The 57671-nt window shown below is 45.3% G+C and carries 51 protein-coding genes and 1 pseudogene (1 of these 52 running past the window's edge); 30 read left to right on the top strand and 22 right to left on the bottom strand.

Going from position 1 to position 57671, the window contains the following annotated elements:
* On the top strand, positions 1-257 hold the 3' end of the coding sequence (locus tag ABDZ76_RS15970) for an FAD-dependent monooxygenase (protein WP_343807769.1). Its footprint begins 880 nt before the window's first position; 257 of the gene's 1137 nt are visible here — the last part of the coding sequence; its start codon lies off the left edge, out of view; its stop codon occupies positions 255-257.
* Between the two features lie 88 nt (positions 258-345).
* Here ABDZ76_RS15970 and ABDZ76_RS15965 read toward each other — a convergent pair whose 3' ends face one another.
* On the bottom strand, positions 346-1122 hold the full coding sequence (locus ABDZ76_RS15965) for an IclR family transcriptional regulator (RefSeq protein ID WP_343807766.1): 777 nt from the start codon (positions 1120-1122) through the stop codon (positions 346-348).
* Positions 1123-1219: 97 nt separating this feature from the next.
* Here ABDZ76_RS15965 and ABDZ76_RS15960 point away from each other — a divergent pair, with 97 nt between their 5' ends.
* Positions 1220-2164 (top strand): cupin domain-containing protein, encoded by a 945-nt coding sequence (locus ABDZ76_RS15960; RefSeq protein WP_343807763.1) that lies wholly within the window; start codon positions 1220-1222, stop codon positions 2162-2164.
* A gap of 110 nt (positions 2165-2274) precedes the next feature.
* On the opposite strand, the gene ABDZ76_RS15955 is transcribed toward ABDZ76_RS15960, so the two are convergent.
* Positions 2275-3099: an IclR family transcriptional regulator gene (locus tag ABDZ76_RS15955; protein ID WP_343807761.1), complete on the bottom strand. Its 825-nt coding sequence runs from the start codon at positions 3097-3099 to the stop codon at positions 2275-2277.
* A gap of 231 nt (positions 3100-3330) precedes the next feature.
* On the opposite strand from ABDZ76_RS15955, the gene ABDZ76_RS15950 reads away from it, so the two are divergent.
* The 4 genes from ABDZ76_RS15950 (at position 3331) to ABDZ76_RS15935 (ending at position 6975) form a co-directional block, all read left to right on the top strand.
* Positions 3331-4341, top strand: a complete 1011-nt coding sequence (locus ABDZ76_RS15950) for an ABC transporter substrate-binding protein (protein ID WP_343807758.1) — start codon at positions 3331-3333, stop codon at positions 4339-4341.
* A complete protein-coding gene (locus ABDZ76_RS15945) occupies positions 4338-5150 on the top strand; it encodes an ABC transporter ATP-binding protein (RefSeq protein WP_343807755.1) in 813 nt (270 codons plus the stop codon). The genes ABDZ76_RS15950 and ABDZ76_RS15945 overlap by 4 nt, the downstream gene beginning before the upstream one ends.
* Complete coding sequence (locus ABDZ76_RS15940) at positions 5143-5919, top strand: ABC transporter permease (RefSeq protein WP_343807752.1); 777 nt, start codon at positions 5143-5145, stop codon at positions 5917-5919. Before ABDZ76_RS15945 ends, ABDZ76_RS15940 begins: the two co-directional genes overlap by 8 nt.
* 168 nt (positions 5920-6087) lie before the next feature.
* A complete protein-coding gene (locus ABDZ76_RS15935; protein WP_343807749.1) occupies positions 6088-6975 on the top strand; it encodes an MBL fold metallo-hydrolase in 888 nt (295 codons plus the stop codon).
* A gap of 80 nt (positions 6976-7055) precedes the next feature.
* Here the strand turns inward: ABDZ76_RS15935 and ABDZ76_RS15930 are convergent, their stop codons facing one another.
* The 7 genes from ABDZ76_RS15930 to ABDZ76_RS15900 all read right to left on the bottom strand — a co-directional run bounded on the left by ABDZ76_RS15930 (position 7056) and on the right by ABDZ76_RS15900 (position 16312).
* Entirely contained in the window at positions 7056-8543 is a 1488-nt protein-coding gene (locus ABDZ76_RS15930) for an amidohydrolase family protein (protein ID WP_343807746.1), read from the bottom strand.
* A complete protein-coding gene (locus tag ABDZ76_RS15925; protein WP_343807743.1) occupies positions 8540-9730 on the bottom strand; it encodes an amidohydrolase family protein in 1191 nt (396 codons plus the stop codon). The genes ABDZ76_RS15930 and ABDZ76_RS15925 overlap by 4 nt, the downstream gene beginning before the upstream one ends.
* A gap of 35 nt (positions 9731-9765) precedes the next feature.
* Positions 9766-10701, bottom strand: coding sequence for a sugar phosphate isomerase/epimerase family protein (locus tag ABDZ76_RS15920; RefSeq protein WP_343807740.1), 936 nt, complete (start codon positions 10699-10701; stop codon positions 9766-9768).
* A gap of 97 nt (positions 10702-10798) precedes the next feature.
* Positions 10799-11521, bottom strand: a complete 723-nt coding sequence (locus tag ABDZ76_RS15915; RefSeq protein ID WP_343807737.1) for a GntR family transcriptional regulator — start codon at positions 11519-11521, stop codon at positions 10799-10801.
* A gap of 255 nt (positions 11522-11776) precedes the next feature.
* The gene (gene tdh, locus ABDZ76_RS15910; RefSeq protein ID WP_343807734.1) at positions 11777-12811 is read right to left on the bottom strand and encodes an L-threonine 3-dehydrogenase; all 1035 of its coding nucleotides are present in this window, start codon (positions 12809-12811) and stop codon (positions 11777-11779) included.
* Between the two features lie 45 nt (positions 12812-12856).
* Positions 12857-14044, bottom strand: a complete 1188-nt coding sequence (locus ABDZ76_RS15905; protein ID WP_343807731.1) for a glycine C-acetyltransferase — start codon at positions 14042-14044, stop codon at positions 12857-12859.
* Positions 14045-14131: 87 nt separating this feature from the next.
* Positions 14132-16312 carry a malate synthase G gene (locus tag ABDZ76_RS15900; protein WP_343807728.1) on the bottom strand — a complete coding sequence of 727 codons (2181 nt, stop codon included), beginning with the start codon at positions 16310-16312 and terminating at the stop codon, positions 14132-14134.
* 172 nt (positions 16313-16484) lie between these two features.
* Here ABDZ76_RS15900 and puuE point away from each other — a divergent pair, with 172 nt between their 5' ends.
* Positions 16485-17891, top strand: coding sequence for an allantoinase PuuE (gene puuE, locus ABDZ76_RS15895; RefSeq protein WP_343807725.1), 1407 nt, complete (start codon positions 16485-16487; stop codon positions 17889-17891).
* A 70-nt stretch (positions 17892-17961) separates the two neighbouring features.
* Here puuE and ABDZ76_RS15890 read toward each other — a convergent pair whose 3' ends face one another.
* Positions 17962-18708: an aspartate/glutamate racemase family protein gene (locus ABDZ76_RS15890; protein ID WP_343807722.1), complete on the bottom strand. Its 747-nt coding sequence runs from the start codon at positions 18706-18708 to the stop codon at positions 17962-17964.
* A 291-nt stretch (positions 18709-18999) separates the two neighbouring features.
* Between ABDZ76_RS15890 and ABDZ76_RS15885 the strand changes: the two genes are divergently transcribed.
* Genes ABDZ76_RS15885 through ABDZ76_RS15860 form a run of 6 tightly spaced genes read left to right on the top strand, consistent with a single transcriptional unit; the run spans position 19000 to position 25410 of the window.
* Positions 19000-20574 carry an ABC transporter substrate-binding protein gene (locus ABDZ76_RS15885; protein WP_343807719.1) on the top strand — a complete coding sequence of 525 codons (1575 nt, stop codon included), beginning with the start codon at positions 19000-19002 and terminating at the stop codon, positions 20572-20574.
* A 5-nt stretch (positions 20575-20579) separates the two neighbouring features.
* On the top strand, positions 20580-21629 hold the full coding sequence (locus tag ABDZ76_RS15880; RefSeq protein ID WP_343807716.1) for an ABC transporter permease: 1050 nt from the start codon (positions 20580-20582) through the stop codon (positions 21627-21629).
* The gene (locus tag ABDZ76_RS15875; protein WP_343807713.1) at positions 21626-22483 is read left to right on the top strand and encodes an ABC transporter permease; all 858 of its coding nucleotides are present in this window, start codon (positions 21626-21628) and stop codon (positions 22481-22483) included. The genes ABDZ76_RS15880 and ABDZ76_RS15875 overlap by 4 nt, the downstream gene beginning before the upstream one ends.
* A gap of 1 nt (position 22484) precedes the next feature.
* On the top strand, positions 22485-23483 hold the full coding sequence (locus ABDZ76_RS15870) for an ABC transporter ATP-binding protein (protein ID WP_343807710.1): 999 nt from the start codon (positions 22485-22487) through the stop codon (positions 23481-23483).
* Positions 23484-23485: 2 nt separating this feature from the next.
* A complete protein-coding gene (locus ABDZ76_RS15865; protein WP_343807707.1) occupies positions 23486-24298 on the top strand; it encodes an ATP-binding cassette domain-containing protein in 813 nt (270 codons plus the stop codon).
* A 26-nt stretch (positions 24299-24324) separates the two neighbouring features.
* A complete protein-coding gene (locus ABDZ76_RS15860; protein WP_343807705.1) occupies positions 24325-25410 on the top strand; it encodes a sugar phosphate isomerase/epimerase family protein in 1086 nt (361 codons plus the stop codon).
* Positions 25411-26140: 730 nt separating this feature from the next.
* On the opposite strand, the gene ABDZ76_RS15855 is transcribed toward ABDZ76_RS15860, so the two are convergent.
* On the bottom strand, positions 26141-27061 hold the full coding sequence (locus ABDZ76_RS15855) for a LysR family transcriptional regulator (protein WP_343807702.1): 921 nt from the start codon (positions 27059-27061) through the stop codon (positions 26141-26143).
* Positions 27062-27306: 245 nt separating this feature from the next.
* On the opposite strand from ABDZ76_RS15855, the gene ABDZ76_RS15850 reads away from it, so the two are divergent.
* The 4 genes from ABDZ76_RS15850 to ABDZ76_RS15835 all read left to right on the top strand — a co-directional run bounded on the left by ABDZ76_RS15850 (position 27307) and on the right by ABDZ76_RS15835 (position 32392).
* Positions 27307-28497 carry an MFS transporter gene (locus ABDZ76_RS15850; RefSeq protein WP_343807699.1) on the top strand — a complete coding sequence of 397 codons (1191 nt, stop codon included), beginning with the start codon at positions 27307-27309 and terminating at the stop codon, positions 28495-28497.
* A 293-nt stretch (positions 28498-28790) separates the two neighbouring features.
* Positions 28791-30188: an amino acid permease gene (locus ABDZ76_RS15845; RefSeq protein ID WP_343807696.1), complete on the top strand. Its 1398-nt coding sequence runs from the start codon at positions 28791-28793 to the stop codon at positions 30186-30188.
* Positions 30189-30581: 393 nt separating this feature from the next.
* The gene (locus ABDZ76_RS15840; protein ID WP_343807693.1) at positions 30582-31355 is read left to right on the top strand and encodes an HpcH/HpaI aldolase family protein; all 774 of its coding nucleotides are present in this window, start codon (positions 30582-30584) and stop codon (positions 31353-31355) included.
* A 53-nt stretch (positions 31356-31408) separates the two neighbouring features.
* The gene (locus ABDZ76_RS15835; protein WP_343807690.1) at positions 31409-32392 is read left to right on the top strand and encodes an ABC transporter substrate-binding protein; all 984 of its coding nucleotides are present in this window, start codon (positions 31409-31411) and stop codon (positions 32390-32392) included.
* 17 nt (positions 32393-32409) lie between these two features.
* Here the strand turns inward: ABDZ76_RS15835 and ABDZ76_RS15830 are convergent, their stop codons facing one another.
* Positions 32410-33336: a LysR family transcriptional regulator gene (locus ABDZ76_RS15830; RefSeq protein ID WP_343807687.1), complete on the bottom strand. Its 927-nt coding sequence runs from the start codon at positions 33334-33336 to the stop codon at positions 32410-32412.
* Between the two features lie 255 nt (positions 33337-33591).
* Between ABDZ76_RS15830 and ABDZ76_RS15825 the strand changes: the two genes are divergently transcribed.
* The 4 genes from ABDZ76_RS15825 to ABDZ76_RS15810 are packed head-to-tail and all read left to right on the top strand — an operon-like array spanning position 33592 to position 37176.
* The gene (locus tag ABDZ76_RS15825; protein ID WP_343807823.1) at positions 33592-34518 is read left to right on the top strand and encodes an amino acid ABC transporter permease; all 927 of its coding nucleotides are present in this window, start codon (positions 33592-33594) and stop codon (positions 34516-34518) included.
* The gene (locus ABDZ76_RS15820) at positions 34515-35309 is read left to right on the top strand and encodes an amino acid ABC transporter ATP-binding protein (RefSeq protein ID WP_343807684.1); all 795 of its coding nucleotides are present in this window, start codon (positions 34515-34517) and stop codon (positions 35307-35309) included. Before ABDZ76_RS15825 ends, ABDZ76_RS15820 begins: the two co-directional genes overlap by 4 nt.
* A gap of 24 nt (positions 35310-35333) precedes the next feature.
* A complete protein-coding gene (locus tag ABDZ76_RS15815) occupies positions 35334-36245 on the top strand; it encodes an ABC transporter substrate-binding protein (protein ID WP_343807681.1) in 912 nt (303 codons plus the stop codon).
* A 13-nt stretch (positions 36246-36258) separates the two neighbouring features.
* On the top strand, positions 36259-37176 hold the full coding sequence (locus tag ABDZ76_RS15810; RefSeq protein WP_343807678.1) for a M55 family metallopeptidase: 918 nt from the start codon (positions 36259-36261) through the stop codon (positions 37174-37176).
* A 397-nt stretch (positions 37177-37573) separates the two neighbouring features.
* Here the strand turns inward: ABDZ76_RS15810 and ABDZ76_RS15805 are convergent, their stop codons facing one another.
* The 7 genes from ABDZ76_RS15805 to ABDZ76_RS15775 all read right to left on the bottom strand — a co-directional run bounded on the left by ABDZ76_RS15805 (position 37574) and on the right by ABDZ76_RS15775 (position 45649).
* Positions 37574-38386 carry an SDR family NAD(P)-dependent oxidoreductase gene (locus tag ABDZ76_RS15805; protein ID WP_343807675.1) on the bottom strand — a complete coding sequence of 271 codons (813 nt, stop codon included), beginning with the start codon at positions 38384-38386 and terminating at the stop codon, positions 37574-37576.
* A 21-nt stretch (positions 38387-38407) separates the two neighbouring features.
* Complete coding sequence (locus ABDZ76_RS15800) at positions 38408-38827, bottom strand: diol dehydratase small subunit (protein WP_343807672.1); 420 nt, start codon at positions 38825-38827, stop codon at positions 38408-38410.
* A complete protein-coding gene (locus tag ABDZ76_RS15795) occupies positions 38820-41090 on the bottom strand; it encodes a propanediol/glycerol family dehydratase large subunit (protein ID WP_343807669.1) in 2271 nt (756 codons plus the stop codon). Before ABDZ76_RS15795 ends, ABDZ76_RS15800 begins: the two co-directional genes overlap by 8 nt.
* Positions 41091-41349: 259 nt before the next feature.
* Positions 41350-42417 (bottom strand): ABC transporter ATP-binding protein, encoded by a 1068-nt coding sequence (locus ABDZ76_RS15790; RefSeq protein ID WP_343807666.1) that lies wholly within the window; start codon positions 42415-42417, stop codon positions 41350-41352.
* Between the two features lie 12 nt (positions 42418-42429).
* A complete protein-coding gene (locus tag ABDZ76_RS15785) occupies positions 42430-43164 on the bottom strand; it encodes a carbohydrate ABC transporter permease (protein ID WP_343807662.1) in 735 nt (244 codons plus the stop codon).
* Between the two features lie 91 nt (positions 43165-43255).
* Entirely contained in the window at positions 43256-44194 is a 939-nt protein-coding gene (locus tag ABDZ76_RS15780; protein WP_343807659.1) for a carbohydrate ABC transporter permease, read from the bottom strand.
* Between the two features lie 66 nt (positions 44195-44260).
* Entirely contained in the window at positions 44261-45649 is a 1389-nt protein-coding gene (locus ABDZ76_RS15775) for an ABC transporter substrate-binding protein (protein ID WP_343807656.1), read from the bottom strand.
* A gap of 404 nt (positions 45650-46053) precedes the next feature.
* Here ABDZ76_RS15775 and ABDZ76_RS15770 point away from each other — a divergent pair, with 404 nt between their 5' ends.
* The 3 genes and pseudogenes from ABDZ76_RS15770 (at position 46054) to ABDZ76_RS15760 (ending at position 48277) form a co-directional block, all read left to right on the top strand.
* On the top strand, positions 46054-46893 hold the full coding sequence (locus ABDZ76_RS15770; RefSeq protein ID WP_343807653.1) for a helix-turn-helix transcriptional regulator: 840 nt from the start codon (positions 46054-46056) through the stop codon (positions 46891-46893).
* 943 nt (positions 46894-47836) lie between these two features.
* Positions 47837-47963, top strand: a pseudogene (locus tag ABDZ76_RS17695) (transposase); the annotation flags it as partial.
* Positions 47964-48097: 134 nt separating this feature from the next.
* Complete coding sequence (locus tag ABDZ76_RS15760; RefSeq protein WP_343807647.1) at positions 48098-48277, top strand: PfkB family carbohydrate kinase; 180 nt, start codon at positions 48098-48100, stop codon at positions 48275-48277.
* 95 nt (positions 48278-48372) lie between these two features.
* Here the strand turns inward: ABDZ76_RS15760 and ABDZ76_RS15755 are convergent, their stop codons facing one another.
* Both ABDZ76_RS15755 and ABDZ76_RS15750 read right to left on the bottom strand, forming a co-directional pair.
* Entirely contained in the window at positions 48373-49452 is a 1080-nt protein-coding gene (locus ABDZ76_RS15755) for a LacI family DNA-binding transcriptional regulator (RefSeq protein WP_343807644.1), read from the bottom strand.
* Positions 49453-49546: 94 nt separating this feature from the next.
* Positions 49547-50389 carry a PfkB family carbohydrate kinase gene (locus ABDZ76_RS15750; RefSeq protein WP_343807641.1) on the bottom strand — a complete coding sequence of 281 codons (843 nt, stop codon included), beginning with the start codon at positions 50387-50389 and terminating at the stop codon, positions 49547-49549.
* Positions 50390-50501: 112 nt separating this feature from the next.
* Between ABDZ76_RS15750 and ABDZ76_RS15745 the strand changes: the two genes are divergently transcribed.
* The 6 genes from ABDZ76_RS15745 to ABDZ76_RS15720 all read left to right on the top strand — a co-directional run bounded on the left by ABDZ76_RS15745 (position 50502) and on the right by ABDZ76_RS15720 (position 56836).
* A complete protein-coding gene (locus tag ABDZ76_RS15745) occupies positions 50502-51503 on the top strand; it encodes an SIS domain-containing protein (RefSeq protein ID WP_343807638.1) in 1002 nt (333 codons plus the stop codon).
* Positions 51504-51607: 104 nt separating this feature from the next.
* Positions 51608-52630: a TRAP transporter substrate-binding protein DctP gene (gene dctP / locus ABDZ76_RS15740; RefSeq protein ID WP_343807635.1), complete on the top strand. Its 1023-nt coding sequence runs from the start codon at positions 51608-51610 to the stop codon at positions 52628-52630.
* A gap of 107 nt (positions 52631-52737) precedes the next feature.
* Complete coding sequence (locus ABDZ76_RS15735; protein WP_343807632.1) at positions 52738-53229, top strand: TRAP transporter small permease; 492 nt, start codon at positions 52738-52740, stop codon at positions 53227-53229.
* Positions 53223-54497 carry a TRAP transporter large permease gene (locus ABDZ76_RS15730; protein ID WP_343807629.1) on the top strand — a complete coding sequence of 425 codons (1275 nt, stop codon included), beginning with the start codon at positions 53223-53225 and terminating at the stop codon, positions 54495-54497. Before ABDZ76_RS15735 ends, ABDZ76_RS15730 begins: the two co-directional genes overlap by 7 nt.
* Before the next feature lie 13 nt (positions 54498-54510).
* On the top strand, positions 54511-55449 hold the full coding sequence (locus ABDZ76_RS15725; protein WP_343807626.1) for an ornithine cyclodeaminase: 939 nt from the start codon (positions 54511-54513) through the stop codon (positions 55447-55449).
* Between the two features lie 88 nt (positions 55450-55537).
* Entirely contained in the window at positions 55538-56836 is a 1299-nt protein-coding gene (locus tag ABDZ76_RS15720) for an NAD(P)/FAD-dependent oxidoreductase (protein WP_343807623.1), read from the top strand.
* A gap of 496 nt (positions 56837-57332) precedes the next feature.
* Here the strand turns inward: ABDZ76_RS15720 and ABDZ76_RS15715 are convergent.
* Positions 57333-57671, bottom strand: a 339-nt coding sequence (locus ABDZ76_RS15715; RefSeq protein WP_343807620.1) for an integrase core domain-containing protein, incomplete at its 5' end; no start/stop codon positions are given.

Raw genomic sequence — 57671 nt, 5'->3', positions numbered from 1 at the left:
CGGCGCATCCGATGGTGCCATTTATGGCTCAAGGCGCATGTATGGCAATTGAAGATGGCGTGGTGTTGGGAAATGCGCTTAAAGGTCAGGCACTTATAGATGTTCCGGCTGCTTTGCTACGATTTGAAGAAGCCCGTAAGGAGCGCACCGCTCATATCCAGCGTAGTTCTTTGGCTAATGAGTGGCTAAAAGGCAAAGGAAATGCAGATTGGGTTTATGGTTATAAAGCAACCGACGCTTTGAACGTTGCTGCATAAATTTATCTGAATTAGGGTGGATTAAGACAAATGAAATTCAGAGCGATATTTTAGTATCGCTCTGATTATTTTTTTGGAAATTTCAGACCTATTGGCCCTGCCATCCTAAGAGAGCTGATATTCTTTTGGCTGTTTGTTGAATTTCAATCGATACAGAATTGGTAAGAGCTTCAATATTATCAGTATCGGCTTGTATGCTGAGATTAATGGCTGCCACAACAGTACCGGTCATATCATATAACGGGGCAGCAATACTGGCGATGCCAGCCTGAAAATCACCAATATGCGTGATTGTTTTTTTCCCTTTATCGCTCTTCCACTGTGAAATAATAGGCTCCAATCGATGCTGAATGCCGGTGGAATGCATATCAGTTCGGTATAATTTTAAAATATCTTCTTCATTGAGACTTGCTAATAACATTCGTCCCATTGTTGTACTGCGGGCAGGCAGCCTGCTGCCGATATGGACAATGCTTGTATTTGCATGAAAAGAGGGAATTCGTAAAACGTAAAGAACGCTCGTTCCATCTAATATGCCCATATGTGCAGACCAGCCTGTTTTATCTCTGAGGCCTTCAAGTACAGGCATTGCAACATCAACAAGTTCGCGCGTTGCTAAATACCCATAACTTAGACGCAAGACTGCGGGCCCCAATGTATAAGTATGGTTCCGCTCGTCGTGTAATAAGCAGCCGTCATGGGCAAGCGTATAAACAGTTCGAAACACAGCCGAGCGACTTGTGCCTAATATCTCCGCCAACTCTGTCAAAGATAGGTTAGGTTTTTCCGGGGTGAACGCTCGCAAAACTTGCAAGCCGCGCATCAAGCCTGGAACGATATACCGATCTTCTTGCGATTTTTCCATGAAAATGTTTTGCCTGTAAAACACTGTCTTATATAGAAAACAGAAGTTACATAAAGTCAGTTCCTATTCAAGCAATAATAATCTGGAGGAACAGACTATGGATAACCAACCAACTAAACTTGCACTAGCAGACCGTATGCAGGCTCATGTGGGACGCTTTACTGATAAGGTTTTTGATTGGAAAGCCTTTCCAAGCAATGTGGGTTATGAAGATTTAGCACGCGCACAGATGCGCTATATTGGTGCAGGCGGCTCCCCCAAAGCCGGAGACACAAGCACTCTAAAACCAGATAATTTTACTGTAAGTCTTATCTATAAAGAACCAGGTAAATACGCAGCTTGCCACTCACACGAGATTGAAGAAAGCTTCCTGATCATTGATGGCGCTTTGATTGTAGGCTGGGAGCGTGATGGCGAAGTTGTTGAGGTTAATCTTGGGCCTAAAGACATGATCTTAAACGCGCGGGATATTGGTCATGGTTTCCGTGTTGATGGGGTTGAGCCTGTTATGATGTCGATTTCTGTCGATGTTGGCAAACCATTGCCACCTGTTTATCTCTATCACCCAAAAGATACAGCACCTGAATTAGCACGTAGTTTCGGTGCTGAGCCAGGTAAAACCATGCATTTTGATCGCAATGGCACACACCCGCTTCAAAAACAAATGGCACAATATGTTGTCCGACATTCTGAGCTGCCAACGATATGGGAAGATGCGGGCTTTACGCGCAAGGTTTATGTCGGCAAGGGTGGTATTGAACATGATACTTGCCGTAAGGAAATGTTGGGCATTCCTTCACGTGTTGGCGTCAAGCCTTTCACACGTGATGTTGAAGATGCGTTTCTGGTTCTGGAAGGTTCGCTTATCGTTGGCTGGGAAGAAAATGGTGAGAAGTTTGAAACTGAACTCGGGCCGCGCGATCTTCTGAAAACACCGGCTGGCCAGCCACATTGGTTCCGCAATAACGGTGCTTCTCACGCAACGGTTTGGTATATTGTTGGAAATGCTGAAGCTGAAACCGTTAAATACGAAAAAGCATAAATAACTTGGTTTTTCCTATGTCAGTCCCGCTTTATGAGCGGGGCTGATATGAGAACTGAATATGACATAATTTGAGGATTATGTCTGCTCGCGATTGAAGATCAGAAAGATTAAGTGGTTTTTGCGTAACCTAGTTCGGCGGAAATAAGATCAGCAGCTTTACGCATTTGTAATTCTATGTTTTTCAAAGCGTCTTCGTCTATTTTAAAATAAGCATCAGGGCCTGTCACATTTATAGCCGCAATGACCGTGCCTGTATGATCATAGACAGCGCATGCACATGACCCAATCCCAGCTTCAAAAGTGCTGATGTTCCAAACAATTCCATCGTTTAGTTCTATTGCCAGCTGCCCGATTAATTCTTCAAGCGTGCTTGGTGTTTGGGATGTAAAAGTTTCCATATCAATATCACGATATAAATGACGTAATTCATCACCGGTCAGATGAGAGAGTAGCACACGTCCCATGGTTGTAGCGTGGGCAGGTAAACGGCTTCCTTCACGAACATTGCTGACAAGATGTGTATTAGGCGTTTCTCTAATCATATAAACAACGTCGCGCTCATCCAGAATGCCTAAATGTGCAGAAAGGTTGAGCTGCTTGGAGAGCTCCGCAAGCACAGGCTTGGCTATACGCACAACATCACGATTACTGATAGCGCCAGCTGCAAGTACAATAAGTCCTGCCCCCAGTTGATATCCGGCACCAGGTGCAATTTCTTCAATTAACCGTTCACGCATAAGAGTATGAATAATTCTGATGAGTGTTGTCCGGTTAATAGATAATTTTTTGGCAGTAGAGCTCAAATTGCGACAAGGATTACCAGCCGCGATGTAGCGGAGAACTGTTATAGCACGCAAGACAGGTGGAACGAGATATAAATCACTATCTTGTTCTTCTGCCGTTGTTGCAGACTGAGCGGAGCTATCTGTCATTTTTATATATTGCCTAATGTTCATATGTGACCATTAAGGCCTATCGCATTTTTAGACAAATTAACACTACCTTTCCAACCCGGATGAACTGTTCATTCATATGAAATTTATTGGCAATTAATGTAGCTCAAACGTGTTTTTAAGGTAGCTAGCCCCTTTTGCCTTTTCAAACATGTGTTATAATATGAATATAATGTTTTATATTGAACAATTGAAAAGGGAGGAATTTCAATGTTTCAATCTACGCGCCGCCGTTTTTTGCAGGGAGCAGGGGCTGGTTTTGTTTTATTAGCGAGCGGTAATTCCGCTTTTACAGCCAATAAAACTTTCCGTTTTATTACACCATTTACACTTTCTCTGGCCTTTAGCCCTGTATTATACGCGAGTGCTGCCGGTTATTATGAAGATGAGGGTTTAAATGTAGAAATCGAAGCCGGTAAAGGCGCTTCGCTTGTTTCACAAATGGTAATTGCCAAGCGTATGGAATCCGGGCGTACCGGAGGGACAAATTATATCGTGTCCAACGTTAATGATAACGCTCCGATGATTTCTATCGCAACCATTGCACAGCTTTCTCCATTTTTTGTTCTTTCAACCGATAAAGATCCAGTAAAAACAATGGCCGACTTGCAAGGTCGCACAGTTGGCATGGCGACATTGGGCGGTTCGATGGAAGGAACCATCGATTTGATGCTTAAAAAAGAGGGAATTTCCCCTGACAGTGTCAACAAGGTTAAAGTTGCGGATTCCGCCGCATCATTTGCACTGGTTGAGGCTGGTCGTGCCGGTGCTTTTGTCGGCAACATATCTTCCATGATTACGGCGACGCATGGAATGGATGGTGTGCATTCGATGGCCATTGATGATGGCATTCCTGGGCAGGTTTATGTCGCCAGACCGGATGAAATTGAAGCAGATCCAGAGCGTTTTGTGAAATTTTTGCGCGGGACACATCGTGCTGCAGTTGAAATTGTTGAAGCTCAGGATCTTGGCCCAATTCTAGATAAAATTGCGTCCAAATATGAAGTGAATGGTATTGCAGATCGCGCCATTGCCAGTGAAGATTTACGTGCCAATGCAGATAACTGGGCTTCTAAAGGCAAGGAAAACATTCTGCGAAATGTACCTGAAGTTTGGGATAGCGCCGTCAAGCTGCTGGCGGAGGCAAAGCTCATCAATAAAGTAGTCGATCCTCAGACACTTTATACAAATAGCTTATTAGAGCAGGCACTGGCTAAATGACTTTAATGCCGCAGAATAATATACAATCTGAGATTAGTTTGCAGTCTGTCGGTAAGATATTTGGCAGTGGTGAACATGCCGTACAGGCCATTCGCAATGCCAGTCTGGAAATGCCACGGGGAGAGTTTATATCGTTATTGGGTCCTTCTGGCTGCGGAAAAACGACTTTGCTTCGTATCATTGCAGGGCTCGAAGTACCCAGTGAAGGCGAAGTTCTTATCCGGAATAAGCCTGTATGGGCGAAGGGGAAACGAGACGGGGAAGCAATTAAACCGGTTTCCATGATGTTTCAGGAAGCCAGATTATTTCCGTGGTTTTCGGTTATCGAAAATGTAGCCTTACCATTAAGAATAAGAGGTGTTTCTACAGAAGAACGCTTGGAAAAAGCACGGAGTTTATGTGCAACCGTCGGTCTATCTGGCTTTGAAAATGCTCGTCCGAACGAATTGTCAGGAGGGATGCGCCAACGCGCATCTCTCGCAAGGGCACTGATCACCCAACCGCAGGTATTGCTTCTTGATGAGCCTTTTGGCGCACTGGACGCAATGACACGCGATACGTTGAATCTGGAGTTAATGGCAGTTTGCGAAGCGAGTAAAGTTACTGCGATTTTAGTTACTCACTCCATTAATGAGGCCACGTTTTTAAGCAACCGTGTGGTTATGTTGGCACCAAGGCCTGCACGAATTGTCAGTATAGAAACAATGCCTTTTCCAAGGCCTCGCACACTGGATGTTCAGCGCAGCGCAGAGTTTCAGGATGTTTCGGCGCATTTGCGTGGAATTTTGACGGGGCAGAAAAATGCATAATGATGTGACATTGAAAATCGTTTTACCCATTGCCACAGTTGCTATTTTCTTCCTTGGCTGGTCTTTTTATGTACATAGTTCTGGGATTTCAGACTTTATTTTACCTGCGCCTGAGCAAATATTAGTGGCATTCATTGATATGATCAGTGACCCCAAAGTCTGGTATCATGCCCGGATAACAGTAACTGAAGCGGTGAGTGGCTTCTTCATAGCGGTCGCGCTTGGTATGGTACTTGGCTTTATGATGGCACGAGTGCAGGTTTTGGAGTGGGCCTTTAAGCCCTTTATCGTTTCACTTCAATTAATACCTAAAATTGCATTGGCACCGCTGTTTATTCTTTGGTTTGGTTTTGGTTTGGAATCTAAAATCTTTATGGCTGCGGCTTTATCGTTTTTCCCGGTTTTCTCCAACTCTTTGCTCGCGTTTCGCTCTGTCGAAAGTGGCGATAATGACGTTATGACAATGCTGCAAGCCAATGCATGGCAACGTTTTGTCATGCTGGATTTTCCATCCGCGATGCCGATCATTTTTGCTGGTATGGAAGTGGCCGTCGTCATGTCGATGATCGGGGCGATTGTAGGTGAATTTGTCGGCGGCAACGAAGGCTTGGGCTATCTTGCGGTTTCCTATTTGCAAGAGTTGCAAGTACCGCGCTTGTTTTCCGTTATTGTGTTTCTGACCCTGATAGGCCTGGCTTTATATACGTTTATTGCACGATTGCGGTACTGGTTTGTTCCTTGGCATGCATCAAGCAAGAAAAAGGCCTGATTTTCAATGGCACTAAAATCCGTAGTCCACACATTGGATGGACTACGGATACGGCTCTATTGAAATCATTTCCCCCATTAACGTGAGAGAACTGACATGAATTATCATATAAAGAATGTTCTATTTGCTTTCACTGCTTGTTTGCTGGCAGTAACGAGCAACATCACTATGGCTAATGAATTAGACATCAATGATACTAGTGATACAAATCTAAAAATTCATTTTTTGGGTACTGGAAGCCCCATTCCTCTGACTTCACGCTTCGGGCCTTCTATTTTAATTCAGGCAGGTGATCAGTACTTATTATTTGATGGTGGGCGTGGTGCTATTCAACGTATTTATTCATTGGGTATTCCTTTTCCAAAGATAGATAAGTTGTTTATTACTCACCTACATTCAGATCATACTGTAGGTATTCCTGATATATTTTTAACCAGTTGGGTGCGCGGACGAAAAACGCCTTTTGAAGTATGGGGGCCAGAGGGAACTACGCATTTAATGAATGGTATTCGTTCAGCTTTTGAATATGACATAAAAATTCGTATCGACCAAAATGATGGCTCCAATATCAAAATACATGATATTGATGAAGGCATTATCTACGATAAGGATGAATTACAAGTTATCGCATTTCAGGTTGATCACGGTCCAGTGAAACCAGCTTTTGGTTATAGAATTAATTATAAAGGTAAAAGTGTTTTACTTTCAGGCGATACGAGATACGACGAGAATCTAATTAAATATGCAAAAGATGTCGATGTAATCGTCCATGAAGTCGCATCAACATCAGACAATATGGCAAACGCAATGCCAATGACGCAAAAAATCGTTGATATACATACTACGCCAGAAGAGGCCGGAAAGATTTTTGCACTCATTAATCCTAAACTTGCGATATACTCTCACATTGTTTTATTTGATGTTTCGGATGATGAATTAGTGAGAAAGACAAATAAAAATTATCAAGGTCCATTATTAGTTGCCAACGATTTAATGACTGTAAGTATTAACGATAATGGCTATAATATAATGCAAAATAATATATATAAGGATTAAATTTTATCCGGTCTTGTTTGAATTGAACCGCTCCGAATTTTTTCGGAGCGGTACTTTATGTGCATGCAAGGCCGTGATTTTTACCTTAGAATAGGGTAACTTGGCGGAAATAACTCCTGGAGTGATGGGTGTTGCCAGCTTCGTTCGGGATATTTATTGAGCAAACCATCAAATTGTTTTTGTGCCTGTTTTCTCGCATCTTTCATATTAATCCCAGCAACCTCTCCAAAGCGCATGGAAAGACGGCCATCAACAAAAACAGCTTGTGTCACGCGGCCACTTCCGCCTGCAATAAGAGTTGTTATCGGGTCGATAGTTGGTGCCATTACGAGGTCATCAAGACCAAAAATTGCAATATCGGCGCATGCATCAACTTCAAGTTTTCCGATATCTTGTCTGCCTAGTGCCTTAGCCCCGCCCAGCGTTGCGGCATCATAAAGATCTGCACTGGTAATGCGTGTTGGCGTACCATCATGGATACGCGATAAAGATAATCCAAATAACAAATTCATCAGCATATCAGGCGGCGTGGTATCTGTACCCATCGCAATGTTAATGCCTTGTGCTTTGCAGGACGAAAATGATTGGAGGCTTGCTCCTCCACGTGCAGAAACCATCGGGCAATGAACAATTGAAACATTATTGGCGGCGTAAAGTTCTAAATCTTCTGTCGTCGCAGATGTCGCATGCGGTGCAATGATGCGATCATTCAACAATCCCGTACTAGCAAGCCATGCCGGAGCCGTTTTGCCATCATGTAAAGCACGAACTGTGTCAACTTCCAGCTGACTTTGTGCCATGTGCAAGCGGATTTTACAGTTTAATTCCTGAGCAGCCGATTGGGTCGCACGCAAGAGATTTTCTGTGCAGGTCTCTACACGGTCAGGCGCAAGCATTCCGTTGATTAACCCGTCAAAACGGCCATGTTGCTGACTGATATAATCGACTGCATCCCGCAAGCCCTGCAATCCGCGTTCTTCATCAAAAACCGGAACTATTTTATTCTGTGACTCAACAACCAAACCACCGGAACGATAAGCAGGACTTAGAAATACCCGTAGGCCTAATTCACCTGCAGCTTCAGCGGCAGCGTCAAACTCTGCAACAGTTTCACCCCATTCCCGATAAAACAATGAGGCAATTGGTACGGCCGTTGTAATGCCATTGAGGAGTAATTGACCGAAAGCGAATTTTTTCTGGAAGGCCAGTTCTTCTTGTGAATACATTTCATATGGGCCACGCTCAACGTAAGAACGCGGCCAAACACGACCTTTTGCCCAGAAAGGGTGATGGTCAATGCCGAGAATAGTTGTGTCGAGATCAGATAGAGCGTCAAGGTCAATTAAACCTGGACTGATAAGCGCATTGCCAAAATTAATACGTCGTGCAACTTCACCATCAAAGCTTTGACCAATGAAAAGAACTTTGCCTCCATCTATAACAATCTCGCCATGGTGAATAAGATGATGAGAACCGTCTTTATAACCAAGAACCCAAGAGGCGGTCAGAAGTGTCAGCCCCTGAGGACGCTCCCCTAATATCAGCTCATTTAAGATGTCTTTACTCATGGCATTTCAATCAAAGCTTGGCCGTTACGGGCTGTGATATGACCGCTTTTCATAACCAGTGGACGCGGTGCAACATCAACAACCGCATGAGCAAGTGTTTCACCGCTAACAAGCGTCAAATCTGCTTTGCAACCAACCTCAAGGCCATAATTGGCAAGTTGCATGACGTCAGCTCCACCTTGTGAAACCACACGTAATAAATGCTCCAATTCATGGTCTGAGCGTAATCCATTGCGCATACCGATGATACGAGCACGATCAAGCATATCAGGTTGTCCCCACGGTCCCCATGTATCACGAATACCGTCACAACCGGCACCCACCCGGATACCGGCATCCAATAAACGCATAATAGCCGGAACAGTTGCCGATGGTGCGCCTGTTGTCAAAATGGCAACATCCAGCTCTGCGAGCTGTTCGATCAGATATGCTGCACGTGCAGGATCAACCGAGCCAAGTGTAAAGGCATGGCTGATTGCGACCTGACCTTTCATGCCATTGGTACGAATGCGCTCGAAAATTAACTCCATCGTAAAGGCGCCAAGCTCTCCGGCTTCATGAAGATGAATATCGAGTGGTTTTTGATGCTTAATTGCAAGTTCAAATAAAATATCAAGTTGGCCTTTCGGATCGCGGTCGATGCCGCATGGGTCAATCCCTCCCAGCACTTCGCATCCGAGTTTCAAAGCTTCATCTAATAGCTCTTTTGTACCCGGCATTACCATCAGGCCGGATTGCGGAAAGGCAACAATTTCAATGTCGATAATGTCGCGAAGCTTTTCTCGCGTTTGCATGACACCTTCAACAATCGACAAACCATGCGTGGTATCGATGTCAACATGACTGCGAATATGGGTTGCACCGTTGGAGGCCAAACCAATGGCGTGGCGCATCGACTGAATATGCGGATCAATGCCAACGTCTAAGCGATGTTCGCGTTCAAAATCGATACGATCACGCAAGACTGCACGGCGGTTGTTTTCATGCCACGGCAGCCCCCAAGTGGTTTTATCAAGATGTGTATGCGCATCAATCAAACCTGGAATGGCAATCGCATTGCCCCCATCTTCAATTGTAATACTGTCGTCAATTTTGTCAGGATTAGTGGCTTCGATAATGCCGTTGCGGATCAACATATCGACAGTGTCACCGCCCCACGGGCGAATATTTTTAAGAAGAGTGCCCATAACCGGCTCCTTTAACACAGCATTTCATACATAAATTATTGAAGAACGAATTGTTGCAAAGCTTGCGGCAAACGCTCGGTGTGAGCAGCTTGATCCCAAGTCACTTCCTGATTGCCAAAACGGGCTGCCATCTCAAGAACGGAGGCATATTCTTCCAGTTTTATCTCTGGTTGTGCCGCAAGCCAGCCTTGATCAAAGACGGGCATGGCAAACTGACCACGATGCATTTCAAGCCAGCGGCGCGCATCGGGCATCAAGGCGGTTATCGCTGGCCAATCAATGTAACCTTGACCTAAAGGAGCAAGGAAACGCCGTATGCCGCCATCTTGAAAGCGCACAATACAGTCATCAATATAAAGCGAATGTACATAAGGGGCGACACGTCGTGCCGCTGCAACCGGATCTTCCATACGGCAAACAACATTGACCGGATCATAGGCTACACCAAGTAAATCCTCACCAACATGCTTAACCAGATCAACAACTTCAGCAGTGGTTATCTCTTCATGGGTTTTGAGGATGAGGCGGGACTGACACTCCCGAAGCACAGGCGCTGCTTGCTTAATCATCTGGGCAACTGCATCAAGCTGTTGCTGCCAGCTAATTGTTTCATCAAAGCGCTCTTCGATCATGCCGATCACAAACATCGGGTCATGAATGCCGGCCAAAGCCGCAGCCCTGATCAACTTTGCAATGCCTTTATCAAGGTCGCCGTTTGCCAGTTTTGATACTGCTTCTGATCTGAAGGGAAGCGCAGGATTGAGAAAGCCGAGCATGACAGAGGCATTAAGGCCAAGCTCTTTTGCTTTGTCGTGAAATGCAGCCAGTTCTGCCTGATCCAGTTCAGGGCTGATATCAAACAAGGAGCCAAAAAACACACCACTGAGCTTCATATCCGCTGCCAGTTGTAATGCTTGGATGGCACTCAGATTTTGCGCGTCTGGCAGTGAGCTTTTTACAATGCCTGTCATGGTGTCCTCAAGTTTAGGTTTATATCAGCAAGAATAAATCCTGTACTTGAGGCTTCCACAAATTGGATACAAAATCAATAGTAATCGTATCGTAACTCTATACAAACCGCTTAAGAATTTCGTCCAATGAGCGTTTAGTGCGTTTGGTTTTACCAATATTGGCCATCTCAAAAACCTGTTCGAGGTGATCCACGATGGCTTCTGCACTCGCTTGAGAATCGCGGGCGCGCAAAGCGTTGATAATGGCGACATGCTCATCAAGACTACAGTCGGTTTCCTGATGCGTACTATGTTGCGCAAGGATCAGTGATGTGCGTGAAATCAGCACTTTCAAAAAGCCTGAAAGCACTTGATTTTGTGCCATATCCGCAGCCAGCATGTGGAAATCACCGGACAGAAGAATAGCGGCAGCATGGTCACCTGAGTGGTGAACTTCATGCTCTTTCGCTAAATGCTGCTCCAGAATTTTAATCTGGCTATCATTGATAATGGTGGCGAGTTTTGTAAAAATTTCCCGCTCAATCGCAATCCGCGCTTCAAACACTTCCCGCGCTTCTTCAGGTGTTGTGCTGGCTACAAAGGCACCGCGGTTTTGGCGAAACTCGACGAGGGCTTCGCTGTGTAAACGGTTGAGGGCAGCGCGGACGACAGTGCGGCTGACTGAGAAAAGAACGCCGATGGATTCTTCACTAAGCTTCATACCGGGTTGCAATTCACGAGCAAGGATTGCTTGCGAAAGCGCCTCACAAATCACATCGATTTTTGAGCCGGCGTTTTTTCCTTCGGCGTTTTCGTCTTCTGTTTTTTGACCCTTGGCCATACCGTCGTCCAATCACTTATGGGAGATCGGGCTGTTTGAGCGCCCTATCTCCATGAGCTGTTAAGTTGAAAAATGAAGTTCGTACGAGTAGCGGTCATAGAGCCTTAATTTTGCTTGAACTTCCTTTATTTAAACGTAATTGATGGCACATTTGCACAAGTTTTCCAATACGGTATGGCAAGTTCATTGCATTCAATCAAAGGTTATTTCGTATTAGAAACAGCTTAGATGCCCATGTCGGACATTACGGCACTGTTACCAGTCCATAACCACCTTGCCTGAATTGCCACTGCGCATGGCTTCAAAGCCTGCCTCATAATCATCAATGCTGATGCGGTGTGTAATCAAACCTGAAACATCGAGAGGGCCTTGCACCAAGGCAATCATTTTATACCAGGTCTCGAACATTTCACGACCGTAAATGCCTTTCAGGTGTAGCATTTTGAAAATGACTTTGTTCCAGTCGATGGAAAAACCCGTTGGCGCAATGCCGAGGATTGCAATTTTACCACCATTATTCATCGTATCAATCATATCCCGAAAGGCGGGCGCAGCACCGGACATTTCCAACCCGACATCAAACCCCTCAGTCATACCGATACTATTCATAACTTCGCGCAGATTTTCCTTTGAAGCATCCACGACATGACGCACCCCAAGTTTACGGGCCAAATCAAGTCTGACAGGATTGAGATCCGTAATCACCACTTTTCGAGCGCCAACAGATTGCGCTATCAATGCGCCCATAATTCCGATGGGGCCGGCACCTGTGACAAGCACATCCTCGCCAACAAGATCAAAGGAAAGAGCTGTGTGAACTGCATTGCCGAGAGGATCAAAGATCGCGGCAATTTCATCCGGCACATCATCAGGAATAGCAACGACATTATGTTGAGGAATTGCAACATATTCAGCAAATGAACCCGGTCTATTGACGCCGACACCTAATGTATTACGGCATAGATGACCGCGTCCGGCACGACAATTGCGACAATGTCCGCAAACGATATGACCTTCACCCGAAACACGCTGCCCGATTTTATATTCGCTGACGGCAGAACCAACATCGGCAATTGTACCGACAAACTCATGGCCGGTGACCATCGGAACGGGGACAGTTTTTTGTGCCCACTCATCCCAATTGTAAATATGAACGTCAGTGCCGCAAATAGCGGATTTTTTTACTTTAATAAGAACGTCATTAGGGCCGACATCCGGAATAGGAACCTGTTCCATCCAAATGCCCGGTTCCGCTTTAGCTTTGACCAGTGCGCGCATCATATTCGACATGCTGTTCTCCTTGGAGAGTGCCTTGCAGTGATTACACTGAAGGGATCAAATTATACCGAGTTTTTTGCCAACCTCGCCAAACATCGCCACGGTGTAGTCGATATCTGCGATAGTGTGGGTGGCTGACATTTGTGTACGGATACGGGCTTGCCCTTTTGGAACAACAGGGAAAGAAAAACCGATGACATAAATGCCGCGCTCCAACATTTTGGCTGCCATTGCCTGTGCTATTGTGGCATCGCCTAGCATGACGGGTATGATCGGATGATCGGCACCAGCTAGGGTAAAGCCGAGTTTGGTCATTTCACTGCGGAAATGCTGGGCATTACGAATGAGCTGCTGGCGCAAGCCGTCACCATTTTCGATGATATCGAAAACTTTAAGCGATGCTGCGGCAATGGTCGGCATTAATGTGTTGGAAAATAAATAAGGGCGCGAGCGTTGGCGTAACCAATCAATGACAGGCGCTTTTGCCGACGTATAACCACCGGATGCGCCGCCTAAAGCTTTGCCCAAAGTTCCGGTGATAATATCGATGCGGCCTTCAACACCACAATATTCAGCCGAACCACGACCATTTTTGCCCACAAAGCCAACTGCATGGCTGTCATCAACCATGACCATGGCATTATATTTATCGGCAAGATCACAAATGCCCTGAAGATTGGCGATAATGCCATCCATGGAAAAAACGCCATCGGTAGCGATCAGTTTGAAACGGCAACCTTCAGCTTTTTTAAGCTCTTCTTCGAGTGAAGCCATATCATTATTGGCATAACGAAAGCGCTTTGCTTTTGACAGGCGAACGCCGTCAATAATGGATGCGTGGTTGAGTGCATCCGAAATAATCGCGTCTTCTTCGCCAAGCAATGTTTCAAACAAACCGGTATTGGCATCAAAGCAGGAGCTATAGAGGATGGTATCTTCCATACCAAGAAAACTGGAAATTCTGGCTTCCAGCTGTTTGTGCTCTTCTTGGGTGCCGCAAATAAATCGCACTGATGCCATGCCATAGCCATAGCGATCCAGCGCTGCCTGAGCCGCTTTGCGGATATCAGCATTGTCAGCCAGACCGAGATAATTGTTGGCGCAAAAGTTCAGAACCTTTTGCCCGCCGGCCACTTCGATATTGACGGCCTGCATCGATGTTATGACACGCTCGGACTTATAAAGTCCTGATGATTTTAATGTGTCCAGCTCATCAGAAATATAAGAGATGAAAGAATTCGTCACAGGATGTCTCTCCACTCCGTATAACAACCATTTTTATGGTATCGGAGCCGCCGGAAGTGATAATCCGGCGGCGGCTTATCGATTACTTCATGACGAGAGCTTTGCTTCGCGACGGCGGGCTGTCAAGATTGTTTCAGTGTAGCCATTAGGTTGAGTACGACCTTTAAAGACAAGATCGGCAGCTGCTTTGAAGGCAGGGCCATCAAAATTCGGTGCCATAGGGCGATAAGATGCATCATTGCTGTTTTGGCGGTCAACCACCTCTGCCATACGACGCAATGTATCACTGATTTGTGTTTCCGTGATAAGGCCGTGATGCAGCCAGTTGGCGACATGCTGGCTGGAAATACGCAGAGTGGCACGGTCTTCCATCAGGCGGATATCGCTTGAATCCGGCACGGCAGAACAGCCAACGCCCTGATCTACCCAGCGCACAACATAACCAAGAATGCCCTGAAGATTGTTTTCCAGCTCTTCCTGAATTTCGCTGGCGGAATAGCTGTGCGTTGCAATTGGCAAGGTAAGCAGATCATTGAATGTATCGCGTGGATTGCCACGCAATTTTGCCTGCTCTGCTCTTACATCCACTTGATGATAATGGATAGCATGAAGCGTAGCGGCTGTTGGTGAAGGAACCCATGCGGTTGAAGCACCAGAGCGTGGATGGCCGATTTTTTCTTTAACCAGTCCGTCCATCAGGTCCAAAGCAGCCCACATGCCTTTGCCGATCTGCGCGCGCCCCGGCAGATTGCGGGCAATGCCCACATCGACATTATTGTCTTCATAGGCTTTGATCCAGACGGCGTTTTTCATTTCGCCTTTACGAACCATCGGGCCTGCTTCCATATCAGTGTGAATTTCATCGCCGGTGCGATCAAGGAAGCCGGTATTGATGAAAGCGGTGCGATCTCTGACCTTGGAAAGACAAGCAGCAAGATTGAGCGAAGTGCGGCGCTCTTCATCCATCACGCCGATTTTCATCGTATAGCGTGGCAGATCAAGTAATTCTTCGATGCGTTTGAATAATAAATCAGAAAGGCCGACTTCGTCCGGTCCGTGCATTTTTGGTTTGACGACATAGACCAATCCGGTGCGGCTGTTGCGATGTTTGTTTTCACCACGAATATCGGGCAAAGCACTGGCAACCGTAATTGCAGCGTCAAGAATTGCTTCGGGAACTTCATTGCCACTTGCATCCAGAATGGCATCGGTAAACATATGATGACCAACATTGCGGATGAGCATTAACGAGCGGCCATGAAGCGTCAGCGTTCCGCCACTTGGCGTTGTGTAGGTGCGGTCGTCATGAAGGCGGCGTTCAAAACTGGCATTGTTTTTAGTAATAGATGCGGAAAGTGTTCCCGTCATTAAGCCCAGCCAGTTGCGATAAGCGGCAACTTTATCATCAGCATCGACAGCAGCAACAGAATCTTCCAGATCCATGATGGTTGAAATCGCAGATTCCAGAATGATATCGGCGATACCGGCTGTATCGTCTTTGCCGATCTCACTTTCATGGTCAAAAATGATTTCAACATGCAGGCCGTTATTAGCAAGTAAAATGCTGGCTGGAGCATGGCGCGAGCCGGTATATCCAGCAAGCTGTGTCACATCTTTCAGGCTCGCAATGTGACCGTCAATCAATGTCACCAGCAGCTTGTTTCCTTCGACAATATAGCTGGTTGCATCTTTATGGCTACCAGTGCTGAGCGGTGCTGTTGCATCAAGAAAATCACGCGCATAAGCAATGACGTGTGCGCCGCGCTGCGGATTATAGCCTTTGGAAGCTTGGATTGCAGCATCTTCCGCAATAACATTTGTACCGTAAAGCGCATCATAAAGTGAGCCCCAACGTGCATTGGCTGCATTGAGTGCATAACGGGCATTGGAAATGGGGACGACAAGCTGAGGGCCGGACAATGTTGCAATTTCGGCATCAACATTTTTAGTGGCGACCTGATAAGCGTCGGCGGCCGGTGCTTCAACCAGATAACCGATTTCACGCAAAAATGCCTGATAGGCAGCTGCATCATGCGGCTGACCTTTACGGGCAATATGCCAGGCATCAATTTTGTTTTGTAAATCATCTCTGATCGCCAGCAATTCATGATGGCGCGGTGTCAGATCAGTCAGGATGGAGGTCAGGCCGTTCCAGAAAGCATCGGCTTCGATGCGAACAGCAGGCAACAACTCTTTTTCAACGAATTGATGCAGGGCAGGATGAATGGAGAAGCCGGAAGAGTGCTGATGATAATTTTGCTTAGTCATTTGAATCCCATTTATTGTTTATCCAATGATTCCATAAATTGGATACATTGACAATATATTTTTAATACGAGATTGTATTCAATAATGCGGTTGGCGATGTTTTTGTTCTTTTATCAGTCGCAGCCATTGGTATGAAAAAAGCCGTGAAATTATAATTATCGGAGGGAAACTTATGCGTTATCCGCGCAATATGATCGGGTATGGAGAAACTACACCTCATGCCAATTGGCCGGGCAATGCCAATATTGCCGTGCAATTTGTCCTGAATTATGAGGAGGGCGGTGAGAATAATATTCTTCATGGGGATCCGGTTTGTGAAGCTTTTCTTTCCGAAATTCCGGGAGCTGTTCCATGGGAAGGGCAGCGCCATTGGAACATGGAATCCATCTATGAATATGGCGCACGCGCTGGGTTTTGGCGTTTGCATCGCCTTTTTACCGAGCTGAATGTTCCGGTCACTGTATTTGGTGTAACAACAGCTTTGATGCGTTCGCCGGAACAACTGCAAGCCATGCAAAATGCAGATTGGGAAATTGCTTGCCACGGCAATAAATGGGTTGAGCACAAGGATATGCCCGAAGCTCTGGAACGTCAGCAGGTAGAAGAAGCTGTGCGTGGCCATGAAATAGCAACTGGTGAAAAACCTGCGGGTTGGTACACCGGCCGCTGCTCGCTTAATACGGTTGATATTGTTTCCGAAGTCGGCGGCTTTGAATATATTTCTGATACATATGACGATGATTTACCTTATTGGCGTGTGCATCAGGACAAGCCGCAATTGATTATTCCTTATACGCTGGAAGCCAATGATATGCGGTTTGGCACTGCCAACGGCTTTAATTCGGGTGAGCAATTCTTCAATTATCTCAAAGACAGTTTTGATTATCTTTATGCCGAGGGTGCAGCCGGCAGACCAAAGATGTTTTCTATCGGGCTTCATTGCCGCTTAGTCGGACGTGCGGGTCGTATTGCTGCTTTAAAACGCTTCATAGAATATGTGCAAAGCCATGACAAAGTCTGGATTGCCAAACGTGTGGAGATTGCACGTCATTGGGCAGCCACCCAGCCATATATTGCGCCAAAGCTCTTGCCTTCCAAGCTTTCAAAAACGGAGTTTCTTGAAAAATTTGGTGATTGCTTCCGCAATGGTGAGGCAATTACGGAACGTGCCTTTGAGAGCGAGCTTGGGCCTGCCAATGACAGCCCGTATGGATTGTTTTTTGCGCTTCGCTGCCAGTTCAGAGCGGCGAGCATTGAGGAGAAAAAACATATCCTCAAAGCCTATACGCGGCTTGATGATAAAATTGCTGAGACGGAAATTGTTGCAGACGAAAAAGATGCCAGACGTATCGATGCAATGACAGCTAAACAGCAGCATAGATTGCTGGAATTATTGCAGGCTTATAAACAAAAATTTGGCTTTGATGCTATTTTTGTTGTGCGTCATTATACAACGGCAACTTTATTGGCAGGTCTGGAGGAGCGGCTTCTGACAGACTTAGAGACTGAGCTGGCAGTCACCTATCGTGAGGTGGAAGCACTTGCACGCATTCAAGTAACTGAAAGGTTTGCAGCATAAGCTGCAAACCTTTCTGTCAGATATTCCGGCCATGAAATATGTAATGCCAAGTTGTTTGGCATTACGGCATTTAAGCGCCTTTTAAAGCGGCCGTTAGCAGCGGGGACAAACCCTTAATATTCATCTTGCCATCGGTTAGGCTGTGATCCTGCTCGCTTGTTGCCGGCTCATGCGCATTGGCCAAAGCAACTGCTTTTTGGATGGCAATCCGGTGCGGATCAATGACGCAAACGCTCGCCTGTGCAATGACTTCGGGCAAATACGGAATTAAGCCTGCGCCCCCCAAAATGACACGATCCACACCCGCTTTTTCTGCTTCGCTTGAAACATATCGCGCAATTAAGGCCGGGTCATTGGCAACATTTTCGATAGAGTGAACGCCTGCAATCCGGTCTGAGATGCCGAGTTTTAAGATCAGTTCCCACAGCATGTCACACCAGATTGCACCATTCGTCATCACTAGCGATTGACTGGATAATTCAGATGCCGCCAGCAGACCAGCCTCAGCAAAGCCTATAACCGGCAAGCCTGTCATTTCTTCCAAGGCTTCACGACCGGGATCACCAAAACAGGCAAGTAAGATCGCATCAGGCGTTGTTTTTTCTGCAATCGCACGGGCGGCGGCATCCAGAACCGCATGGGCGGCGATAGCAGTTGCGGTTCTGGATGAAATATAGCTGAAGCCAAAATCTGCCGTTACGGTCTCAACCAAAATCTGGTTGTTGGTTTCTTCTTTGACCAGAGTCTCGATTTTTTCTGTCACGCTGGCAGAAGTGTTGGGATTGATGACGAGCAAGCGACGCATCGGTTTCCTCATAGATTTTGCTGATTGAGATTCGAATATACGGCTTTCCACCTTTTTAACGATTTACACACATTATTGTATCGTAAACAATAGTTATTTTGGATACGATATTTAATTTTATTGATTGGTTGTCGTCCTGGGAGGTCTATTTTTCTTGTTTTTTATGGGCAAGAAGGCTGTTCCATGTAAAAAAGTGCTAGATAAATTTAATTTTATGTATCAATGTAAAAATAAATCGGATACGATCTAAATCGGGAATGAATTATCGATTTTCTAATATCGATCATAAACGGGAGGAAGTTTATGCGTAATTTCTTATCCAGCACTGCTATTTCACCGGTCAGCCGTTTGAAATCAGGCGCTGTCGCTTGCGGTCTTGCCTTGGCACTCATTGCCGGTGTTTCATCTCCGGCTGTTTCAGCGGAGCGTTCGCAGACAATCATTGTCGGTGTCGGCGGTCAGGTAAATACATTAGACCCGTTGCGCGCGGATTATAATCAAACCAATACTATTGTCAGTGCTTTGTATGATACGCTTGTCACATATGATGACACGACGCTTGTCGGCAGTCTGGCTGAAAAATACGCCTATAGTGATGATGCAAAATCCATTGAGATTACACTGCGCCCAGATGTGAAGTTTCATGATGGCACAGTACTCACGGCCAAAGATGTTGCTTATACATTGGATCGTTTGAAGCGATTGGGTATTGGTGTTGCTTCTTTTGTTGAAGGCTATGAAGCTACGACAGTGACTGATGACACCCATCTCACCATTCAGCTCAGTGAACCAAACACATTATTTCTGTCTTCTTTAAGTAAAGTTTATATTCTCAATTCTGCTCTGGTTGAGGCCAACAAAGGCAGCGATGACGGACAGGCATGGTTGCAGGGCAATGAAGCGGGCTCAGGGCCTTATATTCTGGGAGATCAAAGCCAGGCTGTTGTCATTGATATCTTTGACGAATATTGGGCTCCGGCAGAAGGCCGTCCACTATCCATTGTGTTCAGACGCATTGATGAAAGCTCGACACGCCGTGACGAATTGCGCGCCGGAAATATTGATGTCGGCTTCACATATACTGATCGTGATGCAGCGTCGATGGAAAGTGATCCGGCATTGAAAGTCGTGCCGATTAATACCAGCTACCAAACTGAAATTCTCTTTAATACGCAAGTGGGCCCAACCGCAGATCCAAAAGTACGTAAAGCTTTGCGGATGGTTTATGATTATGCGGGTGGTTTAAGAAGTATTCGCGGCGGAAATGGCGCCTTGGCGAATGGCCCTGTGCCTGCGCGTTTAAACTGTCGTCCGGAATTAGCTGAGGTTAAACAGGATCTGGAAGCAGCTAAAGCATTGCTAGCAGAGGCTGGAGCATCAGGCACAAAATTTGAGCTGAGTTTTCAGCCGGTATTTGAATTGCAAAAACAGGAAGCAACTCTTTTCCAATCCAATATGCGCGATATCGGCATTGAAGTGGAATTGAAGCCAATTGCCTATCCGAACTGGCTGGCAAGCCTGAAAGACCCTAATTCCATTCCGCAGATGATGCTGCTTGAAGATTTTGCCCAGCTGCCGGATGTCGGGCTTATGCTGACTAAAGGTTATAAGTCGGATGCGATTGGAACGAACCGCACCGGCTATAATAATAAAGAAGTCGATAAGTTGCTCGATGAAGCAATGGTGACGGCAGATGAAGCAAAACGTTGCGATATTTATAAGCAGGTTCAGACCATACTCGATCAGGATTCAGTGATGATTGATATGTATGGTGTTTATAAAGCTTCTGCTTACCGCGTTGAAGCACTGGCCGGTATCAATGCCAGCATGCATGTCACACCGGTTGCACCGGCGGATTTCCGCCTTGCTAAGCCTTGAGGCGCATGACCATGTTGTCTTTGCGTGCTTATACATGGTTTCTAGCCCGTCGTCTCGGGCTAGTTATCCTAACCCTATGGGGACTGGCTACTCTCGTCTTTCTGATGATCAAGATGATGCCGGGTGATGAAGCTCAGATGGCCGCCGGTCCTGATGCATCACCTGCGCAAATTGAGGCAGTTAGAGAGAGACTGGGACTTGATGCTCCGGTCATCATTCAATATTTCAAATTTCTTGGCCGCTTGTTGCACGGCGATCTTGGCACCTCGATTGTAACATTGCAGCCGGTTCTGTCCGATCTGGAAAGAGTTCTGCCGAGTACGCTGGAACTTGTTTTCTTTGCAATGGTTCTTAATCTGCTGGTTGCAATACCGGTTGGTATTATTGCGGCTTACCGGCAAGGTGGCGTCTTTGATATGATTTGCCGTGTCGGCGCATCAATGCTCGGCGGTATGCCTGCTTTCTGGCTCGCTCTGGTGTTGCAATATGTCATGGGCAGTGTATGGCGTGTTGTTCCTATTTCAGGACAACAAAGATTTGGTGTTTCTTCACCCAATGTCACCGGTGCTCCAACACTCGACGCCATACTGGCTGGTAATTTCACCGGTTTCACTGATGCATTGCATCACATCATTCTGCCGGCTTCTGTTCTGGCAGCACTTTTTGCGACCCAGATTTTCCGTACATTAAGAGCGTCATTGCTTGGTGTATTACGCTCAGATTTCATCGTGGCGGTGAGGGCAAAAGGTGCCAGTTCACGCCATATGCTTGTGCGTCATGCCTTGCCAAACAGTATCAATCCTGTGTTGACCTTATCGGGTACGCAAGCGGGCGCCATGATCGGCTCTGCAGTGTTGGTTGAAACTGTTTTCGCTCGCCGCGGCATTGGTGCCTACATGTTTGAAGCTGTTGCGCAAAAAGATTCTTTCGCAGTCCTTGGCTCTGTCATGTTCATCGGGACAGTTGTGTGTCTGGTTAATCTTGTTGTTGACCTGCTGCAAATCCTTGTCGATCCGCGTATCCGCGCCAGTCAGTTAGGGAGTCAAACCCAATGACCGCATCAGTTGTCGCTACAAAACCTGCGGCCAGTCGCAAGCAGCAATTTACATTATTCGAATTGTTTGTGTTTGCAGTCGTTTTAATGCTTTTGATCGTTGCTTTGATTGGTCCGTTTATCGCACCGGAAAGCATTTACCGATCCGATATTGTAAACTCCCTATTACCGCCAAGCTCGGAACATTGGCTTGGAACTGATGATCAGGGGCGGGATGTGTTCTGGCGATTGGTTGCCGGTGCGCAACCAACGCTGCTCTCAGCTTTTCTGGTCGTTACGCTTTATTCCATTATCGGCGTTGCCGTTGCAACCATTGCCGCATCAGGCCCGCGTTGGCTGGATGAAGGATTGATGAGAATAACCGATATAGGTTTGGCACTGCCTGGTATGATTGTTGCTCTGGGCTTTGCGTCTGCAATGGGGCCAAGCCTGCGTTCAGCGATTATCGCTATGGCAATTACAGGCTGGCCGATTACTGCACGTTTGCTGCGCGGTATTATGCGGCAGACAATGGAGCAGCCGTTTGTAGCAGGCGCGCAAGTGCTCGGTGTTTCCCGCTTCCGTTTAATGGTCAAACATGTTTTGCCTAATTCACTCGATGTTTTGATCGTCAAATGGGCCAGTGATATTGGTGCCACCGTTCTTGTTCTGGCAAGTCTCTCTTTTATTGGTGTGGGTGCACAACCGCCAAGTGCGGAGTGGGGCGCAACCATTGCGGCAGCACGCGGCTATGTTTCTTCTGCATGGTGGACAGTGATTATGCCCGGAGCAGCAGTTGCGGTCACCTCCATTGCCTTTGGCTTGTTAGGTGACATCATTCAGGTTCGCCGCGACCCTTCACTGAGAGGTAAGTAAGATGAATAAAACAACATCTTTGGAAGGCTTTGAACGCCAGCCGCTTATCAGTGCCGAAAACCTGACTGTTGATATTGCAGCTGGTAAAACCAATATCGTTCGTATTGTTGATAATATCAGCTTTAACATCGGAGTAGGGGAACGTGTTGCATTGGTCGGAGAATCCGGTTCCGGTAAATCTCTGACCGCCCGCGCGCTGATGCGCCTTGATAAAATGGCCAGATTATCGGGTCGGGTGGATTTTGACGGCACGGATTTACTGTCCCTTTCTGAGCGTGAAATGAGCCGGAAGCGCGGCAGCTCTATTGCCATGGTGTTTCAGGATCCGATGAGCTTTCTCAACCCGCTGATGACCATTGGCGATCAGGTTGCCGAAACATTGCGCCTGCGTGGTGTGGGTAAGGCAGAGGCAAGAAAGCGGGCTCTTGCTGTTCTGGATGAGCTTGGCGTTGACCGCGCCGCTGAACGGCTGAATTCCTACCCGCATGAGTTTTCAGGTGGTATGCGCCAGCGTGTGGTGCTGGCAATGGCATTGGTCGGAGAGCCGAAGCTGCTTATCGCAGATGAGCCAACCACCGCGCTTGATGTGCGTGTGCAGGATCAGGTGCTTGATCTTCTGGATGACGTTTCAACACGCCGCGGGCTGGCTGTTCTTTTCATCACGCATGATCTGGGTGTGGTGGCAGGCTTTGCCGAGCGTGTCATGGTTATGTATTCTGGACGTATTATCGAGGACGGCGATGTCAGCGATGTTTTTGCCGAGCCGCAGCATCCTTATTCGCAAGGTCTGATCAAGGCTGTTCCGCGTATTGACCAAGAGCTCAGCACACTTTTTGCCATCCCCGGCGCACCGCCTTTACCGTCGGCAAGGCCGGATGGTTGTCCGTTTCATCCGCGCTGCGATCAGCGGTTTGATCGTTGTTATAAAGAACTGCCGCAGTTGCACGTTCACAATAATCATGGCGCTGCATGCCATCTTGTTGATGGGAAGAGGGGCTGATCATGCTTATGTCAGTTGATTGTATCAGCAAATCCTATCATGCTTTTCCCAATCCGCCCGTGAAAGTACTGCATGATATAACAATCAATATCAAAGCCGGTGAAGCTATTGGTTTGGTTGGGGAATCCGGCTCTGGAAAATCCACTATAGCAAAATGCATGATGGCTTTAATCAAGCCGGAACAAGGACAGATTAGCTATGATGGGATTGATGTTATCAATGCACGCGGAGAACAGCTAAAGCGTTTTCGTCGTGATGTGCAGATGGTTTTTCAAGACCCGTATGGCAGCTTAAATCCCCGCATGACGGTGGAGGAGCTGATCGGCGAAGGACTGCTTATTCATAAGATTGAACCCAGTATTTCAGCACGTCGCAAACGTGTCGGGGAAATCATGGAGATGGTCGGGCTTAACCCATCTGATATGGATCGCTACACCCGTTCATTTTCCGGTGGGCAGCGCCAGCGTATTGCAATCGCCCGTGCGCTTGCCGTTGGCCCGCGTATTCTTGTGTGTGATGAGCCTGTTGCTGCTCTTGATGTATCTGTGCAGGCGCAGGTGATCAATTTGCTGAAGGATATGCAGGAAAAGCTTGATCTTGCCATTGTGTTTGTTGCGCATGATTTGGCAGTCGTGCGCCATTTGTGCGAACGGATTGTCGTTCTGCATAAAGGGCGCATTGTCGAAGAGGGTGATCGCGACGCGATCTTCAATCATCCGCAGGATGAATATACCCGTTCGCTTCTTGCCGCCGTTCCTGTGCCTGATCCGGCATTGGGTCGCGCACGTCGAGCTGCGCGTCACGCTAAAATTTAGTCAAAAATATTTGAGGAGAACTGCCGATGCGTATCGGTGTTGATGGTCGTAAAATTCCTGAAGCGGCAAAGTATGGTCCTGTAGATAGTTTTAACCATGCTCAATCCATGGGTATGGAGGGGTTGTTTTTCCGTACTGTTTTGGACATGAGCCCGACGCTTGATCATGGTTATTTAAAGGAAATTCGCCAGCGCGCCGATGATCTTGGTATGTATATTGAAACCGGTCTCGGTAAAGTTAATCCATATGCCACTCCTGAGGGGCCGGAACTGCGGATGATTGGTGACGGTGATATTCTTTTAGGCTTCCGTCGGATGATGGAAGCCTGCGCTGCCATTGATTGTCGTGAGCTTTGGGTTGCGACAGCTAACTATAAAGCAGCCTATGTGGGTCGTTTTGCTTATGACCGCTTCCGCACGGATGTGACTTGGAATGAACAGATCGAAGCGACAATCCGCTTCCTTAAAAAACTAGCTCCGATTGCGCGTGATCTTGGTATTCATATGAACCTTGAAACACATGAAGAGATTACTTCGTTTGAGTTGGTGCGTATTGTTGAAGCGGTTGGTGCGGATACAACTGGCATTGTGTTTGATACGGCAAACGTCTTGCAAAGAGGCGAACATCCTGTTTGGTCGGCCAAGCGCGTAGCGCCTTATGTCCGTCAAACCCATATTAAAGATGCGCTCATTGCCTATGATGGTGATGTATTGGACTTCCAAATGCGTCCTTGTGGCGAGGGGGTTGTCAATTTCCGCGAAATTTTACCAATCATTGCTGCAGCAAAGCCCGACATTAATCTGTCGATCGAAAATTATGAATCTTTCGCTGATCGCGCTCGAACCCCGCCTAAGATGATTATTGAAATTAATGATCCGAAATGGCTGAAAGGTCATCCTGACCTGACCTCAGAAGAAAAAGCAGCTTATCTTGAAATGGTTGCGAATTATTCATCTCGCATTAAAAGTGGTGAACTTCCTGATCGTGAAACCTATGCAAGTTGGGCCAGCCAGAATTATCATTATGATGAAACGGTTGATTATATCAAACAAAGCGCAGCGCATATCCGCCAGATTTGTGAGGAATTAAAATTACCTTTAATTAGTAAATAATCATAATAGATAAATTTCGAATGACATATTTATTAACTATGGAAAATATTAATTTAATATATTCCGTAGTTATAAATTCCACACGGCTAAAGCATTTTTGAAATATATCCTAAGTATGAAGACCTCAGTATTCAGGTATTCTTCAAACTTTTATTAAGAAGTGAAGCGCTCCGGGTTTGTGGGAGGTTCTAAATTCTGAGAGAATGGAGCCATCATGAGAAGACAACGAACAAGTTTTACCTGAAGTTCGCCAAAGTGTCATTCGTGTGGTGCTGAATTACGAACCAAAGTATCCGTGCGGTTTCATCTATTGCTGCAAATTCGACTGTTCGCCAGCGACACTCTATGAATGGGTTAAGAAGTCCGAAATCGACAACGGCACACAAACAGGTCTATCAAGCGACGTTGCTGAGTAGATAAAGGTTCTTGGGCGGCAGAACTGTAAACTTCATCGAGCTAAAGAGACTTTACGCAAAGCATCTGCATATTTAGCGATGGCGGTGTTCGACAACCGCTTTAAATGATAATCACATTTTAGATGAATACCGTGGCGAATTCGGGGGGCAATACGCGCGACATTCTCATTGATCATGCTCATGGCTTTACAATTTCACTTGCCTTATTGAAGGCGGATGAACTGCCTGAGTATAGTTTTAGTGATCGTTACAAATAGGCACTTTTACATTTAATGGATGCACTTGTGCCTGATATTGCATAAATGTGCTTGAATTTATCGTGTCGGTGAAGGCGCTCCATTGAGGAAGCTTTGTAGTTTCGGCACAATGAAATCAAGAAATAGGCGCACACGGTGAGGCATATGTTGCCCTCCCAAAAACACAGCGTGGATTTCTTCTTCATCGCGTTTAATAACATCCGACAGCACTTCGACAAGCCGTCCGGCGGCAAGGTCATCTCTGACGTGAAAATCGCCCATTCGTGCCAGCCCAACACCGGCCAATGTCATGCGTCTGACCGTTTCACCATTATTGGCAAGCAATGTTCCCTTCACTAGGCGATCCGTAATTCGTCCGTTTTCTTTTGTTGGCCAAACGGGTAAAGCACGACGAAAGCTGAAGCCTATGCAATTGTGGTGCACTAAATCCTCAATGGTTTTCGGTGTGCCACAGCGCTCAAGATAAGCAGGTGAGGCGACAATTTTTCGCTGCGTTACCCCTATTTTTCGTGTGGTCAGACCTGAATCCGGAAGTATGGCAATTCGGATAGCCACATCTGTGCGATCAAGATAAAGGTCAACGATTTCATCAGACAGTGAAAGGTCAACACCAATATTGGGATAAGCTTCCCAAAAGGCTGGCAAGAGTGGCTCCAATGCAAGCACACCCAAGCCCACAGAGACATTGACCCGAACAATACCACTTGCCGTTGTTGCGCCTTGTGACAGTTCTTGTTCGATTTGATCTATTTCCTGCAATAATTGCAGGCCGCGCTCGTAATAAAATCGTCCCTCGCTTGTGAGGGATAAACGACGGGTTGAACGCTCAATCAAGCGTACACCTAAACGTGTTTCCATACGTGCGATTAATTTGCTGATGGTTGAGGGTGCCATACGCATTAAACGTGCAGCCTCTGAGAAGCTGCCTGTTTCCACGACGCGCAGGAACACCTGCATTTCTCCGGTGCGATTGTCCATGATGATCTCATTTGTGACTTTGTTTCACAGATGAAATGGAAAACCGGCTGATTATCAAGTCCTCTTTCACACTTTATTTGATGTGCAACGCAAAAAGATTGACGCGGAGCACATGGTTTCGCTCATGCAGGACATTAGGAATTATTTTATGCAAGCAGTCATAACAGAAGCAGCGCAAGCCATCAGTGCGCTGCCAAGAACGATAGTCAAAAAATCAATAACACAAAGTAGATAGAGCTATGAACATGAGCGTTGACGCTCCGACAATCGGCTCGGTGGCCGTTAAACCGTATTCTACCCGTCTGGCATTGCTTGCACTTTCGATTGGTGCATTTGGCATCGGCACCACTGAATTTTCACCAATGGGTTTGCTGTCTGTCATCGCCGAAGGTGTTGATGTTTCAATCCCCAAAGCAGGATTATTAGTGAGTGCCTATGCTATGGGGGTTTTGATTGGCGCCCCCTTTATGACGCTAGCTTTTAGCCGTTTTGGTAAGCGCACAGCACTCATTTTTCTGATGATTATTTTTACCATTGGTAATTTAATGTCGGCTATGGCACCGGGATATTATTCGCTGCTGTTTGCCAGATTGCTAACCAGTCTTAATCATGGGGCTTTTTTTGGACTTGGCACTGTTGTTGCAGCCAGCTTGGTGCCGAAAGAAAAGCAGGCCAGTGCTGTTGCTGCCGTCTTTATGGGGCTCACAATTGCTAATATCGGTGGTGTTCCAACGGCGACATGGCTTGGTCAGCAAGTTGGCTGGCGGATGGCTTTTGTTGGCACAGCTGCCATCGGCATTATAGCAATTCTTGCACTTTCATTTGCTCTTCCGAAGGGCGAGCGCGGAACGATGCCAAATGTGCGTGCGGAATTTAAGGTTTTGACCCGACCGGCTGTGTTACTTGCAATGGCTACAACCGTTATGGGGGCAGCGGCGATGTTTACACTATATACGTATATTGCTCCTGCCTTGGAAACATTGACTGGCGCATCCGGTCAATTTGTTACCATCAGCCTAGCTTTGATTGGCGTTGGCTTTACGATTGGTAATTGGCTCGGCGGACGCTTAGCAGACTGGTCACTGGATGGTGCCACCAAAATTTTTCTCATTGCTTTGGCATTGATTATGTTTGTGATGCCTTTTGCTTTAACGACCCATACGGGCGCAGTCCTTGGACTGTTATTCTGGGGGGCTGCCGCATTTGCAGTTGTGCCGCCTGTGCAAATGCGCGTGATGTCGGCCGCAGCTGAGGCACCGGGCCTTGCATCATCAATTAATGTTGGTGCTTTTAACCTTGGCAATGCTTTGGGTGCATTTATTGGGGCAGGGGTTATAAGCCTAGGCTTTGACTATGCGGCTGTTTCTATCGCAGGTGCATTGCTGGCTTTGATGGGATTTGGTCTTGTTTATGCAAGTAAACTGATCCGTACGTAAACGCCTGAATGTCTCTTCAAATCATATCCTTCATTGGCTGTGAGGGATATGATTTGGGCATCAAAAAATGGCTATTTGTCAAAGCTAGGAATACAAATCACGCGCAAGCATTATGCGACATTGGTCTAGCTTCATGCAAATTTTCTTTAACTCGCCAGCACATAGGAGTAATCGCACTGAGGTGTTTGTCTGTGCGAAGGAATCATCTTTCACCGGCTTGCAAAAAACAAACGGAATATTTCTTGGATTTTGGAGTGGAAATATTCTGGTAAATGAATTGTGAGGCATACCGAATGAATACTGCATCAGGAGACTCTCGCTCTCATTCCCAAGAGCCAGAAGTGCATCTGGCACGAAATCTGAAAAATCGACATCTGCAGTTGATCGCTATCGGCGGCGCAATTGGAACCGGCCTTTTCATGGGGTCGGGAAAAACCATTTCGCTCGCAGGCCCTTCGATCCTGTTGGTTTATGCGATTATCGGCTTCATGCTGTTCTTTGTCATGCGTGCATTGGGCGAATTATTGCTGTCCAATCTGAACTATCGCTCATTTGCTGATTTTGCCGGTGATTATCTGGGGCCTTGGGCACAGTTTTTTACGGGTTGGACCTATTGGCTCTGCTGGATTGTAACTGGTATCGCCGACGTTGTCGCTGTTGCAGGTTATATGTCTTTTTGGTTCCCGGAACTGGCCTTATGGATACCCGCCCTTGGCTTGATTATAGCTCTGGTCGCATTGAACCTGCCAAATGTGCGCAACTTTGGTGAAATTGAATTTTGGTTTGCGCTGATTAAAATCATCGCAATTATTGCATTGATTATTACCGGCGTTGTCATGCTGACATCCGGCTATATATCACCAAATGGAACGAAGGCTTCGATTACCCATTTATGGGATCAGGGCGGTTTCTTCCCGAATGGTTTTTTCGGTTTTGTTGCAGGTTTTCAGATTGCTGTTTTTGCCTTCGTTGGCATTGAGCTGGTGGGTACTGCCGCTGCCGAAACAGAAAATCCTGAGCGCAATTTGCCAAAGGCGATCAATTCGATCCCTGTGCGTATCGTCCTGTTTTATTTGGGCTCACTCTTTGTCATTATGACTGTGATGCCGTGGAACCAGGTTGACCCAAGCAGCAGCCCGTTCGTCGCTATGTTTTCCTTGGCGGGGCTTGGCATTGCCGCCCATGTGGTAAATTTTGTTGTGCTGACCTCTGCAACTTCCAGTGCAAATTCCGGAATTTATTCAACATCGCGAATGATTTTTGGTCTCGCCAGCCATGCATTGGCACCAAAAACACTGGGTAAACTGAACCATCGCAAAGTGCCGGTTAATGCGCTGTTTTTCTCCTGCACATTCCTCTTGGCAGGCGTGGTGCTGCTTTATGCAGGACAGAGCATTATTGAAGCCTTCACTATTGTAACGACAATTTCGGCTTTGTTATTTATCTTTGTCTGGTCGATCATTCTGGCATCTTACGTGCAGTATCGCCGTAAGCGTCCTGATCTTCACGCAAAATCAAAGTTCAAAATGCCGGGTGGCTATGCTGCTGTGGTAATGGTGTTTGCATTCTTTGCCTTCATTCTCTGGGCTCTTGCCCAACAGGCTGATACGGCGCAGGCATTGCTGATTACACCAGTGTGGTTTGCATTACTTGCGGTGATTTACTTCTTCATAGCGAAGAAAAAAGCTTAAATTATATCAAAAGGCCACTCAATTGAGTGGCCTTTTTTCTTACCATTTTTCAAGCCCGACTGATACGCGCAGGAATATTTTCTCTGTTATTTTTGACAGGAAGCTAATGGGGTAGTTCCGTTCAAAATTCTTTTTAATAGCGCTAATTTATATATACTAAACTATCCCGCAATGACCGCGCTCAGTGATTTGTTAAATTGCATCTATGTTGAAATCATTAATGAAATTATCTCTTTTTCAGTAACAAGGTTTATAAACGTAGGGGTATTCACATAGCTCGCACTTATGTTGTTCTAACATTATTTCAATTTCTATAAATTCATAGATTGATAGTCTGTGACACTCATTAAGCTTTTGAAAATCATAATATTCAAACTCTAGGAGTAAGTCATAGTGTATCGCCCTAAGCTCTTAAAAAAACGATTGCAAAATAATGAGAAAGTATTTGGAAGCTGGAGTGTGCTTGCAAGCGCTTTCGCAACTGAAGTTATCGCGCATGCCGGTTTTGATTTTATCATAATTGATCATGAGCATGGATGTGGTGATCTGATGACTTTAGGGCAGCAGTTGCAAGCAATTGCCCCGTCCGCCACTGCTGGGCTTGTTCGCGTACCTAGCCATGACACTGCATATATACGGCGTGTTTTAGATTTGGGTGCCGAAGGTGTGATGATACCAAGTGTTAATACGGCAGAGCAGGCTAAAGCTATTGTACAGGCTTGTTATTATCCTAACTTTGGCTCACGCGGTGCTGCGCCTGGCACTATTAGAGCTTCAGGCTTTGGAGCTGATGCTGAACTCTATGCGCAGTCAGCCCATGAAAACACTCTGGTAATCTGTCAGATTGAAACTGTCGACGGTGTAAAGAATGCAGCTGAAATTGCAGCAGTAGAAGGCGTGGATATGTTATTTGTCGGGCCTTATGACTTGTCCGCATCTGCTGGAGTCATGGGTAATATGAACCATCCTGAACTGCTTACAATGATAAAAAATGTCGAGACAGTTTGCAAAAATGCGAACATGCCAATCGGTTCAATTCTAAGGCCCGGCGTTTCGTTGAAAGAGGTTTATGATGCCGGATATCATATGATTTCGACAGGAAGTGATGCCAGTCGTTTACGTGATGCATGTTTGAATGATGTAGCCAGATTTCAGGCATCTGTTTGATTGACGACAAACTCTTGAAAACAATTTCCAACCATTGAAAATTGGAGAGAACTTTGAGCATTACAACTGTCAATATGATCTTACGCGCTTATGATCAGTTTTGTCCGCTTATTATTGGTGCCGTTGATACACCAAATCTAAAGATTAATGTAAAGTTCAATGCTGCACTGTCGAACGAGTTTCCTGCCGATATTCACGCTGCTGAAGTCTCATTTAATCGGTATGTTATGGCCTGTGCCAATGATGATCAGCGTTTGATTGGTATTCCGGCTTATGTACTTCGCGGTTTTCGTCACCGCAATTATATTGCGCATCGGGATTCTCCTCTCGAAAACCTCGCTGATCTGAAAGGAAAACGTATCGGCACTAATTCTTGGAGTGACTCTGGAACCATGTGGGCACGCGCAGCCCTTCGTGAAGCCGGCGTTGACATTGGCGATGTTCAATGGGTTATCGGACATGTTGACCAAGACATTAAAATGAAACCGAAAACATCATTCGATGTAGTGCCACCGGAAGGCTCACTTTTTCTCTCAGAAGAACAAACCTTGATGGAAGAATTACGGCTTGGCAAAATTGATGCGGTAACAACAGCTTTTATGCCACCGTCAGTCTATGAGATTGGTAGTGAGTTCCGCAGACTTGTTCGAGACTTCAGAAGTGCAGAAACACTTTATCATCGTCGAACTGGTGTCTATCCAGCCTTCCATATCATTGCTTTTGAACGATCATATGCTGAACAAAACCCAGGTGTGGTTTTGGCTGTCTATGATGCACTTCAGGCATCCTGGCAAGATTGGTGGAAAAAAGCGAAAAACTTTGGTGAGGCTTCACCTTGGCAGATTGCTGAAATAGAAAGTATGATAAAAGATTTTCCTGAAGATACACCGCCATTTGGCTGTCATCAGGACGCGCATAAAAAAATGCTGGCGGTTATGTGTCATGAACAATACGCGCAGGGTATTGTTCAAAAGCCTGCCGATCCTTTAAAATTATTTGCTGATTTTGAAGCTTTTTTGAAAGCTGCGGGGCGATAAGCCCCGCGTTTTCACCATCAAGAATGGCCAATACTTTTACAGACTGAATTGAAATGTCTGGCAAACGCTTTTGTCAGTTCAGATGCACGCCTATTAGGGTAAATAAAATCAACTGCCACATTGATGACAGGTTCAAACGGACGATATGATAGTCGCTCTGTATAATTGCTTCTTAAAGAAAACTCATCCACAAGACCGATACCAATGCCTTTTTCCACATGAGGGTAAATAGACATTACACTTTCAACGGTTAATATTGGTTCGCGCCGCGGTTTACTTTTATCTATGACCTTTTCAAACTGGGTTAGTAGCCATTGATGCCCGGGAGGAAATGATACAATCGGATAATTTATCATGTCATCATGAGTAATTATCGACTTTTCCTCAAGCGGATGCCCATGCGGCATAATGCAAAATAACCGCCCAGAACTCACATGTTCAACTGTAAGACCTTCACGTTCGGCTTCACCAGTCTGAAATGAAATGCCCAGATCTGCCCCCTCTGCTGCGACAGCCGTATAAACATCCTTTCGGGGCCGAATTAAAAGTTGAACATGGGCATCCGGCCGCTCTTCCAAAAATAACTTCAACGCAGAAGATACGATCCCGTTCCCAAGAGGCTGAATCGTCGCAATGCTCATTCTTTGTGAAATATCTTTTTGAAGCATTGAAATTGTATTGGCAATTGATTCAAAACAGCGAAAATTACGATGCAATGTCTCAAATAATAAACGGCCCTCATTGGTAGGTATTAACCGCCCACGTTCTTTTCTAAAAAGAGCAAGCCCCAATTGATCTTCAATACGCTTTATCATGGTGCTTACGGTAGGTTGAGAAATATGTAGGTTTTCTGCTGCTGCCGTTATACTTCCTGCATCTATGACGGCATAAAAAACCTCAAGCTGACGTAGGCTCATAGCTCCTAGCGATGCAAGCGCACTCATAAATTCCTCCTCATGCTCCTGAATAATCAGGTACTCGTATTTATTAAAGTGCTTGGAACGATATTAAAAAGCAAGAGCTGCCTGTTCACACAACGGCATTTCACAAAATGAGTGCAACTATAGTCTTTATCTATGTAATCCATAAACTTTCGGTCTTTTTAAACCCATCCTTAATACCGTTTAATTGGATCTATCATTCAGAAAATCTGAACGATAAAGGCCACACTCGAACGGGAAGGATCGATCGTGACCAAAATGGCGGCATCACCAAATAAACAATCCAATATACCTACGAACACCCTCAGAGATGTGTCACAGGCAATAACACCAATTAATTATCTACACTGGTCACTGAGTATTATTATTGTTGCTTTCGTCATACAATTTCTATGGCTGGTGATTAATAATGATACATTTCAATGGGATGTTGTCTTTAAGTGGTTCTTTGATGAAACTGTCATCAACGGACTTTATGTAACCTTAGGGCTAACAGTTGTTGCCATGGTCGTAGGCACAATCATTGGTCTTGTTTTAGCCGTATGCCGCTTATCAAAAAGCCATATAGCCTCCTCTGGAGCAGCTATTTACATCTGGTTTTTCCGCGGGACACCTATGCTTGTCCAGCTGATTTTTTGGTACAATATGGCGACTATCTTTCCATATATTACAATCAGTATTCCATTTGGACCCACATTGATCAGCTGGGAAACAAATTCTATCATTACGCCATTAACTGCAGCTATTGTCGGTCTTGCACTTAATGAAGCAGCATATATGGCTGAGATTATTCGCGGTGGTCTTTTGTCTGTGGATCCTGGCCAAAGTGAAACCGCACAAGCCTTTGGTATGACACGAACGCGTGCACTCTGGCGCATCATCATTCCGCAAGCAATGCGATCAATCGTTCCTCCGACTGGCAATCAACTTATCAGTATGATTAAGGGCACATCACTGGTCAGCATCATCGCGATGAATGATCTGCTCTATTCTGTGCAGGCTGTTTATAACCGAACCTTTGAAATTATCCCGCTGCTGATGGTTGCAGTCATCTGGTATCTGATCATTACCTCGATCCTCAATATCGGACAGTCCTTTATCGAGCGTTATTATGCGCGGGGGCAACGCATGAGTGAAACGAGCCCAGCGATAAATATTGCCAAGCCGGTAGAGGACGCACAATGAACCAGTCAACAACGCGTCATGATACGGAAGCTTCTATTCTTGTGCGTGCTCACAATGTGCATAAATCCTACGGCGAGCATGAAGTCCTGAAAGGGATTGATCTGGATGTCCATAAAGGCGAAACAATCGTCATTCTTGGCCCTTCAGGCTCCGGAAAGTCGACATTCTTGCGATGTATTAATCATCTGGAAACGATGCAAGCCGGATCCATCATGGTTGGTGAGGATCAAATTGGTTATCAATTAAAAGGTAACAAGCTTTTTCATGCAACGCCCTCTGTTCTTGCCCAGCAACGTAAGAATATCGGCATGGTTTTCCAGCAGTTCAATCTGTATCCGCACTTAACGGTAATGCAGAATATTATTGAGGCTCCGGTAGGTGTTCACGGTGAAAAACGTCAACATGCTGAAGCCTATGCCTATGAACTTCTTGAGCGAATTGGACTTGTTGAAAAGGCAAACTCCTATCCGCGCCAGCTTTCAGGCGGGCAGCAACAACGTGTGGCTATCGCGCGTGCTTTGGCTATTAAGCCAAAGTTGATGCTGTTTGATGAGCCTACCTCCGCGCTTGATCCTGAACTGGTGGGAGAAGTTCTAGCCGTAATGAAAAACCTCGCCGCGCAAGGTCTCACAATGATCGTTGTAACGCATGAAATAGGTTTTGCAAAAGAAGCCGCGGATCGCGTTGTCTTTATGGATTACGGCAAAATTATCGAACAAGGCCCGCCGAATGAAATTCTTGTTTCACCGAAACAAGAAAGAACAAAAGCATTCTTAAACAGGTTCATTTGAATTCAAAATAAAGGGGAATATGCCATGTTGAAGAAAACGATAAAATACACTGCTTTTGTAGCGACTGTTGCCATAACTGCGCTCACATCATCTTCGGCACTTACTCAAGAAGTGCCTACTCAAAACGTAAATGAAAGCATAAGAGCAATATTGCCGGATAACATTCGTGAGCGTGGTTATATTGTTGCTGTAAACAGTGGTTCTTATCCACCATATCAAATCGTTCTCGGTCCTGATAAATTAGATGGAGCCAGCAATGATCTGGCTATCGCTATCGGTCAACTTTTTGGTCTTGAAGTGCAGCACCAAACCGTTGCCGGCTTGGGTGCTATGCTAGCCGGTTTTGATGCAGGTCGTTACGATATGTCCATTGGACCGACAGGTGACTTTCCAGATCGTCGCGGTAAAATTGACTTCATCGATTGGGTTCAGGAATATGTCGCTTTTGCTGTCCAAAAAGGTAACCCCAAAAACATTCAAAGTTTGGATGATGTTTGCGGTTTGACGATTGCGGTTATGGCAGCGGGTTCAGCGGAACGAGTTTTAAAAGAGAAAGCTTCCGCATGTGCCAAAGATGGCAAACCAGTGGAAGTGCAGTCGTTCCCCGATCAGAATTCAGCAATTCTTGCCGTTCGTTCAAAGCGCTCGGATGGTTTCTTTTCGGGCCAGGCACCGTTGACATATTTCGTAGATCAATCATCAGGCGTACTTGATTTAGCCGCCGCAAATCTTCCAAACGGATTTGGTGATATTTATCAGGGAAGTATTGCACCTGCGGGATCAAACACCAGTAAAGCGATTTTGGCCGCATTCGAGGAGCTGAATAACAATGGCACTTATGCGAGCATCATGAAAAAATGGGGGCTGGAACGCAACATGATAGCCAAGCCAGGTATCAATTTAGCGCCAGATACCGAACATTTTAAATCAAAATAAGATCTGAATTCAGGTGGGTGTTGAAGTAGATAACCTCTTATTATTTATCTTCAGCCCCGCCTATTTTTACAATTTCGATTGTACTGTGATCGAGGGCTCGACAGTGAAAATATTCATTACCGCAGATATGGAAGGGGTGGCAGGCGTTACCCATACCGACCAGGTAAAAATGGAAGGAATAGAATATGAGATGGCACGTAAATGGTTAACTGCTGAAATTAATGCTTCCATTGAAGGTATTTTGGAAGCTGGTGCGACTGAGATTGTTGTTACGGATGCACATGGTTTTATGCGCAATATAATTCCGCATGAACTTCATCCGGTAGCGCAACTTGTCAGTGGAATTCCTCGACCTTTATTCCAGATGCAAGGTATAGATGGTTCCTGTGCTGCGGCTTTAATGCTTGGATATCATGCGCAGGCCGGTGATGCCCTTGGTGTCTTGTCCCATACACATGTTAGTCGCATTGCGTATGAAGTCCGTCTGAATGGCAAATCTGTCAATGAAGTAGATTTCAATACCGCAGTTGCCGGTCACTTTGGTGTCCCATTAGCTTTTGTTTCAGGCGATGACACTTTAACGGATAATATTGCACAGACATATCCATGGACAGAGCGGGTCACGACGAAACGAGCGATCAGCCGTTTAGCTGCACAAAATCTAAGTCCAGCGATTTCCCAACAGTTAATAAAAGAAGGTGCTAAACGGGCAATTGAACGAATTCAAGAAATGCAAGTTGTTAAATTAGATGGGCCAATTGAACTGGAAATGCATTTTTTTGATCCTCTGTCAGCACAACTTGTGTCTGATATACCCGGCACTGAGAGAATTAATGGACGAGGAATAAGGTATGTCGCAAAAGATATGCTGGAAGTAACAAGGATTTGGCGGCTTAGCATTAATGCGGCCTTAAGTTCTTTCCCCGTTTAAAAATAACAAAAATAAAGCAACGTTTTGTGGGCGGGTTTCGGTTTTAGCTTACGGCATAATAGATTGTCGTCGTAAAGCTTGAATATCGGCCATTTAACGCATCAGGTGGCGTACTTTTATTCCATCTGCTTTTTAAGTTTTAAGAACGCGCAAGGGACATCATCGCAACAATCTTGATTTCAGTGAATGGGTAATAATGTTCACTGATAGCCAGTGTGGATCGTTGTGGAAACTGTTGCGCCAATTCTGTCGGGGAGAGCTTTTTTAACCTGCTGAAGCAGGACAAGTGACGTGAGCTCGCATTCTTTCACAGAGCATAAAAAATCTGCACTGCTCCGAAGTCCGAGAACTGGAAAGGGAGCAGTGCCAGATCAAATCAGATTAATACAAGTGAGTATCATACAGGGCTTAATTGTAGAGCGTTTGGTTGATCTCCACTATTAGTACCTCCGGCAAGGGATTCCCCACCGTCAGCAATTAATGCGTGACCAGTTACATATGATGATCGATCCGAAACGAGAAACAGGATTGTTTCTGCAATTTCATCAGTCGTAGCAAACCGGCCGATTGGAACGATATTGGATATGGCAAACTCCAAGGCTTCACGTCCACCAAGTTGCTCTGTGTATGGGCCATTAAAAGGCGTATCAACCCATCCTGGACATAAAGCATTTACCCGAATGCCATAACGGGCAACATCGAGTGCTATCTGTTTGGTCATTGTAATAACAGCAGACTTACTTGTAATATAAGCAACCATTTCCCGATCAAGGAACATGCCGGAATTGGATGATGTATTAAGAATAACACCTCCGCCTTGTTTCTTCATAAATGGAATAGCTGCCTTGCACCCTACATATTGTGCGTGAACATTTACGGCCCAGGATTTATCAAAATCTTCTGCCGATACGTCTTCAATACTGCCTGCAACCTGAATTCCTGCATGATTATGGAGGATATCAATCTTACCATGTCGCGTGACAACATCTTCGACTAATGCCTGAATAGCTTTATCATCAGTTACATCAAGCGCAACAGCTTCACATTTTCCGCCTGTACTTCTGATCATGTCCGCAGTTTGCTCAGCAGATGTCAGATTACGATCGGTAATAACAACATAGGCTCCTTCTCGTGCTATGATGGTTGCACCTGCACGTCCAATGCCAGATCCGGCGCCCGTTACGATTGCTACTTTCCCCATTAAAATCATGTCATGTACCTCTTATAATTATTAGTAACGCTTACGAAATAATCTACGTTTTTTGTAAATCAAAACGGCCTCATCTATGAGTGACGCAATAGCATTGGCGCCGTATTTTTCTCGTAAAAAACGGGCTCTTTTGGACAGTTCTTCTGGATTAAGAACACGCCCTGGACGAAGCATTTCGTAAGTTTGTAAAATGATTGCTTCTGGCACGGCGACCAGATCAGCTGCGCGCTCAAAGTTTTTTGCTAATGTCTCGCGTCCGCTTTTTTGTGCAATCTCTGCCTGAATTTTTAATACATCAGCTGAAATTCGGATATCTGCTGATCCGATTTGCCCATTCATAATGGCCTCTAGTGTCAAATCTTGCAAAGCTAGCCCTGAAACTGACACAGCTTTTTCGGGAGACTTTTCTGAGACCGGGTAAATATCGTCAACCTTATTCATGTTTCCCTCGCATTTGTCCGAGCGCTAATACTAATTCCATCGGCTCAGCATCAGGGTCGATCATCTCGGTTTCCAAGGCATAGAGCATAGCTACACGCACGTGATAACGAGCCGCGAGAGAGCGCCCGTCTACTGGTACAATGATTGGCTCCGGAGATTTCCCGAAAGTATAATGTGCAGCATTCTGACCCATGGCATAGTAATGCTCGAGAGTTGTAACTGGGGCATTCGAAAATAATTCCAGGTTCATATGTGGCAGACGGTTTGCCTGATGAATGACTGCTGTGCCTTTAGCCTGAATACCGATTGCGTAACCGGAACCAGAAAGTAAGGCTGCTGAAAGACCTAAAAATGAAGTATCAGCGGTGTGTCTGAGGCGTACTATACGTGGAACACCCCCCGCATGCTCAATGCCCTGACAAAGACTAAGCAGAACATCAATTAATTCATGGCCCGCTGTCGTAGTATGCAAACGCGTCCCAAATGCGGGGCTTATACCAATGACAACTTCATGCGGGTTACGGCCTTTTTCGGCCGTGCCAGTTGTTTGCAACCATTCAGGTGCACCTATTTCATTATGGCTTTCACGTTCAAGAACTTTATCGCGCGTTTGAATATGGCGCAGTCCTTTAATTTCTTCCCAGCGTTTAGCCGGCATTTTATAACCGGTTCCAGGACCGCTATATGAGTTGGGAGAGTTTAAAGCACTTATTACTTTTCCTTCACGAATAACCCCTGAGGTTTGCAGATAATCGCCAGAAATACGTTGTCTTAGCATGAGAAGCATATTTTCAGCCTCTTCAATGTAACCACGTTTTGCTAACGCACGCACAACATCAACAGCGGTTAATTTTTTGCGCTGGATAGTTTCTGATATTTTTTTAATTTGGTTTGTCGGGAAGGTTGATGTATCGCGTGACCCGGATGAGGCTGCTACGGATTGTATCCAATCTTCCGGAACCTCTGCCAGCTCTAACTCTTCAAATACTGCTGTAATTGCACGAATAGCTCTGATGCGTAATGAACTCGCTTGTTGTTCTGTTATTGGAGTCAGGCCGCCATCTACCTGGTAATCGCGCTGTAAAGCCAAGTAGTCTTCAATTTCTTCACCATTAATCAGTGAAGGGTTGAAGGTGTTGTCATATTTGCAGATGGATCCAAAGCCGGAGCAGACCAAATCAGATCCTGCCAGTAAATAGGGTGTAATTTTCGCGCCCACACGAATTTCAGATTCACTGACCCTTGTGTCATTCCCTGATGCACATTCAAGTCCTAACCAAACTGCAATCAGATTTTCCGCAATAAGCTCCCGCATACCACCTGCCATTGTCGAGGTAATGGGAGCGCCATCAATTCCACCGTTTTGCGTGCCTTGAATACCCATTGCACGTTGTAAACACAGGCAACGAGCTTCCAGATAAAGCACTGATTGTTTGTCATGAAACCCCATTAGTAATTCCGCACCTGCACCTGACGTACAACGCGCCTTAATACCGCGAGAGGCATATGCTGCTGTTAAAAATGCTTTTGACCAGGGAGTGTCATCGCCATCAAGAAAGGCATTTTCAGTTCCATATACAGATATGGTTTCGGCATATGATGTGAAGCCGGCCATGCCGATCTGCAATTCTTCTGCTTCCTCAATCGCGCATTGAAAAAGAACGCCACCACGCCCGACAGCTGCCCCTACAGCACAAGCCATTGCATTTGCCCATGAATTTGATGAAACTCGCATAGTTGTTTCAATTTCATCAAAGCCAAGTGCAACAGCTATTGCACTATCCGCAGCAAGTTGCAGAGGGTCATCCTTCGCATTCGTGACATGAGCCTGATTGCCGGGCGCTTCCCGTTGGCGCATTTTGGCATATGCGAAGGTAATTTCCAGCGCTGACATCGATGAAACAACAGAAACCAGTTTTGCCGGTGTCATACCGCGTGCAAGTCGTTCCAGTTCCTCACGTGGAACATTGATATCAACAAGCAGTCTGGCAATATGAACCGGATCCATTGCCATTGCTTCGTCAGCCACATCAATATCGAGATGGTGAGCTACAATATAAGCATCCAGAATATCAAACTGATCCTCGGTTTTTCCATCAACTTCAATGATTTTGCCGTTTTCAATCCTTATTGAAGGTTCAGGATCGAAAGGACTTTGAAAAGTCGAAAAACCTGCCTCCGGATCTTCAGCGGAGAACTGATCAAAATGAAGCGCCCGACTATCCCATTCATCGAAGCGTTTCCAATGCGGTGCATCAGACATCAAACTGCTCCTTTCGGATCACATTTATTTAAATGGCCACGCTTTATTTTCAGTGTTTCGTTCTTCCCATGTCATCAAACAGAGTTGATTTTTGAAAAAAACTAGTACCAACGCAGCCAAATCAATTGGATAATTATTAATATGATCACATCCCAGAAAATCAGATCACCAACAGAAAACCAGCCACGGGATCGATTGAATCTCCAAAAAGCAAACCAGATAAAAGCCGCAAAAAAGAGCGGGAAAAAATTGTATATACTCATCTGATACGTTTCCCTGTCGATGCATCAAAATAGTGCAAGGCATGTTTGGGAAAGGATAATGTTATTGTCTGCCCGGCTTCAAAATTAGAATAGTCATCAGATGTGCGTACAGTGAGCTGTGTGCCGTCGACTTGAAAAATCAACAGCATATCAGGTTCAATCAGTTCTTTTACATCCAAGGTTAATGAGATGGGATGGGCGCCATCTTTGGCACCAATCTGGATTTGTTCGGGGCGTATTCCCACAACAACAGGCCCGTCAACTGCGTCCACCGGAAATTTAAGGTCGCGGCTTTCGAACATACCATTGGTGACAATACCATCAAAAGTATTCATGGCTGGTCTTCCCATGAATTCGGCCACAAAGCGGTTCGCTGGCTCACGGTAAATCGTTCGTGGTTCGTCAAATTGCGCCAGCTTGCCATCTTTCAGAATGGCAATCCGCGTGGCTAGCGTCATAGCCTCTTCCTGATCGTGCGTTACAAACACAAATGTCTTTTTCAAGCTTCTGTGAAGACGGTTCAGTTCTGTACGCATATGTAACCGCAATAAAGCGTCAAGGTTTGAAAGCGGTTCGTCCATCAGGCAGATTGAGGGTTCCCAAACAAGTGCACGAGCAACAGCGACACGTTGTGCCTGCCCACCTGACAGCTGCCCTGGCTTTCGATGCAGATATTTTTTAATCTGCAACAATTCAGCTACATCACTGACACGCTTTTCAATTTCCGCTTTTGATTTCTTACGGATATGAAGTGGGTAAGCGATGTTTTCATAGATATTTTTATGGCTGTAAAGTGCATAATTTTGAAAGACCATTCCCATTTCACGCATGCGCGGTGGCAGGTTGGTAATGTTCTTTCCGTTTACGTCTATTTGCCCGGATGATGGTGCTTCAAGGCCTGCGAGTAAGCGACAGGCCGTTGTTTTACCTGACCCGGAAGGGCCCAAAAGGACAATAAACTCACCGAGATTAAATTCCAGATTTAAAGCATCCAACGCAATTGTACCGTCGGCGAATTTTTTGGTTACGTCTTTGAATGAGACGGTCATGATTAATTCTCCCAAAATGCTGTAATATCAGCCTTTTACCGCGCCAAATGTCAGGCCGCGCACAAGATGTTTTTGCACCAGAAATGTGAACAGAATGATCGGTAATGTTGCAACTATAGCAACAGCTGCAACTTGGCCCCAAAGCGTTCCGTGCGGAGTGATAAGCCCTGGAATGCCGACAGTGAGTGGACGTCCTTCAAAAGCTACGAGAATGAATGCATAGAGAAACTCATTCCAGGACATAATGAAGCAAAGCACTGCAGTTGCTGCCAAACCAGGAGCTGCCATGGGGACAATAACGCGAATGAAAGCACCGAGTTTAGAACGGCCGTCCATCATTGCAGCTTCATCAATCTCACGCGGTATTTCAGCAAAAAAGCCACGCATCATCCAAACGACAAGAGACAAATTGAATGTTGTATGCGCTATGACAACCGCAAAAATTGTATCTGTCAGACCGATATTGGAGAAGAACATGAATAACGGAACCGCGATAGAAATTGGCGGAGCCATACGGGTGGTTAAGAAGAAGAAAAAAAGATCTTCTTTGCCGGTGAAGTCATGACGAGCAAATACATATGCTGCCGGTGCACCAATCGCGATTGATAATATTGTCGTAGAAGTTGCAATTATCAGCGAGTTAAACACAAGCGGCATGTAATCTTTATCGATGAAAACTGCCGGGTAGTTCGCAAGTGTCGGTTTGAAAAACCATGTTGGATCTGGAGACAGGATGTCGAGACGCCCCTTAAAGGAAGTCAAAACTATCCATAGATACGGCAAGAGAGCCATTGCGACAAAGCAGAGCAAAACGCCTATAGCAAAAATTTTCCAAGACTTGTTCATTGTTCAACTAAGCCTTTACGACTGGTTTATTGGATTGCCAGTTAATGGCTTTGTAAAAGACGGAACACATGATGAGGACAACCAGATAAACCATGAAGGCAACGGAAGCCCCGTATCCTAAGTTCCAGTTTTTAAAGTTCACTCTATAGGCATAGATGGATAGCAGTTCTGAAACGGTACCCGGACCACCACCTGTGAGGATGAATACCTTGTCAAATTCCTTAAATGCATCAATGCCGCGTAATAATAATACCAGTGCTATGATCGGACGAAGCAATGGTAATGTGATGTCAAAAAATTGACGTAGGGGCGTCGCACCGTCCATTGTGGCTGCCTCAAAAGGTGCCTTGGGCAGGCTCATTAATCCAGCGAGAATAATCAGCGTTACAAACGGTGTCCATTGCCAGACATCAATGGCAATGATTGCAGGCATTACCAATTGTGGCGTGGAGAAAATGGCAACAGTTTGCGGCAATAAACCGAGCTGATGAAGGTAATGTGTGATCATCCCGAAGTCGCCTTGGAGCAATAAGCGCCAAATTAAGCCTACAGCAACGGGCGCTACCATCATGGGAATGAGCAATAAAGTTACCAGCAAACGTTGACGTTCAATATAGCGCCAAATTGTCCATGCCAGCGCAAACCCCAACAAAAATTCTATCAGTACGCTGAAAAAAACAAACCGTAATGTAAGCCAGAACGAGCCCCAGAAAATATCGTCTTCGCGGACAAGATAACGAAAGTTGTCCAGACCGATAAATGAACCTTTTTGACTTGCATTGGCAAAACTGAGGTCAGTCATAGCTGTGTAAGTCATATAGCCGAAAGGGGCGACCAGAAAGATGAAAACCAGTAATGTCGCAGGAATAATCAATGGCAGGGCAACACCATGATCTAGAATAAAGCGACTCTTTGAATGTTGTTGAGATGTCATCATTGCAATCATTCTCACATCATCTGTGAGCTGCTATCGAGCTCACAGATTTTTAAAAGAAAAATGGATGTGGGGTGCTTATTGAACCGGATATTTTAACGGCGCACATTCACCCAGCAAAGTTGAAATATCCTGGGCTGAGCGATCTAAAGCTTCCTTAGCGGTTTTTTCATTTGCCATGAAAGACGAAAGCTCACGAACCAGAATATCGGTCATCTCTGCTGATTGTGGCATTGTCGGCTTTGGTTTGGCTGCTTCATTTGCTGCCATCGATGCTTGTGCATAGGGTAATTTTTGCACTTCTTCTGATTGATAGACATCCGGTCTGGACGTTGCACCGCCGTTTAAGTGCTGATTAAGCTGCTGTTCGTAAGCCATCATCCACTGAATAAATAAATAGGCAGCTTCTTTGTTTTTTGATGCGACAGGAATGAGATAAGTCCAGCCTTCAGCCTGTGCTACCTTACCACCCTTATCGTGCGGAACGAGGTCAAAACCGACTTTTCCAACGACAGTGGAAGCTGTTTCATCTATCGCTACTGCATAGGTGGAGTCATTCCACATGACCATCTGTGCAACAGAACCTTGCTGCATCAGTGCCATGACGTCATCCCAGAAATAGTTCAGCGTATCTGGTGGCGAGAACGGAATCAGGCTTTTATAATATTCAGTCGCAGCGATAGCCTCAGGACTATTAACAATGACGGGGCCACAGCTGGAACCGGTTTTAGTGTCCAGCATATCGCCGCCGAATGAATAGAGGAAGTTTAACCACTCATACCATAAGGCTTCATGGCGTTTTCCTTGCAAGGCCGTTCCATATTGGCGCTGTTCAGGGCGTGTGAACCATTCCGCATTATCGCGATATTGTTTCCAGTTTTTTGCAGGTGCAAGCTCGTAACCGTATTTTTCCTGAAACCCTTTTTTCTCATTTTCATCAGATAAAAGATCGGTGCGGTACCACATATACATGCTGAGCGCCGTAAACGGGAAGCCGTAAACCTGATTGTCATACCAGGATATTTCTTTCCATAGGCCTTGATATAATTGTTCGTCTGGCTTGAAATTCGGATCGCGCAACTGGTCATTATCAAGGAATGGCTGCACAGAATCCACCTGTTGATTGGCAACAAATTTACCAATTTCACGATGGGGCTGAATAATGAAATCATAACGTCCGCGCTGTGAGTTAAGATCAAGCATGACCTTACTGACAGCTTCGGAATGTTCATACATTTCTATTTCAACTTTAATGCCCGTCTGCTTTTCAAACTGTGGTGCAAGTTTCTTCATCGCCTCAAGGGGCGGAAGAGATTCACCAACTGTACGGATTGTTACGCCTTTATAGGGAGCTGCGGCTTCTTCCAATGTCCAGGCATGAGCGGAACTGAAGACAAGGGATATGCTGGCTGTAACCGTAGCCGCTAATATCCATTTTTTATAACGAACTGCGCTAGCAAATTTCATTTAGTTTTCCCCATTTGCCTGCCGTATTTAATATACGAGCTAAGGCTCTTTATCGGTAAACTGATCTCGGAATGATTGGAGAATTAATGCTTAAGGTAAAATGCCTCTGCTAGAATAAAGACGCAGAGCTGCATTTATGAGAAAGCAAAAGCTTCTCATATCTCCTCCAAAGGCCCGATATTTCGTTGACCTGTTATTTGTTCCCAAGCGATGCCTTTGCTGCTTTTGCAGTCTTTTAGCAAACGCGCTTCTTAAAATACCTCTTTGACTAAGGGTGTATAGACACTAATTTAAGTTTAGAGCATACTCCTTAAAACAAGTAAACTTATATATTTATATTCATTTGAGGGGTATTACCCAATTTAGGTAAAATCTTTTATATATATCATTTAGGATAGTATCTGATGACAAAAAGCTTAGAGAAAAACAAAAGTGTTAGCTGTCAAATGCTATCAACGCATGAATGGTATGGGGCGCTTGGCGAGCTTGTAGCTAAGGTCGGCTCAGCTGAATTTCCTGACTTTTTTAATAATGTTATCAATAGTTTGATAGCCTATGACTACACGGTCACATTTGCATATAATGGGCCCGCAATGCCTCTTTGTCTGCACCATAGTTTTCAACCTGAGCAGTTCGAAATTCATGTCACAGAATATGTGGTGGGGCCTTATTTATTGGATCCGTTTTATAAGGCCACGATTTCAGGTCTAAATACTGGTATGCACAGGTTGCGCGATTTGGCACCGGATCAATTTTTTCAAAGTGAATATTATAAATCATATTATGTACAAACGGGACCAGTTGATGAAATTGCGTTTTACTTTCCTAGCAGTCAAAACTGGACAATCGTTACATCGCTTATGCGATCGCCGCTGAAACCGGCATTTACAACGCGAGAATTACGTATTTTTCGCTGTATTGAGCCTCTCATCCGAAATATTGCCCAGATGCATTGGTCTCAAGATGAACGTTTAAAAGTATTTCGCTCAGTGCAGGATGAAAAAGAAGCGCTGAGGACTGCTATTCAGGAAGCTGTGAACCATTTAGGTATGCCCGCGCTGACGGCACGTGAATTACAAGTGGTTGGTTTGGTATTAGAAGGGCACTCATCAGAGTCGATTGCAAGTTTACTTGATATTGCATCAGGTACCGTGAGGATTCATCGTAAAAATATTTATGCGAAGATGCGCATATCCTCACAACGTGAATTATTTGCAATTTTTATGAAGAATCCAATCAGTTAAAATTGCGCATATTGGCAGATGACGTGGATGTGGCTCAAACCTCATTGCTTGATCCAGAATATCATTGTTGCAGCAATGAAAATTGTGGACATAACATGTGCCGATATTGGTATACGCTTGTGAATGGGCCACTACTCCTTGAGTTTCCCGACATATTTTTAATTTTATATCGTCGGCAATAAAGCTTTGCGTCATAAACAATTGAAGTTTTTTGGTTCGCTTATGAGGGGATACAAGCGGTAATATTACGCTATTCAGGCACGTTAAAGAATATCGTATATTGGCTCTTTCATGTTCGCCAACCTATTTTTTGATCTGATAAAATGCTTGTGCTGTAAATATTATATTTCAGGTATTTCAAGATAAATTTATTTCATAAAGCAAATGACTAATAACGAGATAAAAATAAAAACCAACCAATTTTATCTCAAAAAACGAGATTTTTTGCATTTTAGGAAGATGAAATCCTTGATTTAATTAAATAATTATTAACCATAGAATTCGCATAGGGTTTGTTCTGTCTTCTTTAGAGAGCAGGACTTAAAGGAAGACGTTTTTCTGATGATCAAGTACGCTTGTAACGACTAAAATGATTCATCCGGTTTGATCATCAAAAGAATAGTTATGCTGATGCTTAGCGCTTCTTGCGCTTTTTTGACTCTTAATCCGCATATTTCCGTAGCTCAGCCGATAATATCCGCGAAGAACGTAGCGTGCGATTGCGTAACTTCGTGATTGAGTGATTTGGGGTAGATTGGTAGCAAGAACAGATTTTTGGTTGACTGATTAGTTCTGGTCTGGGTGCGATCCGAGCCCATCCCAGCGAAAAAGTGCCATTGAATATATCAACAAGCGCATTTGCCTATAATCTCAAGGTAACTCCGTAGAAGTGTCTTAGATTTGTAGACACCTTGTGACTTAAAAAAGAGGCAAGGAGCTTACTATGGGTAAGGGTAATTTCACTGACGAATTCAAACTCGATGCTATTCAACAAATTACTGAGCGCGGTTATTCCGTAGCAGATGTTTCTCGTCGCTTGGACGTCAGTACACATTCACTTTATAGTTGGATGAAGCGCAATAATGCCTCTGAGAAAGCAGCTGCGCAGGATGATCAATTGTCAGCGATCCAGACGCTGAGAGTTTAGCAACGCAGTTACAAACCGGTATTGCCCGCACATTCGGCGAAATGATGCAGAAGCTTTGTGAACGGACAGAATATCCATGTTTCAGCGATGAAAGTTGAGGTATTAAACACGACTACTGCCGGTGACTGTTTTGTTGGTGTATTAGCGTCATCCATGAATCGCGGTTTATCGCTTGAAGATGCAATGAAACGGGCAACCATTGGTGCTGCAATTGCTTGCACCCGTGCCGGAAGTTAGCAAAGCATTCCTCACGACTGAGAAACTGATCAGTTTATCTCAGCTTAGATGGCATGAAACGGTTTTTCTGCTCATCCTATAATATCAAATGGATATCATATTGTTTTTATTGAAAAGCGCTGGATGAAATGCGTACCCAATGTAATTTTTTGTTGAGGCTGCGTTGCATCCTTCAGGCGATTAAATATTAATTTAGCCGCTTGTTCGCCCATCTCAATTGTTGGTTGTTTAATGGCGCTGATTTGTGGCTTATGAAGGCTAAACCAATCCAGATCATCAAAACAAACCAAAGACACGTCCTCTGGTATTGATAAATTGAGCTTGTCAAAAGCATGCATAACTGCGCCGGAGAGTAGGCCACCTGTTGAGAAAACTGCCGTCGGATGTTGGGGTTGTGACATCATTTTTTCAACACTGCTTTGTCCCGCAGTCGCAGAATATTCTCCGACACGACAAATATGATTGAGATTAATATCACAACCACTTTGCAACATAGCGCGCAAATACCCATAAACGCGCTGCCAACTCGGCAACAAATATTGTGGGTCAACAGTGCCTAGTTTGGCAGATGCAACAAACTCCTCAATTCCTTTGCCATTCATATTCACAAGCTCTGCGACAACGCCAATGGATCTGTGTCCGGCATTTATCAGGCTTAAAGTTGCTTCATAAGATGCATTGAAATTATCAACTACAACATAATCAGCATTAAAGCCCTCAATGACACGGTCAATTTGCACAATTGGTTTTTTGCTCTCCATTACCTTTCGCAAATGGGGCGCATCACGTAAATCTAATGGTGCAATAATTAAACCATCGACTTGTTTTGCCAATAAAAGTTGAACAGATTCAATTTCTTGTTTAAGTAACTCATCACTACCAGTCACCAGAAGACCAAAGCCCTCTAAGCGGGCAATATTATAAATCCCGCGTAATACACTTGCATAAAAAGGGCTCTGAATATCACCGGCAACTACGCCGATCGTTCGCGTTGTACCGGTTATTAAACTTCTTGCCAGTTGATTGGGTGTATAGCCCAATTGTTCCGCGCTTGTTAAAACACGATCACGAACATCCTGGCTGCTATAACCGTAACCGCCAAGCACGCGGCCAGCCGTTGCAGTGCTGACACCAGCTAAACGTGCAACATTTGTGATAGTGGGTTTTTTAGACATTATCCCTCATTATGACAAAATCTACAGATCAGCCATAAGCTTTATAGAACGAATAATATTAACCAGATAAACACTTAACACACGAAATCTATACTTATGCAATCACGATCTTTATGTCATCTAAAGAAACGGAAAGATCAATCGGTTTACCATGTCCGATAGCACCAAAATAAGTACAGGTTTGCGCGGCAGAAAAGGCGGCCGCTGTTAACGCCAATTGCGGGTCCTCATTTTTTAGCAAACCAATCAACACTCTAGCGATCATTGTATCACCCGCCCCAAGCGTATCAACCGCATCAACCTGCACTGGCTTTACCTGCCATAGTTTCTCACCATGGCACAATAATGCCCCCTGAGAACCACGCGTTGCCATGACCCATTTTGCGCCATGCTGTTTAATCTTGTTCATCATTCTCACGGCTTCATCTTCAGCAAGATCACCGGCCGATACGGTCGCGAACCAGAGAAAGGGTGACATTTTTTCGATTAAAGCATCGGTAGCCCGCGTTGAAAAGTCATAAGAAATTCGAGTTTTTTCAGCAAACAGAGGCACATATTTATCCAGACCACTTGTATGCCCTACATGCGCGGCATCAAAATTTTCCAGATAATTAACATCAGCCTCAGAAGGAGTGAAATGCGAAACCCCCAGATCGTGAGTAACAAAAATACGATCTGAGTTTTTATGCTCAATAATACAATAAGCCGTCATTCCTTCGACAATACGAAGGCGATCACTTAAAACGTTCTCATACTCCAGCACTTCTTGCATAAGCCGGCCTGCAGGGTCATCCGCAACGGCACCAATATAAGCTGTTTCAGCACCAAGTCTGCGCGCTAAAACAGCAACATTCAGGCAATTCCCCCCAGGATACATTTGACCTGTTGAAAGATAGCAATCAACATCATTGTCTCCGATTGCAGCTATGCGCACCATTTTATTTCTTTCCCCTTGACAAGTTGTGATAACGTTCCCACAATAAAATCACATTGTCAATAAATGGCACCACCAATCAGGTTGAACCATGGATCTTCGGGAGGGAAGAAATATGAGGGCCGAAATTAATAGCGATGTTCAAAAAACCATCGCGGCAATTCAAGGCAGAGAGTTTAGCAATATTTTTTTAGTTGCTTGCGGCGGCTCGCTTTCCATCATGTATCCGGGTAAATATTTCTGTGACACGCATTTTAAAAATATCGACAGTGATATGTATAATGCGGATGAATTTATTTGCCGCAGCCCCCGCAAACTCGGACCAAAGGCTCTGGTGATTTTGTGTTCACAAACAGGAACAACGCGCGAAACAGTGGCGGCGGCTCATTTTGCCCGCGAACATGGCGCGACGACTATTGTGATGACTTTGGATGCCACATCTGCACTCGCAGAAGCCGGTGAGTTTGTGCTCAACTACAATGCACCTTACACAACTGGCTTAGATATCGATCCGTATGAAAGCAATTATGCGGTTCTTTATATGGTGCTCAGCAGCCTGTTACTACAGCGTGAAGGCGTGGATCTCACCGGTAAGCTTTTACAAAGTTTAGGTCATCTGCAAGTGGCAACAACTTCAGCAAAGCAAGTTTTTGCGCCAATGTTCGCAGAGTTTGCCGAGCGTTTTCATGATAAAAACGTCATCTATACAACAGGTAGTGGCTGTAATTATGGTGCAGCATATTCATTCGCGATTTGTGTATTAATGGAAATGCAGTGGATTAACTCACAAGCCATTCACGCGAATGAATTTTTCCATGGGCCTTTTGAGGTTGTCGACCAAGACACTTGTTTTATTTCACTTATCGGCATGGATGAAACGCGGCGTCTCGAAGAGCGCAACCGTGATTTTCTCCATCGTTTTGGCAATGAAAAGAACATTATGGTGCTTGATGCTGCAAAACTTGATCTCAGCGGAATTGAAAAAGAGTTCCAAGGCTATCTGGTGCCATTAATATTCTTTGATGCCTTATGGGTGTTCATCTATCAGCTGGCAGAACTGCGCGGACAAATCATGCTCGATGGTCGCAGATACATGAAAAAAATATACGATTACTGATATGAATTAATAATGAAATCTATGATTGCCAAAGAATAATGTCGGCGGGATGGGAGTCAATGCAGGCAGTCTTTGGTTGATAGTTAAGCTTAGGGAGGGCTTAGATGAGTAGATTCAAAGCTAAGAAAAACATTATAAATATATTTATGGGGTTGGCTGCATTCGCATCCGCTAATGCTTTTATTGCATCTTCTGCACAGGCAGAAAATACAACGCTCCGCATTGCCTCAGTTAATCCGGCTACAACAGAGTCATTTGTTGTCGCCGAAAGAGTGGCCAAACGAATTACCGAGCGCACAGATGGTCGTGTAACATTTCAGCTATTTCCTTCCGGCCAGCTAGGCACCACTAATGATACTATTGAGCAAGCCAGTCAGGGGCAGCCCGTAATCGGTTTTGTTTCCGCATCAGCGATGGCAAATTTTGGTGTGCCAGAGTTTTCGATACTCGAAGGCCCATTCTTGACGGACAATAATGAAGAAGCGGAAAGACTGGCCAATTCTGCTTTACTGAAATCTCTTTATGATAAGCTGGCAGAAAGTGCGGGAATTCGCGTTCTGTCAATCAACTGGTTTGATGGTGCGCGCCATATGATTGGTGATAAAGCCTATCCAGAACCATCTGACCTTAAAGGTGTTTTAATGCGGGTTCCACCAGTTGAAACCTGGATTAAAACCTTCGACCCTCTACAGGTCGTAGCAACTTCAGTTGAAGCAGGTGAAGTCTATTCAGCACTTTCTCAAGGTGTTGTAACTGCTGCGGAAGCGCCTTTGACAGGCCTGCGCGCATCGCGTTGGTATGAACCAGCTAAGCACATTACAACAACCGGTCATTTTAACCTATTCACTGGTTGGGTCATGAGCGAGAATGTCTTTGGTAAGCTGACGACAGAAGATCAGGCTGTTATGCTCGAAGAGTTTAAAAAAGGCGGACAGGAACTGACAAAGCTCTCTGAGGGTTTAGGCGAGGAAATTCGTCAGGAGTTTGAAGCCGCAGGTGTCACTTTCCATGAAGCCAATATTGAGGCTTATCGTCAAGCGACCGCAGATTTTTATGTAAATTTCTCTGACTGGTCAGAAGAATTGCATAAAAAAATGCGCGCCGCTGCGACAGGCAACGACCAATAAAATAATAAGCGTCACGGCACCTGTTATTATCTTGGATATTACCGGTGCCGGCAATGCGCAAGTGACTGGATTCATTCGTGTTTCATGGCACAAATGGGAGGACAGGCATGAAATGGCTGGATAGAATAGCGCAACTGATCGGCTCGGTGTTGCCCGCGTGCTGTTTGGCAATTGTCTTGATTGTCGTAACAATGAATGTGTTTGCCCGTACGGTACTCGGCATGCCTTTTCATATGGCACATGACATCGCAATACTTGCATTTGGGGGGCTTGTTTGGCTTGGCCTAACAGGCGTTGCATCAAGTCGGCAATTGTTTGGTGTTGCTTTTTTTACATCGCTGCTTCCCTCTTCACTGAAAAAAGCAGCCGATATCTTATGTCATTTGATTGTCATTTTGATTAGCTGCTTTGTTATACATGCGGCATATCATCAAATCATGACTGCTCGGTTCAGCAAGTTTTTGGCTCTTGGTTGGCCAAAATGGATTGTCTCCGCAATGCTGCTCTTCTCATTTGCTGTGATCGTATTCGTCCAGATCAGACAAGTTATCGAACTCTTAAAAGTACCTGATAGCAAAGAGGAAAGAACCTCATGCTGATTACTTGTTTATTATTCTTCTTTTTACTCATTTTTGGCGTACCCATTGCTTTCGTATTATTAGGTTCTTCGGTTGCCTATTTCGTCATCAACCCAATGATGGCCAGTATTGTTGCTCAACGCCTAGCTTCGTCATTAGAATCCTTTCCTCTCTTGGCGGTTCCGTTTTTTATATTTACGGGCGCAGCTATGGCGCGCGGCGGCATTGCACACCGTCTTTATGATTTGGCTGAAGGTATGGTTGGGCACTGGCGCGGTGGTTTGGCGCAAGTTGCAGTAATGAACTCACTGTTTCTTGGTGCAATGTCCGGCTCTTCCAATGCAGATGCCGCCATTGAGGCGCGGACTATTGCACCCATCATGCGTGAAAGAGGTTATTCCAACGCTTTCGCATCGGTTGTCAGTGCATCATCCAGCGTGGTTGCGCCGATAATGCCTCCAAGTATCGGGCTTATTATTTATGGTCTTTTGACCAATACATCGATTGGAAAACTATTTATTGGTGGTGTCATTCCAGCCATAATCATTACCATTTCTATGCTGATAACCGTCCGCATTGTGTCTAAAAAACGTAGTTACGGCGCCATTCGTGATAAAAGATTACCACTATCGGATATTATGTCACGTGCACGTACAGCAGTATGGGCATTAGCGATGCCCGTTTTGCTACTCGTTGGCTTGCGCGGCGGCTGGTTTACACCGACAGAGCTTGGTGCGATTGCTGCAGCTTATGCGCTTATCGTCGGGCTATTCATCTATCGTGGTTTTAAGGTCAATCAGATTTACGAAATGTTGCGTGAATCTGCGCATACAACCGCAGGCGTCATGTTTATTATGGCTGCTGCGTCAGTATTTTCACTTATCCTTTCTTTAGAGCAAGTACCACAAGCAATTTTACAGTCTCTTCTTAGCTTAACAGATAATAAATATTTGCTTTTGCTTATCATCAATGTTGCTTTACTACTTCTTGGGACAGTGCTTGAAGGGCTTGCACTGCTCGTTATACTGGCGCCATTGCTGCTGGAAGTTGTCAATAATCTAGGCATTGATCCAGTTCATTTTGGCATTGTAATGGTATTTAATACGACGATTGGCTCCGTAACACCGCCCGTTGGCACAGTACTGTACACAGTATGCTCTATTACAAAATGTAGCATTGAGGAGTTCACCGTTGAGTTCTTGCCGTTCTTACTGGCGCTCGTTCTGGTGTTACTGGCTCTTGTTTTCATTCCGCCGCTCGTAACTTTCCTACCGAATATGTTATTCTGACAGGTGCGCTCCAATGCAATATTATGATGTGTCGTCAATCCAGCAGCTTTTAAAATATGATGAGCTCATTGAGGCATTAGAGAAATGTCATTTAGGCAATATGCCCGATAGCGCACATATGCTTAGAAATGAGCCTGATAATGGCAGTAATCAATTTGTAGCTCTTGTTGGTTGGCAAAAGAATGAAATCATTGTCGTTAAGCTTGTTGGTGTTTTTCCTGACAATCTGAAACTGCAACCAGTACAGCCTTCAATTCAAGGAGTTGTTGTTGCTTTTAATGCCAAAACCGGCACGCCAGAATTTGCCGCCGATGGCGCGGAAATGACATTCCGAAAAACTGCGGGGGTATCTGGTCTTGGCAGTCGTTTATTAGCACGAGAAGATGCGGAAACTCTGCTAATTGTAGGGGCTGGCGGTCTTGCACCTCATGTTTTACAGGCGCATTGTGCGGCCAGGCCATCAATTAACAAAGTTATGATCTGGAACCGTACCTTTGAAAAAGCCGAAAGCTTGGCAAAGCTTTGGACGACATCAGAGCGTCCGGTTCAGGCCGTCACGGATTTATCCCAATCAACACGCGGTGCGGATATTATTTCCTGTGTGACCATGTCAGATATGCCTTTAATTAAAGGCGAAGATCTACAAGATGGTGCGCATCTTGATCTTGTAGGGGCTTACTTGCCAACTATGCGTGAAGCAGATGATGCGGCAATGATTAAAGGCCGTATTTATGTTGACACCCGCCAAAATATGGAAGGTGCGGGTGATCTTTGCCAACCTGTAGAGCGAGGATTGATGAGCTGGGATGCTGTGCAGGGTGACTTATTTGACCTCTGCACAAAACGCGTAAATGCACGCCATTCAGACCATGAAATAACAATCTTTAAAAATGTTGGTGGCGGCCATCTTGATTTGTTTACTACGCAATTTCTGTCTCGAAAGACACTGTGAAACGCATGCTCTGGGTAAGTGTAGCAAGCATCAATAATGCAATCAGGCTGATTTAAGTGGCAACGTTTTTTTCGAGAAATGATCTAACATGTTGAACAATCCTCGCTCTCACGGTTTATGGGAAAAGTCAGCCCCAAATGCTCCAGTAACTTCCGCACTCCAAGGTGATTTGACGGTTGATGTGGTCATTGTCGGTGCTGGTTTTACCGGACTTTCAACCGCATTGAATTTGAGTGAGCGCGGCAGCAAAGTTGCAGTGCTTGAAGGTGTTGAAATTGGCTATGGCGCTTCCGGTCGTAATGTTGGTTTAGTGAATGCTGGTATGTGGATTATGCCGGATAATCTGCCAGGCGTGTTAGGCCAAAAATATGGTGACCGCTTGCTGGAGGAACTTGGAAATGGTCCTCAGATGGTGTTCGAGCGCATTGAAAGGCATAATATTTCCTGTGAGGCGACCCGCACCGGTACATTACATTGCGCTGTTGGCCAAAAAGGCTTGCGCGAATTGAAAGAACGGGCAGAACAGTGGCAACGCCGTGGTGCACCAGTGACATTGCTAAGCGCAGAAGAAACGGCCAAAAAAACAGGTACAAGAATCTACGCCGGCTCATTATTAGATATGCGTGCGGGTACAATTCAACCATTGGCATATGTACGTGGCCTTGCACATGCGACGCTTGCCGCAGGCGGGCAGATATTCACTAATTCCACAGTGATCGGTACTGAGCGTCAAGGTAAGGACTGGGTGGTGAAAACGGCACAGGGCAGTGTGCGTGCTCAATGGATTGTTGTGGCAACGAATGCATATACAAAAGCGCCGTGGCCACAGATACGCACAGAAATGATGCACTTGCCTTACTTTAATTTAGCAACCAAGCCACTAACCAAAGAACAACAATCACAGATTTTACCTGAACGTCAGGGGGTATGGGATACTAAGACGGTATTGTCATCCTATCGGTACGATCAATTTGGCCGTTTAGTTTTTGGAAGTGTTGGCGCATTGCGAAACACCGGTACGGGTATTCATACCGCTTGGGCAAAGCGTGAATTAGAACGTGTTTTTCCGCAACTAGGAAAAGTTGAGTTTGATTATGAGTGGTATGGTTTCATTGGGATGACCAATGATAGTCTGCCTAAACTACACTGTTTTGATAATAATGTCATCGGATTCAGTGGTTATAACGGTCGCGGCATTGCCACAGGCACAGTGTTTGGCAATATAATGGCGCGTTATATTAACGGCGATATAAATAAAGCTGATCTGCCACTTCCGGTAACTGAACCGGAAGCTCTTTCGTGCCTTAGCCTTCGTGAAGCTTATTATGAAACTGGTGCACAGATTGCACATTTAATAGGTGCCCGCTCTTTAGTATTAAAAAAATAAAAATCATGCTTAGGTCTGAAATTGTGCGTTCATGCTGAAGCGCGACTTATACCATTTGAGTTTATGCAGAACGATGTCTGTTTGCAAAGAGTGTCTGCGGAAAGGCTTCTGCAGGTGTTTTGTACCTAAGGCATTTGCGCGGCGTACTATTGAAGAAATTGCAGATGAATGCGAGGTCTCGATTACTGAGTGTGAGCGCGGCAATATCTCAGGGAAGCCAGCGTCGTGTGCATCTGTTGGTGTTCTCAACAGTGTCTTTCTGGCAGGGTGACTTTGGATCATAGAGCCATGTTTGTGCCCTTATCCCGTTCTGCAGATAAGCGCATTCTGCAAACTCAGTGGTGTGATCAAACGTTATTGTGCAGTGGGCCATTCGGGGCAGGAGTTGGAGCATCCTAATCACACCATCCACCGCCGCCGTGATTGTTTCATTGTTACGTTGTAACGCTGAAAAATGAACCGCCCCGTGTTTTCCGGAGGGCAATTTGTTCGACGATTATGCAGCTTTATCACATATTCTCATATTCTGATAGAAAGCCTCCTCGGCTTCTACAGGTGTTATATATCCGATTGGCTCCAGCAAACGTTGATTATTGTACCAATGGACCCAATTGAGTGTTTCCCATTCAATTTCGCGCATTGATTTCCATGGTCCCCCTTGGTTGATGACCTCCGTTTTGAACAGACCGATCACACATTCAGCTAAGGCATTGTCATAAGCGTCGCCAACGCTACCAACCGAAGGCTCTATCTGAGCCGCAGCCAGCCGCTCGGTATATTTCATCGAAAGATATTGAGATCCGCGATCCGAGTGGTGGGTCAAAGCCTTATTCAT

Source organism: Paenochrobactrum glaciei, assembly GCF_039522165.1.
GTDB lineage: Bacteria > Pseudomonadota > Alphaproteobacteria > Rhizobiales > Rhizobiaceae > Paenochrobactrum > Paenochrobactrum glaciei.
Note: the sequence above shows the minus strand (reverse complement) of the source record. Positions and strands in the feature narration are given on the sequence as shown.

Excerpts from the sequence above, each read along its gene's own strand:
- ABDZ76_RS15915 (WP_343807737.1), bottom strand. The coding sequence starts at position 11,521 with ATGGCCAAGGGTCAAAAAACAGAAGACGAAAACGCCGAAGGAAAAAAC.
- dctP (WP_343807635.1), top strand. The coding sequence starts at position 51,608 with ATGAGTAGATTCAAAGCTAAGAAAAACATTATAAATATATTTATGGGG.
- ABDZ76_RS15795 (WP_343807669.1), bottom strand. The coding sequence starts at position 41,090 with ATGTCTGATGCACCGCATTGGAAACGCTTCGATGAATGGGATAGTCGG.
- ABDZ76_RS15730 (WP_343807629.1), top strand. The coding sequence starts at position 53,223 with ATGCTGATTACTTGTTTATTATTCTTCTTTTTACTCATTTTTGGCGTA.
- ABDZ76_RS15745 (WP_343807638.1), top strand. The coding sequence starts at position 50,502 with ATGAGGGCCGAAATTAATAGCGATGTTCAAAAAACCATCGCGGCAATT.
- ABDZ76_RS15925 (WP_343807743.1), bottom strand. The coding sequence starts at position 9,730 with ATGGGCACTCTTCTTAAAAATATTCGCCCGTGGGGCGGTGACACTGTC.
- ABDZ76_RS15865 (WP_343807707.1), top strand. The coding sequence starts at position 23,486 with ATGCTTATGTCAGTTGATTGTATCAGCAAATCCTATCATGCTTTTCCC.
- ABDZ76_RS15780 (WP_343807659.1), bottom strand. The coding sequence starts at position 44,194 with ATGATTGCAATGATGACATCTCAACAACATTCAAAGAGTCGCTTTATT.
- ABDZ76_RS15720 (WP_343807623.1), top strand. The coding sequence starts at position 55,538 with ATGTTGAACAATCCTCGCTCTCACGGTTTATGGGAAAAGTCAGCCCCA.
- ABDZ76_RS15890 (WP_343807722.1), bottom strand. The coding sequence starts at position 18,708 with ATGAGGAAACCGATGCGTCGCTTGCTCGTCATCAATCCCAACACTTCT.
- ABDZ76_RS15770 (WP_343807653.1), top strand. The coding sequence starts at position 46,054 with ATGACAAAAAGCTTAGAGAAAAACAAAAGTGTTAGCTGTCAAATGCTA.
- ABDZ76_RS15820 (WP_343807684.1), top strand. The coding sequence starts at position 34,515 with ATGAACCAGTCAACAACGCGTCATGATACGGAAGCTTCTATTCTTGTG.
- ABDZ76_RS15935 (WP_343807749.1), top strand. The coding sequence starts at position 6,088 with ATGGCTAATGAATTAGACATCAATGATACTAGTGATACAAATCTAAAA.
- ABDZ76_RS15900 (WP_343807728.1), bottom strand. The coding sequence starts at position 16,312 with ATGACTAAGCAAAATTATCATCAGCACTCTTCCGGCTTCTCCATTCAT.
- ABDZ76_RS15965 (WP_343807766.1), bottom strand. The coding sequence starts at position 1,122 with ATGGAAAAATCGCAAGAAGATCGGTATATCGTTCCAGGCTTGATGCGC.
- ABDZ76_RS15960 (WP_343807763.1), top strand. The coding sequence starts at position 1,220 with ATGGATAACCAACCAACTAAACTTGCACTAGCAGACCGTATGCAGGCT.
- ABDZ76_RS15875 (WP_343807713.1), top strand. The coding sequence starts at position 21,626 with ATGACCGCATCAGTTGTCGCTACAAAACCTGCGGCCAGTCGCAAGCAG.
- ABDZ76_RS15860 (WP_343807705.1), top strand. The coding sequence starts at position 24,325 with ATGCGTATCGGTGTTGATGGTCGTAAAATTCCTGAAGCGGCAAAGTAT.
- ABDZ76_RS15815 (WP_343807681.1), top strand. The coding sequence starts at position 35,334 with ATGTTGAAGAAAACGATAAAATACACTGCTTTTGTAGCGACTGTTGCC.
- ABDZ76_RS15920 (WP_343807740.1), bottom strand. The coding sequence starts at position 10,701 with ATGACAGGCATTGTAAAAAGCTCACTGCCAGACGCGCAAAATCTGAGT.
- ABDZ76_RS15735 (WP_343807632.1), top strand. The coding sequence starts at position 52,738 with ATGAAATGGCTGGATAGAATAGCGCAACTGATCGGCTCGGTGTTGCCC.
- ABDZ76_RS15775 (WP_343807656.1), bottom strand. The coding sequence starts at position 45,649 with ATGAAATTTGCTAGCGCAGTTCGTTATAAAAAATGGATATTAGCGGCT.
- puuE (WP_343807725.1), top strand. The coding sequence starts at position 16,485 with ATGCGTTATCCGCGCAATATGATCGGGTATGGAGAAACTACACCTCAT.
- ABDZ76_RS15800 (WP_343807672.1), bottom strand. The coding sequence starts at position 38,827 with ATGAATAAGGTTGACGATATTTACCCGGTCTCAGAAAAGTCTCCCGAA.
- ABDZ76_RS15805 (WP_343807675.1), bottom strand. The coding sequence starts at position 38,386 with ATGATTTTAATGGGGAAAGTAGCAATCGTAACGGGCGCCGGATCTGGC.
- ABDZ76_RS15950 (WP_343807758.1), top strand. The coding sequence starts at position 3,331 with ATGTTTCAATCTACGCGCCGCCGTTTTTTGCAGGGAGCAGGGGCTGGT.
- ABDZ76_RS15750 (WP_343807641.1), bottom strand. The coding sequence starts at position 50,389 with ATGGTGCGCATAGCTGCAATCGGAGACAATGATGTTGATTGCTATCTT.
- ABDZ76_RS15755 (WP_343807644.1), bottom strand. The coding sequence starts at position 49,452 with ATGTCTAAAAAACCCACTATCACAAATGTTGCACGTTTAGCTGGTGTC.
- ABDZ76_RS15940 (WP_343807752.1), top strand. The coding sequence starts at position 5,143 with ATGCATAATGATGTGACATTGAAAATCGTTTTACCCATTGCCACAGTT.
- ABDZ76_RS15880 (WP_343807716.1), top strand. The coding sequence starts at position 20,580 with ATGACCATGTTGTCTTTGCGTGCTTATACATGGTTTCTAGCCCGTCGT.
- ABDZ76_RS15845 (WP_343807696.1), top strand. The coding sequence starts at position 28,791 with ATGAATACTGCATCAGGAGACTCTCGCTCTCATTCCCAAGAGCCAGAA.
- ABDZ76_RS15850 (WP_343807699.1), top strand. The coding sequence starts at position 27,307 with ATGAGCGTTGACGCTCCGACAATCGGCTCGGTGGCCGTTAAACCGTAT.
- ABDZ76_RS15885 (WP_343807719.1), top strand. The coding sequence starts at position 19,000 with ATGCGTAATTTCTTATCCAGCACTGCTATTTCACCGGTCAGCCGTTTG.
- ABDZ76_RS15725 (WP_343807626.1), top strand. The coding sequence starts at position 54,511 with ATGCAATATTATGATGTGTCGTCAATCCAGCAGCTTTTAAAATATGAT.
- ABDZ76_RS15870 (WP_343807710.1), top strand. The coding sequence starts at position 22,485 with ATGAATAAAACAACATCTTTGGAAGGCTTTGAACGCCAGCCGCTTATC.
- ABDZ76_RS15855 (WP_343807702.1), bottom strand. The coding sequence starts at position 27,061 with ATGGACAATCGCACCGGAGAAATGCAGGTGTTCCTGCGCGTCGTGGAA.
- ABDZ76_RS15930 (WP_343807746.1), bottom strand. The coding sequence starts at position 8,543 with ATGAGTAAAGACATCTTAAATGAGCTGATATTAGGGGAGCGTCCTCAG.
- ABDZ76_RS15830 (WP_343807687.1), bottom strand. The coding sequence starts at position 33,336 with ATGAGTGCGCTTGCATCGCTAGGAGCTATGAGCCTACGTCAGCTTGAG.
- ABDZ76_RS15955 (WP_343807761.1), bottom strand. The coding sequence starts at position 3,099 with ATGACAGATAGCTCCGCTCAGTCTGCAACAACGGCAGAAGAACAAGAT.
- tdh (WP_343807734.1), bottom strand. The coding sequence starts at position 12,811 with ATGTCGAATATGATGCGCGCACTGGTCAAAGCTAAAGCGGAACCGGGC.
- ABDZ76_RS15945 (WP_343807755.1), top strand. The coding sequence starts at position 4,338 with ATGACTTTAATGCCGCAGAATAATATACAATCTGAGATTAGTTTGCAG.
- ABDZ76_RS15825 (WP_343807823.1), top strand. The coding sequence starts at position 33,592 with ATGGCGGCATCACCAAATAAACAATCCAATATACCTACGAACACCCTC.